General features: G+C 45.3%; 46 protein-coding genes (1 of these 46 running past the window's edge). 39 read left to right on the top strand and 7 right to left on the bottom strand.

Translation table 11 applies throughout. From position 1 onward, the window contains the following. Positions 1–276: the final stretch of a YecA family protein gene (locus tag ACRRU2_RS17360; protein ID WP_432503561.1), read on the top strand. It extends 888 nt beyond the left edge of the window; only the last 276 of its 1,164 coding nucleotides appear in the window; its start codon lies off the left edge, out of view; the stop codon is at positions 274–276. Then, entirely contained in the window at positions 221–814 is a 594-nt protein-coding gene (locus ACRRU2_RS17355) for an acyl-CoA thioesterase (protein WP_432503559.1), read from the top strand. Before ACRRU2_RS17360 ends, ACRRU2_RS17355 begins: the two co-directional genes overlap by 56 nt. 411 nt (positions 815–1,225) lie before the next feature. On the opposite strand, the gene ACRRU2_RS17350 is transcribed toward ACRRU2_RS17355, so the two are convergent. Together ACRRU2_RS17350 and ACRRU2_RS17345 are read right to left on the bottom strand one after the other, a co-directional pair. Then, entirely contained in the window at positions 1,226–2,233 is a 1,008-nt protein-coding gene (locus tag ACRRU2_RS17350) for an electron transfer flavoprotein subunit alpha/FixB family protein (protein ID WP_432503557.1), read from the bottom strand. Positions 2,234–2,285: 52 nt separating this feature from the next. Next, positions 2,286–3,080 (bottom strand): electron transfer flavoprotein subunit beta/FixA family protein, encoded by a 795-nt coding sequence (locus tag ACRRU2_RS17345; RefSeq protein ID WP_432503555.1) that lies wholly within the window; start codon positions 3,078–3,080, stop codon positions 2,286–2,288. Positions 3,081–3,458: 378 nt separating this feature from the next. Between ACRRU2_RS17345 and ACRRU2_RS17340 the strand changes: the two genes are divergently transcribed. The 23 genes from ACRRU2_RS17340 (at position 3,459) to ACRRU2_RS17230 (ending at position 31,973) form a co-directional block, all read left to right on the top strand. Next, positions 3,459–5,711 carry a (Fe-S)-binding protein gene (locus ACRRU2_RS17340; RefSeq protein ID WP_432503615.1) on the top strand — a complete coding sequence of 751 codons (2,253 nt, stop codon included), beginning with the start codon at positions 3,459–3,461 and terminating at the stop codon, positions 5,709–5,711. Between the two features lie 25 nt (positions 5,712–5,736). Beyond that, positions 5,737–8,172, top strand: coding sequence for a 3-hydroxyacyl-CoA dehydrogenase NAD-binding domain-containing protein (locus tag ACRRU2_RS17335; protein ID WP_432503613.1), 2,436 nt, complete (start codon positions 5,737–5,739; stop codon positions 8,170–8,172). A 31-nt stretch (positions 8,173–8,203) separates the two neighbouring features. Then, positions 8,204–9,427, top strand: coding sequence for an acetyl-CoA C-acyltransferase (locus tag ACRRU2_RS17330; protein WP_432503553.1), 1,224 nt, complete (start codon positions 8,204–8,206; stop codon positions 9,425–9,427). 42 nt (positions 9,428–9,469) lie between these two features. Beyond that, positions 9,470–11,263 carry an acyl-CoA dehydrogenase family protein gene (locus tag ACRRU2_RS17325; protein WP_432503551.1) on the top strand — a complete coding sequence of 598 codons (1,794 nt, stop codon included), beginning with the start codon at positions 9,470–9,472 and terminating at the stop codon, positions 11,261–11,263. 16 nt (positions 11,264–11,279) lie between these two features. Beyond that, positions 11,280–13,364 (top strand): long-chain-fatty-acid--CoA ligase, encoded by a 2,085-nt coding sequence (locus ACRRU2_RS17320; protein ID WP_432503549.1) that lies wholly within the window; start codon positions 11,280–11,282, stop codon positions 13,362–13,364. A gap of 5 nt (positions 13,365–13,369) precedes the next feature. Beyond that, positions 13,370–13,804, top strand: coding sequence for a PaaI family thioesterase (locus ACRRU2_RS17315; protein WP_331701939.1), 435 nt, complete (start codon positions 13,370–13,372; stop codon positions 13,802–13,804). Positions 13,805–13,911: 107 nt separating this feature from the next. Further along, a complete protein-coding gene (locus ACRRU2_RS17310) occupies positions 13,912–14,181 on the top strand; it encodes a hypothetical protein (protein WP_331701940.1) in 270 nt (89 codons plus the stop codon). A 176-nt stretch (positions 14,182–14,357) separates the two neighbouring features. After that, complete coding sequence (locus ACRRU2_RS17305) at positions 14,358–14,546, top strand: hypothetical protein (RefSeq protein ID WP_331701941.1); 189 nt, start codon at positions 14,358–14,360, stop codon at positions 14,544–14,546. 532 nt (positions 14,547–15,078) lie between these two features. Further along, positions 15,079–15,927 (top strand): sulfurtransferase, encoded by an 849-nt coding sequence (locus ACRRU2_RS17300; protein WP_432503545.1) that lies wholly within the window; start codon positions 15,079–15,081, stop codon positions 15,925–15,927. Between the two features lie 543 nt (positions 15,928–16,470). Then, positions 16,471–17,100, top strand: coding sequence for a TetR/AcrR family transcriptional regulator (locus tag ACRRU2_RS17295; protein WP_432503543.1), 630 nt, complete (start codon positions 16,471–16,473; stop codon positions 17,098–17,100). A 22-nt stretch (positions 17,101–17,122) separates the two neighbouring features. Further along, positions 17,123–17,302 (top strand): DUF2197 domain-containing protein, encoded by a 180-nt coding sequence (locus ACRRU2_RS17290; protein WP_432503541.1) that lies wholly within the window; start codon positions 17,123–17,125, stop codon positions 17,300–17,302. Between the two features lie 333 nt (positions 17,303–17,635). Next, positions 17,636–18,217, top strand: a complete 582-nt coding sequence (locus ACRRU2_RS17285; RefSeq protein WP_432503539.1) for a TetR/AcrR family transcriptional regulator — start codon at positions 17,636–17,638, stop codon at positions 18,215–18,217. 414 nt (positions 18,218–18,631) lie between these two features. Continuing rightward, on the top strand, positions 18,632–19,540 hold the full coding sequence (locus tag ACRRU2_RS17280; RefSeq protein WP_432503537.1) for an alpha/beta fold hydrolase: 909 nt from the start codon (positions 18,632–18,634) through the stop codon (positions 19,538–19,540). Further along, positions 19,510–20,052, top strand: coding sequence for an AAA family ATPase (locus tag ACRRU2_RS17275; RefSeq protein WP_432503535.1), 543 nt, complete (start codon positions 19,510–19,512; stop codon positions 20,050–20,052). Before ACRRU2_RS17280 ends, ACRRU2_RS17275 begins: the two co-directional genes overlap by 31 nt. Positions 20,053–20,236: 184 nt before the next feature. Continuing rightward, positions 20,237–21,250, top strand: a complete 1,014-nt coding sequence (locus ACRRU2_RS17270; protein WP_432503533.1) for a response regulator transcription factor — start codon at positions 20,237–20,239, stop codon at positions 21,248–21,250. Beyond that, entirely contained in the window at positions 21,247–23,031 is a 1,785-nt protein-coding gene (locus ACRRU2_RS17265) for a cache domain-containing sensor histidine kinase (protein ID WP_432503531.1), read from the top strand. Before ACRRU2_RS17270 ends, ACRRU2_RS17265 begins: the two co-directional genes overlap by 4 nt. 93 nt (positions 23,032–23,124) lie before the next feature. Next, positions 23,125–24,624 carry an extracellular solute-binding protein gene (locus ACRRU2_RS17260; protein WP_432503529.1) on the top strand — a complete coding sequence of 500 codons (1,500 nt, stop codon included), beginning with the start codon at positions 23,125–23,127 and terminating at the stop codon, positions 24,622–24,624. Between the two features lie 17 nt (positions 24,625–24,641). After that, complete coding sequence (locus ACRRU2_RS17255) at positions 24,642–25,538, top strand: ABC transporter permease (RefSeq protein WP_432503527.1); 897 nt, start codon at positions 24,642–24,644, stop codon at positions 25,536–25,538. Next, positions 25,538–26,410, top strand: a complete 873-nt coding sequence (locus tag ACRRU2_RS17250; protein WP_432503525.1) for a carbohydrate ABC transporter permease — start codon at positions 25,538–25,540, stop codon at positions 26,408–26,410. Before ACRRU2_RS17255 ends, ACRRU2_RS17250 begins: the two co-directional genes overlap by 1 nt. 27 nt (positions 26,411–26,437) lie before the next feature. Beyond that, a complete protein-coding gene (locus ACRRU2_RS17245; RefSeq protein WP_432503523.1) occupies positions 26,438–27,910 on the top strand; it encodes a sulfatase in 1,473 nt (490 codons plus the stop codon). A gap of 24 nt (positions 27,911–27,934) precedes the next feature. After that, on the top strand, positions 27,935–29,479 hold the full coding sequence (locus ACRRU2_RS17240) for a sulfatase family protein (protein ID WP_432503521.1): 1,545 nt from the start codon (positions 27,935–27,937) through the stop codon (positions 29,477–29,479). A 27-nt stretch (positions 29,480–29,506) separates the two neighbouring features. Beyond that, positions 29,507–31,780: a beta-glucosidase gene (locus ACRRU2_RS17235; protein WP_432503518.1), complete on the top strand. Its 2,274-nt coding sequence runs from the start codon at positions 29,507–29,509 to the stop codon at positions 31,778–31,780. 49 nt (positions 31,781–31,829) lie between these two features. After that, complete coding sequence (locus ACRRU2_RS17230; RefSeq protein ID WP_432503516.1) at positions 31,830–31,973, top strand: hypothetical protein; 144 nt, start codon at positions 31,830–31,832, stop codon at positions 31,971–31,973. Positions 31,974–32,030: 57 nt separating this feature from the next. Here the strand turns inward: ACRRU2_RS17230 and ACRRU2_RS17225 are convergent, their stop codons facing one another. Both ACRRU2_RS17225 and ACRRU2_RS17220 read right to left on the bottom strand, forming a co-directional pair. After that, positions 32,031–32,573: a winged helix-turn-helix transcriptional regulator gene (locus ACRRU2_RS17225; RefSeq protein WP_432503514.1), complete on the bottom strand. Its 543-nt coding sequence runs from the start codon at positions 32,571–32,573 to the stop codon at positions 32,031–32,033. Positions 32,574–32,590: 17 nt separating this feature from the next. Next, the gene (locus ACRRU2_RS17220; RefSeq protein WP_432503512.1) at positions 32,591–32,953 is read right to left on the bottom strand and encodes a VOC family protein; all 363 of its coding nucleotides are present in this window, start codon (positions 32,951–32,953) and stop codon (positions 32,591–32,593) included. A gap of 297 nt (positions 32,954–33,250) precedes the next feature. Here ACRRU2_RS17220 and ACRRU2_RS17215 point away from each other — a divergent pair, with 297 nt between their 5' ends. Together ACRRU2_RS17215 and ACRRU2_RS17210 are read left to right on the top strand one after the other, a co-directional pair. Continuing rightward, entirely contained in the window at positions 33,251–33,700 is a 450-nt protein-coding gene (locus ACRRU2_RS17215; RefSeq protein WP_432503510.1) for an acetyltransferase, read from the top strand. A gap of 60 nt (positions 33,701–33,760) precedes the next feature. Continuing rightward, positions 33,761–34,267: an effector binding domain-containing protein gene (locus ACRRU2_RS17210; protein WP_432503508.1), complete on the top strand. Its 507-nt coding sequence runs from the start codon at positions 33,761–33,763 to the stop codon at positions 34,265–34,267. Positions 34,268–34,378: 111 nt separating this feature from the next. On the opposite strand, the gene ACRRU2_RS17205 is transcribed toward ACRRU2_RS17210, so the two are convergent. The 3 genes from ACRRU2_RS17205 to ACRRU2_RS17195 all read right to left on the bottom strand — a co-directional run bounded on the left by ACRRU2_RS17205 (position 34,379) and on the right by ACRRU2_RS17195 (position 38,620). Next, complete coding sequence (locus tag ACRRU2_RS17205) at positions 34,379–35,395, bottom strand: hypothetical protein (RefSeq protein ID WP_432503506.1); 1,017 nt, start codon at positions 35,393–35,395, stop codon at positions 34,379–34,381. 16 nt (positions 35,396–35,411) lie between these two features. Beyond that, positions 35,412–36,314, bottom strand: a complete 903-nt coding sequence (locus ACRRU2_RS17200; RefSeq protein WP_432503504.1) for a YwqG family protein — start codon at positions 36,312–36,314, stop codon at positions 35,412–35,414. 365 nt (positions 36,315–36,679) lie between these two features. Beyond that, a complete protein-coding gene (locus ACRRU2_RS17195) occupies positions 36,680–38,620 on the bottom strand; it encodes a hypothetical protein (RefSeq protein WP_432503502.1) in 1,941 nt (646 codons plus the stop codon). Between the two features lie 214 nt (positions 38,621–38,834). Here ACRRU2_RS17195 and ACRRU2_RS17190 point away from each other — a divergent pair, with 214 nt between their 5' ends. The 12 genes from ACRRU2_RS17190 (at position 38,835) to ACRRU2_RS17135 (ending at position 57,599) form a co-directional block, all read left to right on the top strand. Next, positions 38,835–40,028, top strand: coding sequence for a stalk domain-containing protein (locus ACRRU2_RS17190; RefSeq protein WP_432503500.1), 1,194 nt, complete (start codon positions 38,835–38,837; stop codon positions 40,026–40,028). Positions 40,029–40,340: 312 nt separating this feature from the next. Continuing rightward, positions 40,341–42,041 (top strand): proline--tRNA ligase, encoded by a 1,701-nt coding sequence (locus ACRRU2_RS17185; protein ID WP_432503498.1) that lies wholly within the window; start codon positions 40,341–40,343, stop codon positions 42,039–42,041. A gap of 615 nt (positions 42,042–42,656) precedes the next feature. After that, positions 42,657–43,262, top strand: coding sequence for a YkoP family protein (locus ACRRU2_RS17180; protein WP_432503496.1), 606 nt, complete (start codon positions 42,657–42,659; stop codon positions 43,260–43,262). A gap of 74 nt (positions 43,263–43,336) precedes the next feature. Further along, positions 43,337–43,915, top strand: coding sequence for a sensor domain-containing protein (locus ACRRU2_RS17175; RefSeq protein WP_432503494.1), 579 nt, complete (start codon positions 43,337–43,339; stop codon positions 43,913–43,915). A gap of 116 nt (positions 43,916–44,031) precedes the next feature. After that, positions 44,032–45,822: a response regulator gene (locus ACRRU2_RS17170; protein WP_432503492.1), complete on the top strand. Its 1,791-nt coding sequence runs from the start codon at positions 44,032–44,034 to the stop codon at positions 45,820–45,822. A gap of 40 nt (positions 45,823–45,862) precedes the next feature. Further along, positions 45,863–46,936 carry an NAD(P)H-dependent flavin oxidoreductase gene (locus tag ACRRU2_RS17165; RefSeq protein ID WP_432503490.1) on the top strand — a complete coding sequence of 358 codons (1,074 nt, stop codon included), beginning with the start codon at positions 45,863–45,865 and terminating at the stop codon, positions 46,934–46,936. A gap of 161 nt (positions 46,937–47,097) precedes the next feature. After that, positions 47,098–48,960: a histidine kinase gene (locus ACRRU2_RS17160; protein ID WP_432503488.1), complete on the top strand. Its 1,863-nt coding sequence runs from the start codon at positions 47,098–47,100 to the stop codon at positions 48,958–48,960. Further along, positions 48,953–50,608, top strand: coding sequence for a response regulator transcription factor (locus ACRRU2_RS17155; protein ID WP_432503486.1), 1,656 nt, complete (start codon positions 48,953–48,955; stop codon positions 50,606–50,608). The genes ACRRU2_RS17160 and ACRRU2_RS17155 overlap by 8 nt, the downstream gene beginning before the upstream one ends. Before the next feature lie 248 nt (positions 50,609–50,856). After that, positions 50,857–52,260, top strand: a complete 1,404-nt coding sequence (locus ACRRU2_RS17150) for an ABC transporter substrate-binding protein (protein ID WP_432503484.1) — start codon at positions 50,857–50,859, stop codon at positions 52,258–52,260. A 61-nt stretch (positions 52,261–52,321) separates the two neighbouring features. Then, the gene (locus ACRRU2_RS17145; RefSeq protein WP_432503482.1) at positions 52,322–53,242 is read left to right on the top strand and encodes a carbohydrate ABC transporter permease; all 921 of its coding nucleotides are present in this window, start codon (positions 52,322–52,324) and stop codon (positions 53,240–53,242) included. Between the two features lie 12 nt (positions 53,243–53,254). Continuing rightward, positions 53,255–54,067: a carbohydrate ABC transporter permease gene (locus ACRRU2_RS17140; RefSeq protein ID WP_432503479.1), complete on the top strand. Its 813-nt coding sequence runs from the start codon at positions 53,255–53,257 to the stop codon at positions 54,065–54,067. A gap of 46 nt (positions 54,068–54,113) precedes the next feature. Next, complete coding sequence (locus tag ACRRU2_RS17135) at positions 54,114–57,599, top strand: S-layer homology domain-containing protein (RefSeq protein ID WP_432503477.1); 3,486 nt, start codon at positions 54,114–54,116, stop codon at positions 57,597–57,599. Positions 57,600–57,671: the final 72 nt, after the last annotated feature.

The following is a 57,671-nucleotide window of genomic DNA, read 5'->3' as shown; positions in this document are numbered from 1 at the left end:
GATATTATGGATGAGTTTGTACGAAGAGATATTGTATTTGAATCTGCCGAGCAAGTACATTTAGTGAGCTCAATCATTAATGAGGTGTACAACAATACTAGGCTTTGGTCGAATGCTGGGCATACGCCTTACGAACTTAAGAATATGTTCGAACAAAATGAGTCCAAGCAAGCTGTTGCTGCAGTTAGCAGCTCGACAGCTAAAGCAAAGGTTGGCCGGAATGAGCCTTGCACTTGCGGCAGCGGAAAGAAATATAAAAAATGTTGCGGCGCTTAATGGCTGCTGCAGTGTTGAGTGGGATAGAAGAATTGCACAATTCGTACAGTACAGCTGGATTGGAGCCGCTCTTATGAAAAAAACATCTTTTGTGCAGCCAGACGCTGAGGGCTGGTTGAAAAAGTTTAAGTTTTCAGTGCCTATCAAAATCCGCTATTGCGAGACAGACATGCTCGGGCATGTTAATAATGTCAGCTATTTTATGTATTTTGAACAGGGACGTATTGAGTATTTTGAAAATCTCGGCTTAACAGATGCCTTGTTCGGCGAGCAGGCTGTTTCTGTTGTCGCAGATTTGGAATGCCAGTATTTGATGCAGCTTTATTTGAAGGATGTAATGAATCTCCATGTGAGAGCTGCGCGAATCGGACGGTCATCGATTGATATCGAATACGCCATTGTTGTGGGCGAAGCATTGAAGGCAGCAGGCAGAGGGACGATTGTTCTGGTGGATACAGTTACGGGAAAAAGCACGCCTATTCCGCAGTTTGCCCGAGATATAATTGCTGCCTACGAAGGCGAGGATATTAACATGTAGCTGAATAGCGGAACGTCTGCCACGTCGATTCTGAGATATCGATTCGAGGAGCTACGTATCAATAAGGGGATCCCTATCGTCAAGTTGACGATAAGGATCCCCCTTTTTTTGAAATACAGAATTTACAAACTCAACTTTCATAGAGTGGAAATCGGCATAAATGCATAATGCAGCTGACAAATTACCCTAACGGTTGCCGAAGATGCTTATTTCGATTATTTTAGCTCATTTGAGATTTTAACGGTTGCTACGAGCGCTATTGTACGATTCCTCGCGCAAAATCAGTGCTTTTTGGGGAATTAAGCACACTAGCAACCGTAAGAAAATTCAAGCGGTCATTTTTGCACGAATAGCGTTTATGGCAACCCTTAGAAGTTCATCATTGCTCGGAGCCGTTTATCCTTGCCTTGGCTAGGAGCTCGCTGCTTTCAGCTTTAATATTTCTTCTGTAAGAATGGGCACGACTTCAAATAAATCGCCTACGATGCCATAGTCAGCGACAGAAAAGATAGGGGCATCGGGATCTTTATTAATCGCAATAATCGTCCGTGATTGGCTCATGCCCGCCAAATGCTGAATAGCCCCGCTTATTCCGCAAGCGATGTATAAGGTTGGCGTAACGACCTTGCCAGTCTGCCCAATCTGCAGGGCGTAATCGCAATAGCCTGCATCACAAGCCGCGCGGGATGCCCCAACTGCGCCTCCCAGAGCATCCGCCAGCTCCTTCAGGGGCTTGAAGCCGTCAGCGCTGCGAACTCCTCTGCCGCCCGCTACGACGACATCCGCTTCAGAAAGATCCATTTGACCGTTTGCGCGTCGTACAACCTCGCTAATAATCGTATGCAGCGTCGGCGGCTCAAAGGCAAGGGTTTGAATGGTGCAGCTGTCAGCTTCTGCGCTGTCTGACGCTTCAGCAGCAGGAAAGTTATTCGGGCGAATCGTTACAATTCGCAATTCATTCGTTTGAAACCGTCTATGCTCGAATGCTTTTCCCGCATAAATCGGACGAATAAAGCTGACTCCTTCGCCAGTTGAGTCGATTTCCATTGCCGTTGCATCAGCAATATGCCCAGCTCCCTTGGCGGCAGCAAGCCGCGGTGCCAGCTCTCTGCCGAGAGCGGTATGCCCCATTAGAACGGTTTGCGGCTTAATAAGATCGGTTGCAGCTGACAGTGCCGCATGAATGTATTCTGCCGGGCTGCTTGAAGGTTGAGCCGCATCTGCGATATGTACGACGTCGGCGCCCCGCGCAGCCAGCGCTTTAGCCAAATTGTCCCTGGCAGCGGAACTTGCACATAGAAGAGCGTGCACGCTGCCATCTGATCCGGCCAGTACTCTTGCTGCCTGAAGAGCTTCGAATGCGACGCGGCGCAGCTGGCCGTCACGGCATTCTGCAAATACTAGAATCGTTTGTTGCAAAGAAGCACCTCCCTTTTAAAGATCTTAAAATGCATATGTTTTGTTATCTGTTTTAGAGCAGCCCTTTGTTTTGCAGGGCGGAGACAAGGGATAAAGCCTGCTGCCTGGCATCGCCCTCCAATCGGATACCCGCTGCTCTAGGCGGTTTCGGCATAAGCCTTGTGCGAAGCGTTCGTGCGGGCACGCTGCCGGCATCGGGCTGCACGGTATGCAGCGGCTTTCGCTTCGCTTTCATAATATTAGGCAGGGAAGGGTAACGAGGCTCGTTAAGACCTTGCTGGGCAGTAATAAGTGCCGGCAAAGGCAAAATCGCCGTTTGAGCATCCCCCTCGATGTCCTGCTCAACTACCGCATAATGGCTGGCGCCTGTGATAGGCGTCTGTTCCAGCTGGTCAGCCGTACGTATCGCAAGCTTGACAGCTGCTGATGCATGCGGAATTTGCAGCCGCTGCGCTACCTGCAATGCGACGCTGCCCGAGCCGCTGTCGACTGCGAATAAGCCTGCAAGCAGCAAATCCGGCTGCAGCGGCTCTATAGCTGCCGCAAGCGCTTTGGCAAGCTCGAAGCTGTCATCAGGCAGCTTGTCTTGCGCAAGGCGAATGGCTTCGTCTGCCCCAATCGCCAGCGCAGTGCGCAGCGCTTCCTCAGCTTTTTCATTTCCGCATGTAATAACGGTTACCGTTCCTCCGTGCTGCTCCTTTTGTCTAATCGCTTCTTCAAGCGCATATTCATCATAAGGATTAATTACGAGCTTGGCTTCGCGATCATCTATGCTTCCGTCATCATGAAACAATATTTTTTCCTCCGTATCGAAGGTTTGCTTCAGCAGCACTACAATACGCTGCATGCTATCACCTCTTTTACTGAAATAGAACGGGTTAATAGAAACTGTCCTCCGCGTTCAATGAATCGGCAGTCTCCTATGCTACTGTATGCTTTTACAAGGTTCATTAGACCGCCTTTAAAAACGAACAAAGAAGCATGTTCATTCAAAGTTTTTCATATATTTAGAAAACTATCTCAGGCATAACAGGAAGAAGCGGCTTCATGCGAAGCAGCAAGCAACAGCATGAAGCAAGCCGCTATGGAAGCTTATTTCGAAATATAAGAAAGTATAAGTTTTTGCACCTTACATCTGTTCTTATATTTCATCGGTAAACGCGCCAGTCCAAAGGACGGCGGAGACATTTATCCTTGGGAGAGAGGAGGTATTTCATTGGTGGAAATGGTGATCCACTGGACCAGGCTTTTGCTGGCAATTGTGCTGACCATTGCGGCGGTTAGTTTTTTTGGCATGGCTGTCTGGAGAAGAATCGGTTATATCCGACTGGGTACTCCAGCTGTATTTGAGCATAAGAGCCAAGGGAGAAAGCCGCGAACGGGCTTTACAGCGGAAGTGCTCGGGCACCGCAGATTATTAAATGATATAAAAAGCGGCCTAATGCACGTCTTTTATTTTTACGGCTTCATTGTACTTCAGTTTGGAGCTATTGATTTGATATGGAAAAGGCTGAATAACGGCCAGGTGCTGCCGTTTTTTGACTTTAAGCTGTTCACCTTCATACAAGAGATTACGGTATTGCTTATTTTGGCAGCGCTTATATATGGCGGCTATCGTCGTTACGGAGAAAGGCTGGAGCGCTTGAAGCGGGGCTGGAAGCCTTCTATTGTGTTGTGGTTTATCGGTTCTTTGATGCTGACTGTGCTTGCGACGCTTGCTTTTGAGCGGCTTGTATACAGCGGTCCCCATCCTTCAGGCTGGCATGCGCCTATTAGCGGCTTGCTGGAAACAGTGCTGCTTGGTGTAGGTATTAAAGCCGGCAGCATTGCGGCTGTGGCAGGGCTCGAGCTGTTCTGGTGGCTGCATCTGCTTATTTTGCTTAGTTTTCTCGTCTATGTTCCTCAGTCCAAGCATTTTCATTTATTAACAGCCCCGGTCAACATTTGGTTCAGAAGAGGCGAGCAGGCAGTCAAGCTGGCGCCCCTTGATCTGGAGGATGAGGAGGCAGAAACGTTCGGCGTGGGCAGCATTGAGCAATTTAATCAGAAGCAGCTGCTTGATTTGTACGCTTGCGTGGAATGCGGACGCTGCACGAATGTATGCCCGGCCTCCAATACCGGTAAGCTGCTGTCGCCTATGCATTTGATTACGAAGCTTCGTGATCATTTGACAGAGAAGGGAGCTGCTATTACTAGCAAGTCCCCATGGATGCCAATGGGGCTCGTTCATAAGCAGGTGTCTGGCGCACATAGAATGGGAGCAGCTATCCCTCTATGGGAAGGACTGGATTTAAGCAAGATCAAAGCTGCGGAAGAGAGTGCGCAGCTGCCTGCGGCGAGCTCTGACATCGCGATTGGCATAGCAGACACGATGCTTTTTCAGGAGGAAAGCTGGCAAATAAGTCAGGCAGCCAAGGCTGAGGAGCTGTCTCTGATTGGAGACGTTATTACAGAGGAGGAGCTATGGTCTTGCACAACCTGCCGCAATTGCGAGGAGCAATGCCCTGTCGGGAATGAGCATGTAGATAAAATAATCGACATGAGGCGAAGTTTAGTGTTGATGGAGGGCAAGCTGCCGTCAGACGGGCAGCGGGCGCTATCTAATATAGAACGTCAGAGTAATCCGTGGGGCTTGCCGCGAGCGGATCGCGCAGCCTGGATGGAAGAGTGCGAGAAGCAAACCGGTATTCGCGTAAGAACGATGAAGGAGCTCAGTATTATTGGCGAGCAGCCTGATGTGGTCATATGGGCAGGTTCGATGGGGGCTTATGATGCAAGAAGCCGCAAGGTGCTTTTTGACCTCGTTAGACTGCTCGAGCAGGCGGGGCTTTCATTTGGAACGCTTGGCGGGGAGGAGCGAAGCTCGGGAGATACAGCAAGAAGAATGGGCAATGAGTTATTATTCCAGGAGCTTTGCAAAGAAAATATAGCAACCATTCAAAAATATAATATGAAGCATATCGTAACCGCCTGCCCGCATACGTATCATACGTTCAAGCATGAGTATCCGGATTTTGGCTTGACCGGAGATATTGTGATCGAGCATCATAGCGAGCTGCTAGCTTCTTTAATAGAGCAGGGGAGGATTGCCCCTCAGCACGACGTTAACGAAACGATTACGATACATGATTCTTGTTACATGGGCAGGTATAACGATTCCTATGAAGCGCCGAGGCAAATTGCCCGGTCAATTCCAGGCATGCAATTGAAAGAAATGAAGCGTTCAGGCTCTAACGCGATGTGCTGCGGAGCAGGCGGCGGCATGATGTGGATGGAGGAAAACGCTGGGACGCGCATCAATTATGCAAGAACGAAGCAGGCGCTTGAGGTGTCGCCAACCGTTATCAGCTCGGCATGCCCTTATTGCTTGACGATGATGGAGGATGGCATTAAATCTCTTAAGGATGACGGTTCGGTAGCTGCTCGCGATATTGCAGAGCTGCTGGCATTAAGCGTGTTTGGCAAAAGGATAGAATAGCGGGGTGAATGTAGTCATGACAGAAATGATAAACAGGCTGCGCAGCTTGCCTTGGCAGCGCGCTGCGGTAATAGGCTCCGGTGTGATGGGCGCAGGCATAGCTGCTCAGCTGGCCAATGCGGGCTTTGAGGTATTGCTGCTCGATCAGGCGCCTAATGAATTGACAGATCAAGAGAAGCAGCAGGGTAAAAAGCTGCAGGATGCCAGCGTAAGAAACAAGCTGGCGGCGGCATCCTTGGAAAGGCTGAGCAAGGCTAAGCCGGCGCATCTATACGATACGGATTTTATTAGGCGGATTACTCCAGGCAATCTGGCGGATGCAGGACCTGCTTTAGCGGAGGCGGACTGGATTATAGAGGCAGTAGTGGAACGGCTCGATATCAAGAAGGAGGTGCTGGGTTGGATCGATAAATGGCGCAAGGAAGGAGCGCTTGTCAGCACGAACACCTCTGGACTTTCTGTAGCTGATATGCAGGAAGGCAGAAGCGAGGATTTTAAAAAGCATTTTGCTGCTGCGCACTTCTTTAATCCGCCCCGCTATATGAAGCTTGTCGAGCTTGTTCCGACGGCGCATACAAGCAAGGAGGCGCTTGCTGCACTGTCCGCAATATGCACGGAGCGGCTTGGCAAAGGAGTCGTCATCGCCAAGGATACGCCGAACTTTATTGCCAACCGAATCGGCGCTCACGGCATGCTCGTTACACTGGCCGCTACCGAGCAATTTAAGCTAACCGTTGAAGAAGCGGATGCCCTGACCGGTCCTGCGCTAGGCAGGCCGAAATCTGCTACCTACCGCATGCTTGATTTGATCGGTCTTGATACCTTGCTGCATGTTATTGATAATGTGCGTGAACGAAGCGGGGACGAAGAAGAGCGTCAGCTGTTTACAAAGCCGGCGGTACTAGAGCAGCTAGTAGCTGAAGGAAGATTGGGAGAAAAGTCAGGGGCTGGATTTTATCGCAAGCAGAAAGATAAGAACGGCAAATCCAAGATTGAGGCTGTACGTTGGGGAACGCTGAATTACGAGCCTTCACAAAGCGTGCAATCGCCAATTATTGATGCTGCCAAAGCAGCCAAAGGAACAGCTGCCAAGACGAAAGCGATATTAAAAACCGATTCAGCCAGCCCTTATGCCCAGTTCGTCTGGACGATTCTTAAAGCGACTTGGCTGTACTCTGCCAAGCAAGTAGGAATTATAGCCGATTCGATTGTAGATATTGATAGGGCTATGAAATGGGGCTTTAACTGGGAGCTTGGCCCGTTCGAGCTTTGGGATGCGGTTGGCTTGCGTCAGACGGCTGAGCGCATGAGGCAGGAAGGCGAGCAATTGCCGGAATGGGTAGAGGAATGGCTTGCTGCTGGACATGAAAGCTTTTATAAGCAGGATGAAGAAAAGAGATTTTATGTGCATAGCGGCCAGTATGTGAAAGAAGTGCAGGAGCGGGACGTTATTTCATTAGCAGCGCTGAAGGCATCAGGCAAAACGGTTCTGGCGACGGCAGGTGCGAGCTTGATTGACATTGGCGACGACGTAGTATGTCTGGAGTTCCATTCGGCAAACAATGCGATAGGCAGCGATGTGCTGTCTGCAATCAGGCAGGCTGTACCGGAGGTGGAGCAAAATTGGCGCGGTCTTGTGCTGGCGAATGAAGGGCGGAATTTTTGCGTCGGAGCCAATCTCGTGCTTCTGCTTATGGAAGCGCAAAATGGCGACTGGGATGAAGTAGAAGATATTATACGCTTCTTCCAGAGCAGTATGCTGAGGCTGAAAAGAATGGGCCGCCCACTGGTAGCAGCGCCGCACCGCATGACGCTTGGCGGCGGTGTTGAAGCTTGCTTGCCTGCGGATCAAATTATATTGTCGCCGGAAACCTATTTTGGATTAGTAGAAACAGGGGTAGGCTTAATCCCGGCTGGGGGCGGCTCAAAGGAAGCCGCGCTGCTGGCGGCAGGACGCGCTGAAGCTGCTAGAGATGCTCTGAGCGGGCTGAATCTTCAGCCGCATCTTAATAAAGTATTTGAGACGCTTGCGATGGGCAAAGCGTCTGTCAGCGGGCATGATGCCAAGAAGCTGGGGCTGTTGCGCGAGCAGGATCGCGTTATTATGCGGCAGGATGCCCGTATTGCAGAAGCGAAGCGGGCCGTTCTTGAACTGGATCGCTGCGGTTATACTCCTGCGCGGGAGGAAAGATTTGCAGTTGCAGGGCGTGAAGGAAAAGCGGTGCTGAAGCTGGCTGTTCATTCCATGCTGCTGAGCGGCGCTATTAGTGAATACGACGCTCATATTGGCAGCAAGCTTGCTCATGTGCTGGCGGGAGGCAATGTCCGCTCAGGTACGGAGGTAAGCGAGCAGTATATGCTTGATCTGGAGTGCGAAGCATTCCTGAGCCTTTGCGGCGAGCGAAAAACACAGGAGCGCATCAGCCATATGCTGACTTTTGGCAAGCCGCTTCGCAATTAGAAAGCTGTTATCGGGAAAGGAGAGTGCATAAATGTCAGCACAGCTTTGCTTCATTGAACAGGATCGGGATGCGGTAATAGTGGCAGCAGTGCGAACTGCTGTCGGGAAAGCAAAGAAGGGCAGTCTGGCAGAGGTGCGCGCCGAGGATTTGGGCAGAGCCGTTATTACAGGCGCGCTTGCACAGGTGCCGGGTCTTGGTCTGGATGCTGTAGAGGATGTCATTATTGGCTGCGCGATGCCTGAGGGCGAGCAGGGGTTAAATTTTGCACGCATTATTTCGTTGTATGCAGGCTTGCCGGTGACGACGCCGGCAGTTACGGTAAACCGTTTTTGCGCATCTGGCCTGCAGTCTATCGTATACGCCGCGCAGCGCATTAAGCTTGGCGAAGCAGATGTCGTCTTAGCGGGAGGGGTTGAAAGCATGAGTCATGTACCGATGACTGGCTTTCATCTGTCGCCGCACCCGGAAATTATGGATACGATGCCTGAGGTATATATGGGAATGGGACATACGGCAGAGGAGGTTGCTAAGCAATATGGCATAACGCGGCAGCAGCAGGATGCTTTTGCCGCAAGCAGCCATCGCAAGGCGGCTAAGGCAATTGCGGAGGATAAATTCAAAAATGAGATCGTTTCAATAGAAGCTACGAGATCGGGCACAGATGAGAAAGGCAGGCCATGGGAGGAGAAGTTTATATTTTCTGAGGATGAGGGAGTGCGCGCGGATACTTCGGAGGAAGTGCTTGCCAAGCTTAAGCCATCCTTTGCCCGCGACGGAACGGTCACTGCCGGCAACTCTTCGCAAATGAGCGATGGTGCGGCTGCCGTAATCGTAATGAGCAGAAAAAAAGCGCGCGAGCTGGGGCTAATGCCGCTCGCAGCAGTGCGCAGCTACAGTGTGGCGGGCGTCGCGCCAGAGATAATGGGCATTGGGCCTATCGTTGCGATACCGCAGGCGATTGCCAGGGCTGGAATTACAAAGGAGCATATTGACCTTTATGAAATAAATGAAGCATTCGCAGCGCAGTGCATTCCTATCATACAAGAGCTGGATTTGCCTGAAGAACGAATCAATGTGAATGGCGGCGCTATTGCACTCGGTCATCCGCTTGGCTGCACGGGGACGAAGCTGACGGTTTCCCTGCTCCATGAGCTGGGCAGACGAGGCGGCGGAGTAGGGATTGTATCTATGTGTATCGGCGGCGGAATGGGCGCTGCGGCAGTATTTGAGGTGTACGGAGAAAACGGCGAATAGGCTCAGAGGTTTTAGTATATTGGCGCGAAAGGAGCTTAAGCAATGTCTGAGAAGATTAGAAGAGGCGGAAGGTTTGTTATAGAGGATATCAATCCCGCAAATATTGCTGCACCTGAGGATTTTACAGAAGAACAGAGCATGCTGGGGTTGGCGGCAAGAGGCTTTTTAGAAACAGAAATTGTCCCCCATGACGAAGAAATTGAAGCGCTGGATTATGAGCTGACTACTAAGCTGATGCGACTTGCAGGTGATATGGGGCTGCTGGGAGCTGATGTGCCTGAGCGGTATGGCGGCATAGGGCTTGATAAAGTAAGCACAACACTGCTGGCCGAGACACTCGCCGCTTCATCCTCCTTCGCTTTATCAGTGGGCGCACATACAGGCATCGGTACATTGCCAATCGTATTTTTCGGGTCGGAGGAGCAGAAGCAAGCTTACTTGCCGGATCTGGCTGCAGGCAAAAAGATAGCCGCTTACTGCTTGACTGAGCCTGCGTCCGGCTCGGATGCGCTGGGCGCAAAGACGGTGGCGAAGCTGAATGAAGCGGGCACGCATTATATTTTAAACGGCTCCAAGCTTTATATTACGAATGCCGGTTTTGCCGACTTGTTTATCGTATATGCCAAAATAGACGGAGACAAATTTACAGCCTTTATCGTGGAGCGCAATATGGAAGGCTTCAGTGTTGGTCCCGAGGAGAAAAAAATGGGCATAAAGGGCTCTTCTACCTGCCCGCTGTATTTTGAGGATTTGCATGTACCCGTAGCCAATGTGCTGGGGGAAATCGGAAAAGGACATCATATTGCATTTAATATTTTAAATATTGGCCGTTTTAAACTGGGGGCGGCTTGCCTTGGGACCTCGAAGGAAACGATAGAGCTTGCATCCCGTTATGCAAATACAAGGAAGCAGTTTGGACAGATGATATCCTCCTTCCCGCTTATTGGAGGCAAGCTGGCGGATATGAATATTTTAACGTACGTCATGGAAAGCATGGTGTATCGTACGGCAGGCTTAATCGATAGCATGCTGAGTGAATCCGATGAGACGGATGCAGGTGCAGACCGGGCTGATGCCGGACGGTTGGCCGCTTCCGCTATAAGCGAGTATGCGCTTGAATGCTCAATTGTTAAAGTATTTGCCACAGAAGCGCTTGATTTTATTGCTGATGAAGGTGTGCAAATTCATGGGGGTTATGGTTATATACGCGAATACAAAGTAGAGCGGATTTACCGTGACTCCCGCATTAACCGGATATTCGAGGGAACAAACGAAATCAATCGTCTGCTTATACCAGGGACCTTGCTAAAAAAAGCAATGAAGGGAGAGCTTCCGCTTCTAGAAAAAGTCCAAAAGCTTCAGGCAGAGCTGCTTGAGCCTAATATGGCTCCCGAATTTATAGCGTCGCTGAGCAAGGAGCAGTATCGCATAAGCCAAGCAAAAAAAGCATTTTTGGCTGTAGGCGGAATCGCTGTACAAAAACTCGGAACTAGGCTGGAGCAGGAGCAAGAGGTGCTCGCCATTTTGGCGGATATGATGATCCTTATTTATGCGATGGAAAGTGCTTATTTGCGAACAAAGAAAATGATGGAACGTGCAGGGGCGGCAGCTGCTTCATCATTAGCAGCAACGATGACAGAAGTGTATATCCAGGAGGCTATGGATAAGCTTGAATCAATCGCCAAGCAGGCATTAACGACACTTGAGCAGGATGACGGCTTACGTATTCAATTGTCCGTGCTCCGAAAGCTTATGAAATCCCCACTAGTAAACATAACTAAGCTGAAGCGTGAAATCGCAGCCCGTGTCATTCGCAGTGAACACTATGTAGTGTAAACAGGGAGGGAATGAGATGGATTCGCAAAAGCCGAGCAGGGATGCAGCTTCTGAGCAGCAGCATGCTCAAAATCAGGCGGAACAAACAGAAGCGGGAGCATCCGATATTGCCGCAGATAGCGGAGTTGAGTTGGCGTTGTCAGCTGAACTTGAAGATAGCACTGCAATCGAAGCGGGTTTGGCAGCAGAAGCCGAGGCGGATAGCGGGGGTGAGCGTGAAGCAAGTGTAGAAGTTGATACCGAGGCGGATGTTGGAGCGGAAGTGCAAGTAGGTAACGATGAGAATATTGAAGCGGGGGCAGAAGTTGGAAATGATTCAGCAGAGCCAGCGGTTGAGGCTGATCCGGAGCCAGACGCAAAGGATGAGGCGCAGCTGCTTCGCGAGCAGCGGCCATGGCTGAAGTCGTATCCGCTTGATGTGGCGCCTAGCCTGTATTATCCCGATGTCAATATTGCGCAGTTTTTATTGGATGCAGCTAAGAAATATCCGAAGCATAACGCCTTGTATTTTATGGGTAAAACAATGACATATCAAGAGCTGCACAAGGCTGCTGTGCGACTAGCTCAAAATTTAATTGCAAGTGGAATTAAGCAGGGAGATCGTGTCGCAATTATGCTTCCTAACTGCCCCCAGGCGGTAACAGCTTATTATGGCGTTCTACTGGCAGGAGCCATTGTTGTACAGACTAATCCTCTATATGTAGAGCGGGAGCTGTTATTCCAGCTGCAGGATAGCGAAGCGTCTGCCATTATCGTACTTGATATGCTTTATCCGCGATTGCATAAAATTCGCGGCTCTGATGCTGAAGAGAACAGGCTTCCTAAGCTTAAACATGTCATTGTCACTTCTATAAAAGACGGATTGCCATTTCCTAAAAATCTTCTTTATCCGATTAAACAGCGTAAAGAAGGCTTTAAAGCAAAAATTCCATACGGCAGCCATGGTGTTGTCGCCTATCGCAGATGGATAGCAGACCGAACGGTATCTTCCGTCGAGCTGCCGGAGCTGGTTTATGGTAATGAGCTTGCCGCGTTACAATATACAGGTGGAACAACCGGCAAACCAAAAGGAGTCATGCTGACTCACAGAAATCTCGTTTCCAATACGATACAAACATCAGCATGGTGTTACAGAATGAAGTTTGGCGAAGAAAAATATTTGGCAGCGCTGCCGTTATTTCATGTATTTGGTCTTACTGTTCTCATGAATATGTCCGTTTATTCCGGCGGTATGCTCATCTTGCTGCCGCGTTTTGAAATAGACAAGGTACTGGAGACAATTGAATCGATGAAGCCTACGATTTTCCCGGGTGCGCCTACGATGTATGTTGGCTTGATTCATCATGACAAGGCAAGTCATTTGGATCTTTCATCAATAGAAGTATGTATAAGCGGATCGGCTGCCTTGCCGCTCGAGGTACAGGAGCAATTTGAAAAATTAACCGGAGGCAGGTTAATAGAAGGATATGGGCTAACAGAAGCCTCTCCGGTAACTCATGCCAATCCTATTTGGGGACGAAGAAAAACAGGAACGATCGGGGTTCCTTTTCCGGATACGGATGCGGCAATTTTCGATCCTATAACGGATGAACGGCTTCCTGCCGGAGAAATCGGCGAGCTTGTCATACGTGGTCCCCAGGTGATGGCCGGCTACTGGAATCGCGAAGAGGAATCGAAAGCCGTGCTTCGAAATGGCTGGCTCCATACAGGCGACCTGGCCACGATGGATGAGGACGGTTATTTTACAATTATAGATCGTATCAAGGATGTTATTATTGCCGGAGGTTTTAATATTTATCCGCGCGAGGTAGAGGAAGTGCTATTTGAGCACCCAGCAGTAAAAGAGGTATCTGTTATTGGCATAAGCGATGTATATCGAGGAGAAACAGTCAAAGCTTTTATCGTGCTTAAGGCGGGCTGCAAGGTTTCTGTGGAGCAGCTCAATATTTGGTGCAGAGAACGGCTTGCCGCATATAAAGTGCCACATAAGTATGAGTATCGCGATTCGCTGCCCAAAACAATGGTCGGTAAAGTGCTGCGTCGTCAACTGGTTGAGGAAGAGCTGCAAAAAACAGCCTCGCAGGCAAACAACAAGGAGTGAGTCATGTGGATGACATTCAATCTGACCGGGCGGAACCAAACTTTACTGACAAATTGATGAAGCTGTCCAAGCGAGCTGAGACAACATTTTGGGGGAAATTAGGCTGTGAATTACTTTCGGTTACGACAAACAGCGCTATTATTAGCCTTGAAGCGGAAGCGGAGCATTTAAATTTACTCGGTATCGTTCATGGCGGTGTATACATGTCGCTGATGGATAATGCGATGGGGCTGGTGGTTATGAGTGATGCTCAAAATGAGCGGGTAGTAACAGCTACGATGAATACTCATTTTTTAGCTAGCTGCAATGGCGGCAAGCTTCAATGTAAAGCGACGCTGTTGCATCGGACGAAACGATCGATTACCTTGCAAGCGGAGGTTGAGGATGAAAAAGGACAGCTGCTGGCATGGTCTAGCGGGCTGTATCGAATTATATCTTAGTCCAAAAAAGAAAATCCATCATTTTCCATACAGGCAGTTCCACGAAAGTTGCTTGAGACTTTTTTATTGGTTATACTAACTAATAAATGGAAAAGGAGGTCTCATGCGTGGTACCTGTATGGCTTACTGTTTTAGTGTTAGCATTTGGAATTGCTGTAGCTGTTATTGGTGTAGCTGCTTATTTACGTATATATCGCAAGGATAGGCTTGCAGCCGCGGCCAATGAGACTTTTTCAAATCATTCTGCAGGGAAATCATTGAAAAATAACGATAACCACGTATGGAAAAATGAACATAATGAACATAATATATATGTAGAAAAACCAGCTGGCTCATCCGCAGAAAAGTCTGACATTCAAGAAAAGTCAGAACATTAAAAATTGTTTACTTTCAAATAGAACATCAAACTGATATAATAGTAAGAAAAGTGAAAACATTGTGACTCATTGGCCATGGAGTTGCCTGCACCGATTGGGCGAGCGGTGTAAGAGCCGCAACCGTTCTCGGAATTTGCTGTTTGGGACGACCATCCACGTATAAGGGAGGAGATTTCATGGCGAAGCATAGCCAGAATGAAGTCAAGGAAAGCCTGAAAGAACTAACGAGAATTTTTCAACCCAAGGACCCAAGAAAATTTGTAAAAGACTATATACGTAAATATCGCATAACAGGCGGTTATGAGGATGAATTGACCTCGCTTGTTGAAGATGAGCTTGTACGCATTAACTCCTCTGTCGGCTAGCATGCGTCAGCCTCAATATATATAAACACGTTCAGAACAGTAAATATAAAGATTAAGGCACAGGCTTTGCGCTCTGATTTTTTCAGAATGCAAAGCCTTATTTTGAATTTGCAGGAGTACTAGGCTCGATAATTATGGAGGGTAGAGACTGCAAGCATATGTAAGCGATGAGACTAAACTGGGGGAGCTGACCGCTATAGTCTAGACAGCGGATTTAGTTAGTTTGGAATTTCTAACGAAGCTGAGCAGCGCTATTTTGCCAAAAAACGCATGGAGAAGCGGAAGCGTCCGCCTTTGTAGGCCAATTTTATCCTTTACAGGGGTTATTTCATCAAAAAATGGGACTACAACAGCGGTCGGAATCCCAAACTTGATCGTAGTAACATCCCTTTCGACTGCTTATTGCCCTATCCACAATTAATCGACACCAATAGACATACTTACGAAATGCAGCGGTCCTGTGATATTAAGCTATTGCGTCATTCATGGTACAATTTGATAATGATATGATAATTGAAGGAGAGTGCCTGAAATGTCTCATTTTAAAACAGCTCAATGGTTGAGAGAGCGATTGAACGACAAAGAGTTTGTCATTGTTGACACGAGATATGTTCTTAACGATTCAGAGGCTGGTGTGAAAGCTTATGCAGAGTCCCATATCCCAGGCGCTTATTACTTGAGCCTAAGTCAACATTTGTCGAGCCCCAAGCATATTGAAGGGATTGGAGGCAGGCATCCGCTGCCCGTACCTACAGACTTTGCCGCCATTATCCAAAGGATCGGCATTGGCAATAAAACAACGGTTATAGCCTATGATGATCAGGGCGGAGCAATGTCTTCGAGATTGCGTTGGCTATTGCAATGGCTTGGGCATGATGGTGAAGTATATATTTTGGAAGGCGGCTTTAAAGGCTGGGTCGAGGCAGGATATGAAGTTACTGCCGAAGTGCCGGAGCTGGTACAAGGCGTTCAATTTGATATTAAAATGCGCAGTGAAATGCTGGTAAGCCAGCGATATGTGAAGAGCAAGCTAGGTGTCAGCGGTACAGTTATCATTGATTCACGCGAAGGGGCCCGTTATCGCGGTGAGGTTGAACTGATAGACCGGGCAGCGGGCCATGTGCCTGGCGCGATCAATCGCTTTTGGGCGGAGGGCCAGCGCAGTGACGGCACTTGGAAATCGCCAGTAGAGCAAGCTGAGCGTTTTGCAGGCTTGAACAAAGATGATGAAATTATCGTCTATTGCGGTTCCGGCGTTACGGCTACGCCGAACGTATTCGCCTTGAAGGATGCGGGCTTCCGTAATGTAAAGCTGTATGCAGGAAGCTGGAGCGATTGGAGTTCGAATAGCGAGAATCCGGTGGCGACAGGGGACGAGTAAGAGCCGAGAGGCCGCGTCGGGCGCGGGATTAGGGGTTGTGACAGGTTGCCGGTGGGCAGGCTGTTGCGGCCCTCTTTTGGCTTTTCCGTCAACAGCTTGCTAACAAGAAGTCGGAGAAAGCAGTTGACAGAAGCACGGAGTCAGCCACAGTTGGGCAGTCGGGCCAGGTTGTTGTTGAATGGCATCATGCGCTTTGCTTCCGATCATCCACAAGCCGGTTCGTCGTAACCTTTCGTGCGGAGCAAGAGTCCGATTGCCTTCTGGAGCAATTCGCTTGGGTTTCCTTGGCGTTTCCGATATCCCCAGGTTTGGCGGCATCGGCAGCAGGAACGTGCAGGTTCGGGAGAGTGGACGCGGCAAAACCATAGCCCACCGATCGCGCAAACCGTCATGACCGGGAGCTGTTCGGGGCGATTAGGTTCAGGTTGTTCACAGGTTAGTGTTGTTGGCAGTTTTACAAAGGGGCTCAAAAACCATTTAGATAATATTCAACTAGATGTTTTTTTGTTTGATTTTTTTGTACGTCCGTACTAAAATAAAACCATGAGTAAAAAAAACAAACCAACTAACCAAAAACAAATGTCATTCATCGAAAAAGCTCGTAGAGCTCAAATTGTAGAATGTGCGATTGAGACAATCGCAGAAGTAGGTTACACTCAAGCCTCTTTAGGAGAAATTGCGAAACGTGCAAAAATCAGCAAGGGGGTCATTTCTTATCACTTTGCAAATAAAGAGGAATTATTGGAGCAAATAGCTATCAAATACTATATAGCTTGGCAATCATACATTGCTCCAAGAATAGAAGCTCAAAAATCTCCTAAAGAAATGCTTCGAGTGTATATTGAATCCAATCTTGCATTTGTAGCTGAAAATCGTCAGCATGTTTTCGCTGTTATAGAATTGGTTTCTAAAAACATAACTGCTGATGGTAAACTTCACTTTTCAGCAGACCATGATGAAGCTGTTTTAGTTCCAATTGAAAATATTCTCGCCCTAGGGGTGAAAGAAGGGCTTTTTCGGAAATTTACCAAATCATCAGCAAGGGTGATTGCGCTAACAATAAGAAATGCCATTGACGGGTTCACCATGGAATTAATGAGAAAGCCTCATTTAGATGTTCAGGAATATACGAGAGAACTGGTTACAATCTTCGACATATCAACTAAGAAGTGATGTGTCACTAAGGGGGTTACCAATGTTTTACTATGATGTACTTTGTTATACTTGTAAAAAGACATTCAGGGTATACGAAGGTTCACTAAAATATAAACAAGCTAAGGAAAAGAAGGTTAATTTTTTTTGTTGCGAAGATTGTGCTGATAAAATACGCATTGAAGCAATTTTGAATTTTATGCGTGGGATTAATCGTTTTTAATTTTTGATTTTCTCAACGATTATCGTCAAATATGGCACTAAAAAGCGGGTATTTATAAAAACAGCAATGAAATTGCGATATTTTGGTATCTGATTTTTGAATAGACTTCTGTTGGTCATATCTGGCATGTTGCAAACAATTGCCAACAAACTGCAAACAACAGCGGATCAACAGTTGTAATATTCTGACAGACTCTTTGTGCCTTTTTAGGCTTTTCGTTAAACAGCCTGTAAACATATAGTCGGAAAAAACAGTTGAGGTTATATGTGAAACAAACAACTTGCGTTTATGGGGATTTTTTTTTATAATTCAATAATGAATGGAGGTTCATTTATGGTTCAGGTTTTGAAAGAGGAACTAAGACAAGCAATTATCAGGAGTGCTCAAGATGAGTTTGCTCAATTCGGATTTGCGGGGACATCCATGAAAAGAATTGCGGCACTGACGGGCATCTCTGTTGGGAACTTGTACAGATATTATAAGAATAAAGAAGACTTGTTTGATTCCGTTGTATCGCCGGTATACCATGAGCTGGAAACGCTGATAAGCAACCACCATACTCAACCACACGGTCAAGGAAATATCTTCGAACTTATCGTTGAAGCGTTAACGAATATCGTCGTTGAATTCCGTACACCGCTCTTAATTTTAATCGATGGTGCCAGAGGCACCCGCAACGAAAACGCTGTTCAGAAATTTTATCAAATGATGGCTGATAATGCAGCTGTGCATTTAGCGGATTACAGCAATAAGGGCGGGGAGGGCTTGAATCCTCAAATCGCTTGGCCTGTTTCCATTGCATTTCTGCAAGGATATTTTGAGATTATTAGGCTTAACGAGGGAGCCGAAGATTGCAAAAGAATGGTGCGCCAATATTTTTTAGTCTGGTTTCAAGGTTTGCAAGCTATTCTTTAATTAGGATTCGTTTTTTCGTCCAAAGGACGGCGGAGTATTTTTCTAATAAAGATTACAAGCGCTATTTTAACTAAAACGGCCCCTTTTAAAATGTAACGAAGCCTAGCAGCTCTATGTGTGAACAAAACACGTTTTTAGCACCATTTTCCCCCAATAAGACCGTCTAGCTTCGTTAGATTTTTAATTCAAGCATTTTCGGCATAATAGCGCTTCTAGCGAGACTGTCGATTCATTGTAGATAGCGGACGCTGCCGCTTCTCCATTCCCATTCTTGCTCTCCGTTACCCCTTTCTCATTGCTTATCAATCGTTGCCCACAATGAATCGACAGCCTTCTAGCATTCGTTACACTTTCCAAATAAGTTTTTCAACAGTCTGGAATAATGAATCAAAGTTTATTTATGGAGGGGTGTAAATGAATAAGTCTATTCGTCAACACCAGACCAAAGACGGATTTATGTTAGAATACAGCATTGTCGGCCAAGGAGAACCGGTATTAGTTCTGCATGGGGGCCATTCGAGCTGCTATGCGGAATTAGGCAGCAACGAGCTTGCGGCTCATCACTTCTCTGTCATTACTCCTTCAAGACCGGGTTACGGAAAAACATCAAAGGAACTTGGAGAATCGCTTATTGTCGCATGTGATTCGTATATTGAGCTGCTTGATGAGCTGCAAATTCCCCAGGTTCATGTTATTGCGATGTCCGCCGGAGGCCCAAGCGGAATTCATTTGGCATCCAGATTCCCAGATCGAGTAAGGAGCCTTGTCCTGCAATCCGCTGTAACCCGATGCTGGATAAAGCCAGACGACAAGCTGTATAAATCTGCTCAAATGTTGTTTAGGCCTCCTACAGAAAAATTCGTTTGGGCCATGATTCGACTTTTGAATAAGCTATTTCCATCCTTTCTGTTGAGTAACATGCTTCCCTCTTTTACCAAACTGCCAAAGAAAAAGGTATTACCGCAAATCAATAATGCCGATCGTAGAAAATTTAAAAGCCTGATAGCTCAACAGCGTTCAGGACACGGCTTTCTGATAGATTTGGTTCATACCAGTAAAGATGCGAATTCAGCGCTTGCAGCCATCAAATGCCCTACTTTAATTATGCATAGTATTCATGATGCATCCGTAAGTGTGGATCATGCTTATCATGCTAAACGACTAATACCGAACGCCCAGCTGTGCGAGCTTGATTTATGGGGACACTTGATTTGGCTGGGACCAGGCGCGGAAGAAATGAATCGACAGTTGTTTTCGTTCCTTGAAGCTGCAAAGAAGGAGATGATGAGTCAATGTTCACAGAACAACCTAGCATCGTTCTAATTACTGGAATAATGGCGAGTGGAAAATCAACAGTTGCACAGTTGCTTTCTGAAAAATTCGAGAAATCGGTACACTTACGGGGAGATATTTATCGAAGAATGATCGTTAATAACCGTAAAGAAATACAGCCAGACGCGCAAACAGAAGAGTTGGATCAATTAAGGCTCAGGTATCGACTAGCCGCACAGTCTGCCGAAACCTATGTTCAATCCGGGTTTACAGTAATCGTTCAGGATGTTGTGGTTGGTCCCATGTTGAACGAATTTATTTCATTTATTCAAAGCCGTCCCTTTTATGTTGTGGTGCTTTGTCCAGACCCGGTAGTTGTCGCACAGAGGGAAGCTGCCCGTATTAAAAAAGGGTATGGTGCTTGGACCGTGGAAGAGTTAGACAGCCTGTTACGAAATGAAACCCCTCGAATCGGAATGTGGCTGGACTCGTCTGAAATGACACCTGAGGAAACCGTTATTGAAATATTATGGAGAATGCAAGATGAGGCTCTGGTAATGTAAGAGATTAAATCACTGGGGCGCAAGAGTTCAAAATCTTAAAAAATTAACAATTGACACATCGAAAAAATTAATAGATGATTAATGACAAACTCAAATACCGTAAGTGTAAAACCAAAATTAACCAGCAATTTTTTGCTGGTTTTTTGCTATTGTATTTTCATAATCCAAAAACTGAGGTGATAGGATGTATCACGTTTTAGTCGCAGAAGATGAAGTGTGGATTCGCAATGCAATCGTGGAAATGATCGAACGTTTTGATCTGAATTTTAAAGTAGTTGCACAAGCGTGCGATGGCATAGAGGCTTGGAATGTATTGAATGAATTATGGCCAGAAGTAGTCATAACAGATATTGTCATGCCGCAGGTTGATGGCTTGTCTCTTCTCCAAATGTGCGATGAATATAAAATTCCGATTGTTCCTATTGTGATCAGTGGCTATGAAAATTTTAATTACGCACAGCGAGCCATGCGTTATGGAGCAACTGAATATTTGTTAAAGCCGGTAGTCGCGGACGATTTGAAGGCGGCGCTGATTCGCTCTGTTGAGCGTTTGCAGCATGCCAGTCACAGCAATGAAGCTGTCCGGCAAATCCAGCAATTTGTTGAAAAGATGGGCTCGACTGATCATCAGCAACTGGTAAAGGAAGCGATGCAGTTGGTCAATCTGGTTATGAAAGCAAAACAAATGAATGCCGGAATGAAGCTGGGGATGCTGCGTATTTTCTCAAATAAAATAAATGATCTGCTGGAAAATGTCATACCAGGATTTGAACGATCCATTCTGGAGGCGGACAAAGATATCCAGGCTATCCAAAGCTATTTTATTCAGCTGCTTGAAAATTGGTCGCGCTTTCAACATCGGGATGACCATCGAAATCATTTGCTCTTAAAAAAAGTAAATGACTATGTCCAACAAAATTATCATAAGGAAATTACATTGGCGCAAATAGCAGAGCATTCTGATCTAAGTGTCTCCCGCTTTTGTGTGTTGTTTAAAATGAACAGCGGAGACTCTTTTACTAACTATTTGAATGTCTTTCGAATCGAACAAGCAAAGCGCTTGCTTCTCGACGATGATCTGAAAGTATACGAAATTGCAGACATGGTAGGCTTCTCATCCTTGCCTTTCTTTAATCGGTTGTTCAAAAGAATAACGAATCAAACGCCTAATGAATACAGAAGGAGTCTTGGGCTATGAAGCTAAGCCGCTTTCAAATTAAATCGATCAAGCATCGGATGATCTTTTTATTTCTGGCATTAAGTATTGTATCGATCGGAATGACGGCCCTGTTCTCGCATTACTATTACAGCAAAGCTGTAAAAGAAGATTTTGATCTGATTACCGCAGAAGCAACGAGCCGTCTAAATCATCATTTGGAGTTTTACTTTAAACAAATGAAAAATTCAACGAATACGCTTATCAATACAACATTGACGCAGAAGTGGCTCACGAAAGAGTATGTTCCAAGGCCGGAGGATATCAACGAAATCGAGATGGAAATGAAGACATACGTTTCCTTTAACTTTCCGGAAATTATTAATATGTACTTGGTATCCAATGACAAACGTATTCTATCTTTATTTAATGATATTAACCGCAACCGCACCTATCAAAATGATCCCTGGTACGAGGTCGTTCCTAACCCGGAAGTGATGATATTGCCTACGCAGCGTTTGGAAAACTCAGGACCTTTTGTACTGAACATGGTGATTCCGATTCACAGCACACAAAATTTGGAGATGCTCGGTAATTTGATTATCCAATTCTCATTATCTGAGGTCGAAGCCACTTTAACCGAATCCAAGCTGGGGAAGAGCGGATTTTTTTTCATCCTCTCAGAGGAGGACACATTTGTTTACCACCCCAATAAAGAGTGGATTGGTAAGCTTAGAACAGAAACCGAACTGAACAAGCTTAATCTGGATGATCAGATGGAAGCGAAGCTGTATTCAATAAATGGCACCTCTTATTTGGTCTCTTACGGGATATCGGATAAAACTGGCTGGAAGATCGTATCTATCGTTCCTTATGCAGAAATGGCCGACAATTTGCAGTCTGCTGTTCAATCAACCTTGATCATGTTTATCATAATCGCTGTAGTCATTATGATTCTTATTCCTTTGCTGCTGCGTCAATTTATTAATCCGATCAAATATACGAAATCTCTTATGGAATCGGTAGCCATGGGGAATTTGAATGCCAGAGCACAAAAAAATTCAACGATCCATGAATTTCAAGTATTGAACAATAGCTTTAATAAAATGGTGGAGCAGCTCATTATTTTGATGGAGGAAGTTTCGTATTACAAAGTGAAGGAAGTTGAGCTTCAGTTGAAGCAAAGCGAAGCGACGATCCGAGCGCTGCAAAATCAGATCAATCCGCATTTGCTGTACAATACGCTGGATATTATCAAAAGCATTGCCTATCTGGAAGACGTTCCTTTGATAGAGAAAATTGCGCATAATCTGGCAGACGTGTACCGCTATGCTGCGAAATGGTCTTACGACGAAGTCACGTTGGCAGAAGAATTGCAAATATTAACGAAGTATCTAGAAATCATTCATATCCGCTATCCTAAAAAGTTCGAAAGCAGTGTGCGTGTCCACGACAAGTTTCTAAGCTGTCCCATCATTAAGCTGAGCATTCAGCCAATTGTGGAAAATGCCGTTAAATATGCGGTTGAACCAAAAGGCGGTGATGCGGTAATTATTATAACGGCTTATCAAAGCCAAAGCGACCTGGTCATTGAGATTGCAGATAACGGTCCGGGAATTGCCGACGATAAAGTAGCGGGATTGGAGGATCAATTTAATAATCGTTCTTCCAATGAACAGTCACTGCTGAGCGGCACTATTGGGCTAGCGAATGTGCATGCCCGTCTACTGATGAAATATGGAGAAGGCTATGGTTTGGAGTTGAATTCATTCCCGAATCGCGGAAGCGTGATTAGTATTCGCATCCCTTTTCGCAGTTCATAAAAAGATCGGTTTAGGAATAAAAAGATCGGATAATGAAAAAGAAGGCGGTCAATTGTATTGTTAGTTATGAAAACATCCTAAGGGGGATCGAACATGAAAAAATGGCTAACAGTATTCATCATGGCAATCGTACTTGCAAGTGTGGCTGGCTGTGGGCAAGGCGGTAAGGAACCGGATAAACAAGGAAGCGAAGGCAGCAGTAAAGAAAAAATGACGATTAATATGATGACCGTAAGCTATGCCGGCGGCGGATGGCCGGAGGATCATCCTGTTATTAAAGAGATTAATAAAAAAATGAATATTGAATTCAAAGTACAATGGGTTCCATCGGATACTTATCCGCAAAAGCTTAATGTGATGGCGGCATCTAACGAGTTTCCTGATGTATTCTTTATTCAGGAGGCAGAATTTAATAAATGGCGGGATAAGGGCATTTTCATGGATGTAAAACCGGAGCTTGACAAATATCCGAATTTGTCGGTTTTCCCTGAAGATGGCATGGCTATTATGAATCCTAAAGATAAGTATTACGGGTTTCCGTATTATGTAACGGATACGAGGGATACGCTGGCGATCCGGCAGGATTGGCTGGATAAGCTGAAGCTGAATACGCCTACAACAGTTGAAGAATTTTATGAGGTGGCAAAAGCGTTCGCTACGCAGGATCCTGACGATAACGGCATCGCAGATACATCTGGCTTTTCGTTTAGTGTAGTTAACAATAAATTTTCTCAGATTGAACCGTTAATGGGCGCTTTCGGCTTGGCTAATGAATGGTATGAAGAAGACGGGCAATTGATTCCAATGCAAGTTCAGGCCGAGGAATTGAAAGCGTTTGCTGAGTATATGAACAAAGCGTACCGTGAAGGTGTGCTGGATAAAGATTTTATGTCCAATAAATTAAAAGACAGCGTGGCAAAATTGGAAGCGGGCAAAACAGGCATAGCTATGGTCGTTACCAACGAGTTTTTTAACAATACTTTGCCCACTTTAAAAAAGCTGACTCCTGATGCCGAATTGGTGCAGCTGTTTCCGCCGAAAGGGCCGACTGGCATTCAAGCTACTCAAACCTTGCTGATGACCAATAAAATTGTAATTAATAATAAGCTGGATGCGGCAAAAAAACAGCGGATTTTGGAGCTGCTTGATTATCTGGTGTCTGATGAAGGCTACGACTTGATCAAGCATGGCTTGGAAGGCGTTCATTATAAAAAAGAAAATGATGACAAGTATGTAAAACTCGAAAACTTTGATAAAGACCGGCCGCAATTGCTGTCCACTTGGTTTTTTAGAAGATTCGATCCGGGCATTCAAATCCGGAAATGGGATGACCAGGAGTACGCGAACAACATAAAAACGATTATTGCTAATAATGAAAAGTATCGCTTGAAAAATCCGGCAGAAGGGCTGGCCAGTGAAACCTTCAATAAAAAGGGAGCGGGGCTTCAGCAAAAATGGATGGAAACAATGTCAAAAGTAATTGTAGGGCAACTTCCGCTTACTGCGGTCGATGATGCAGTGGCAGCTTGGAAGCGCGATGGCGGTGACGAGATTATTAAAGAAATCAATGAACAGTACCAGCTATTGAAGTAACTAGGGAGAGATTGCACATGAGGAAATCTTTGAGGCTGGGCTTTCCGCTATATTTAATGATTATCCCGGGCTTGCTTTACTTTTTAATATTTCGCTATGCGCCAATGGGCGGCATTATCTTGGCGTTCAAGGACTTTGATCCATTTGACGGACTTTGGGCAAGCCCGTGGGCGGGGTTTCAGCACTTTAATCATTTATTTACGAATCCTGATTTTTGGATGCTGCTTAGAAACACGCTTATACTCAGCGCACTTAATTTATTTCTCTATTTTCCGGCCCCAATTTTGATAGCGGTGTTATTAAATGAAGCACGCATCAAATGGTTTGGAAGAACAGTACAAACGGTTATATATATTCCCCATTTTGTTTCGTGGGTAGTTGTAGTCGGTATAACTGTTGTCCTGTTCGCTACTCAAGATGGCGGGATTAACAAGCTGCTTGCCGAAAATGGCTTATCTCGAATAGAACTGTTAACGGATCCGGATTATTTTAGAGGAATGTATATCTTGCAAAGCATTTGGAAGGAGACAGGATGGGGAGCTATTATTTTTCTGGCCGTCCTATCTTCTATCGATCCGACCTTATATGAAGCAGCAGTGATGGATGGGGCAAGCAGATGGAGGCAAATGTGGCATATAACGTTGCCCGCTTTACAAACAATTGTCATTTTGATGTTTATTCTTAGATTGGGTCAAGTTATGGAAACGGGGTTTGAACATATTTACTTGCTGCAAAATTCGTTGAATTTGGACGTATCGGACGTGTTTGATACCTATGTTTACCGCGAAGGTGTTCTCCAAGGAGAATACAGCTTTACTACAGCTGTCGGCTTATTCAAATCTTTTGTTGGCCTGCTATTCGTAATAACAGCCAATTGGTTAGCTAAAAAATTTGGTGAAGAGGGTGTGTATTAATGGCCAGAAAGCTCTTGACCAATAAGAACGATCTGTTGTTTGTCGTGATTGTATATGGATTATTGATTATTTCAATGCTATTGGTTGTTTTTCCATTTTTGTACGTCATATTCAGCTCGTTTTCAACAAAAGCGGAATATATATCGCGGGGTTTTTACATTTTCCCCAAGGAGTGGACGCTTAATTCCTACGGTTATTTATTAAACCATAGAGGATTTCTAGCTTCATTTTCCAACACTTTTTATATATCAATAGTCGGTACAATGATTAATGTAATTATTACTTGCCTTATGGCTTATGGCTTGTCAAAGCAATGGCTGAAGGGACGAGCGATCCTTAATTTTCTAGTATTATTCTCCATGATTTTTAATGGAGGCATTATTCCAACGTATATGATCGTGAAGGAGCTTGGACTAATTGATAGTTACTGGTCCTTGTTCCTTAGCGGGGCGATCGCGCCATTTATATTAATCATTATGAGAAGCTTCTTTTCGACCATTCCCAGTGAGCTGGAGGAAGCGGCTAGAATGGACGGCTGTAATGAATGGAGACTGCTATTTAGAATAGCGATTCCACTGTCCCTGCCTTCAATCATTACAATTTCATTGATGTATGGGGTTGCACATTGGAACTCTTACTTTCAAGCCATTTTATATTTGAATAGTTCCAGCAAGTGGCCCGTACAAGTGTTTTTGCGCCAGCTGCTGCTGGAGTCGGACTCTGCCATGGAACTGAATATAGGGGCGTTCGAGTACGGTCCGCCTGTCCAGATGGCCGCTGTCATAGCAACGGCATTGCCGCTGCTGGTCTGTTATCCATTTTTACAGAAATATTTTAATAAAGGAATGCTGGTCGGTTCTGTGAAAGGGTAAATGAGTTGAGAAAGGAGCTTTATTACAATGAAAGCCATTGTTGTATTGCTGGATACTCTTAATCGGCATATGCTGGAGAGCTACAATCCCGCGGCCTGGGCAAAAGCGCCGAATCTTGCGCGGCTGGCTGAGAAATGCACCGTATTTAACAATCATTGGTCCGGTTCATTGCCTTGCATGCCGGCGCGGCGCGATCTTTTGACAGGTCGGCTTAGCTTTCTGGAGCGGGGCTGGGGAGGAATAGAACCGTTTGATGTTACATTGCCGCAGGTGCTGAGAAGCCATGGTATCTTCTCGCATATCGTGACGGATCATTATCATTACTTTAAAACAGGCGGGGAAAATTATTGCCAGTCGTTTTCCAGCTGGGATTTGCACCGCGGTCAGGAAAGCGACCCCTTTGTTTCCAGGGTTAATCTGCCGGCAAATATGCCGCAAGCTTACTATGGAAGAGTAGTGCCTCAGTATGAGAATAATCGTTCGATCATAAAGAATGAAGAGGACTATCCGGGGCCAAAAACAATGCAGGCAGCGTGCCAGTGGCTAGAGGATAATGAGGAGGCGGAATCATTTTTCCTGATGGTGGAAGCTTTCGACCCTCATGAGCCGTTTGACTGCCCGCAGCATTACTTGGATTTATACCAGGACGATTATGACGGACCGCCATTTAATTGGCCCAAATACGGGAAGGCGGAGGAGCCGCCAGAAGCACTGGAACATCTGCGCAAACGCTATGCAGCTAACTTGACTATGATCGATCATTGGCTGGGAAAGCTCTTGAAGGTGATGGATGAGCAGCGGCTTTGGGAAGATACTCTGTTTATTCTAACGACTGATCATGGGTTTTTACTTGGAGAGCATGATTGGACAGGGAAAAACATTATGCATGTCTATAACGAGCTTGCGCATCTGCCCTTAATGATTCATATGCCGGGGCTTGAGCCGTCAGAGAAAAGAGTAGAGTCAATTACGCAAAACATAGATTTGATGCCGACGATATTGGACTATTTTGGAGTGGATATACCGCCTGTGGTAAGAGGCCGTTCTTTGCTGGAATTATTGAAGGGAAAGGAATCGGCAATACGAAACTATGCGCTTTATGGCATGTATGGCATGACTGTTAATATTACGGATGGCGTTTATACGTATCTACGCGCACCGGTTAGGGAAGACAACACCCCTTGCTATACCTATACAGCTATACCTACTACATTTGGCTCTTATTTGGGAGCAGGCTATGAGAAGCATATAGAAACAGGCAGGTTTTTGCCTTATACAGAATATCCCGTCTTTCGGATTCCTATTAGCCAACCGGGAGTACCTTTTAGGATAGCGCAGCATGGGCAGCAATCGCTTCTCTATCATATCGCGTTGGATTACGGACAGCAGATGCCTGTTGAGGACTTTGAGAAAATAGCATTCTATAAGGCACTTTTGATACAGGCTATGGAAAACGAACAGGCGCCGCAAGAGCAGTATAGTCGCTTAGGTTTGAAATAAGCACAAAGTAAAGGAGCGGGCATAATGAGAATATTGTTGCTTGACTTGGATTCTACGAGTCCGGATCATTTGAGCTGCTATGGCTATCATCGTCATACATCGCCGAATATTGACCGGATGGCGGCAGAAGGGGTGCGGTTCACCAATTACTATACTTCGGATGCGCCTTGTGCCCCTTCGCGTACCGCGCTGATGAGCGGACAATACGGCATTCGCAATGGGCTTGTCGGCCACGGCGGAACAGCTGGCGATATGAAGCTGGAAGGTGAGAAGCGGGAACTGATGGGCAGACTGACGCGGGGCGGATCTTTGCCTTCATACTTAAACTTAACGGGTAATTTGAATACAGTGCTGATCAGTCCGTTTGCCCAGCGCCATTCCACCTTCGGCTTTTATGCGGGATTCAATGAGATTTATAATACGGGCAAATACGGTAATGAATCAGCTGAGCATGTTGCTCCAGTTGCGCTAGATTGGATTAATCGCAATGCGAAGCAGGACGATTGGTTCTTATATATTAATTTCTGGGATCCGCACACTCCTTATCGCGTGCCGCTGGAATATGGCAATCCGTTCGAGCATGAGCCGCTGCCGGAATGGCTGACAGAGGAAGTGCTGGAGCAGCATAAGCAGATGGTGGGCTCGCATTGCGCCCGTGATTTGAATATCGATTTTGTAAATAAAACCTATGACAATCAGACAAGTGCGAGATTCCCCCGACATCCAGGCGAAATAATGGATATGGATGGATTAAGAACAATGATCGATGGCTATGATTGCGGCATTCGCTACATGGACGACCATATCGGCCGGTTGTTTGCTTCGCTGGAGGAGCAAGGCGTAATGGATGACTTGATTGTTATTATTACCGCTGACCATGGTGAAAATATGGGGCAGCTCGGCATTTACGGCGAGCATGCCACTGCGGATCAGGGCACCTGCCGGTTGCCGATGATTATACGCTGGCCAGGTATGAAGCAGGGAATTGTCAATGAAGATATTCATTTGCATCTGGACCTGCTGCCAACGCTGGCCGATATGCTAGGCGGCCCATTTATGCCGGAATGGGATGGAACGAGTTACGCTCCAATTTTAAAGAAAGGGGAAAGCTGCGGCAGGGAATATGCGGTTGTTTCCCAATGTGCTCACGTCGTGCAGCGCAGCGTACGATTTGGTGATTGGCTGTATATTCGTTCCTACCATGATGGTTTTCATATGTTCGACAAGGAGATGCTCTTCAATTTGGCGGATGATCCGAAGGAGCAGCATAATATTGCCGCTAAACATAAGGAGATATGCATGCAAGCCGTTTATTATTTGAATGAATGGCATGACGAGATGATGAGCCGCTCCGGCGACGACAGGGACCCGTTATGGACTGTGATGAAAGAAGGCGGGCCATTCCATGCCAAAGGCTATTTGCCAGGATATATAAAAAGATTGGAAGAGACAGGAAGAGGACATTTTGTTGAACAATTAATGAATAAACACCCACAAGAGTTTCCAGAGAAATACCATGAAGCGGCTATTTCGCTGCAAAGAAAGATTGCGGCCAAAATGAACAGTTAAGAGATCAGGAAGGAGAAGAAGAATACGATGGAAAGAGATTTGAAGCAGCTTATTGCACAGATGAGCTTGGAGGAGAAGGCCGGTCTTTGCTCGGGATTGGATTTCTGGCATACAAAAGGCGTAGAAAGATTGGGCATTCCATCCGTTATGGTGACAGATGGCCCCCATGGCTTGCGGAAGCAGCGTGCTTCAGCCGATCATTTGGGGCTGTTCGACAGCGTCCCGGCCACTTGTTTTCCATCGGCTGCAGGCATGGCGAGCTCATGGGATCGGGGACTGATTCGCAAGGTCGGTGAAGCGCTGGGGGCAGAATGCCAGGCGGAGGAAGTGGCAGTGCTGCTCGGACCGGGTGCGAATATTAAACGCTCACCCTTGTGCGGCCGAAATTTCGAGTATTTTTCCGAGGATCCTTATTTGTCTTCAGAAATGGCAGCCCATCATATTATGGGGGTGCAGAGTCAGGGAGTAGGCACATCGCTGAAGCATTTTGCCGTTAATAATCAGGAGCATCGACGCATGTCCACCAATGCAGAAGTAGATGAAAGGACTTTGCGGGAAATATATTTGGCCAGCTTTGAAGGAGCGGTTAAGCAAGGGCAGCCTTGGACAGTTATGAGTGCGTATAATCAAGTGAATGGCGAATTTTGTTCGGAAAATGAGCGGCTGCTAACCGGTATTTTGAAACAAGAATGGGGACACGAAGGCTTTGTCGTTTCCGATTGGGGAGCGGTAAATGAGCGGGTAGCCGGATTGGCAGCGGGGCTGGAACTGGAAATGCCGTCTTCAAACGGAATAAATGATGTGAAAATAGTAGGGGCTGTTCGAAGCGGAACGCTGGATGAGCAGGTGCTTGACCGGGCGGTAGAGCGGCTGCTTGCGATTATCTTCAGAGCGGTTGATGAGCGGAAGGAAGGCGCAAGCTATGATCAGGAGACGCATCATCAGTTGGCGCGTGAAGTGGCGAGAGAGAGCATGGTGCTGCTTAAAAATGAGGAAGAACTGCTTCCTCTTGCCAAATCGGGCAGCATCGCACTGATTGGCGCGCTGGCGAGGACCCCTCGCTATCAAGGCGGAGGCAGCTCACATATTAAGCCGACTAAACTGGATGATATTTACGAGGAAATAGGCAAAACAGCTGGCAGCGATGCGAAAGTATCTTATGCACAAGGCTATGATCTAAAAAGCGATGAGGTTGATGATGCGCTTATAGCCGAAGCCGTGCAATTGGTTGCCCAATCAGACGTGGCAGTTATTATTGCAGGCCTGCCGGACCGTTACGAAACGGAGGGGGTAGACCGCTCGCATCTCCGTATGCCGGCCAATCAGGTTCGCTTAATCGAAGCAGTTGCAGCTGAGCATAGCAAAGTTGTCGTTGTGCTATGCAATGGCGCACCGATTGAAATGCCATGGATTCATGGTGTTAAGTCTGTGCTCGAGGCTTATTTGGGCGGTCAGGCGCTTGGCGGCGCAATCGCTGATTTGCTGTTTGGAGACGCCAATCCATGCGGCAAGCTGGCGGAGACTTTCCCAATGAAGCTTGAGCATAATCCTTCCTATTTGAATTTCCCGGGCGAAGGGGATGAAGTTCATTATAAAGAGGGAATTTTTGTAGGCTATCGCTATTACGAGAGTGTTGATCGCGCGCCGTTATTCCCTTTCGGGCATGGTCTTAGCTATACCAGCTTTGTTTATTCCGGGCTTGAGGTGGAGAAGCAAGAAATGCTCGATACGGAAACTGTACGTGTAAGCCTGGATGTGACGAATACCGGGAATAGAGCCGGGAAGGAAATTGTGCAATTATATATTCGGGACGTACACAGTACTGTAACAAGACCGGTCAAAGAATTAAAGGGCTTTGTCAAAGTGCAGCTTGAGCCGGGCGAAACTAAATCCGTTTCCTTTCTATTGAATAAACGCTCCTTCGCTTACTATAATACCGAGTTGAAGGATTGGCATGTGGAAAGTGGCGATTTCGAAATTATGGTTGGCCATTCCTCTGCGGCCATCACGGCAAGTGAAACGATACATGTGACCTCTACGGTTCCACTAACAAAAAGGTTCACACGTCTTTCAACAGTTAGCGACCTAATGGGTGAGCCGAAGGCTGCTGCCATTGTGCAGCAATTAACGCAAAACACAATTCTGGCCTCAGCAGCTTCAGAACAGAATGAGATGTCAGATACGATGCAGGCCATTCTCGCCTCCCTTCCGCTGCGCGGGCTAGTAGCTTTCAGTAACGGCGCTATGACGGAAGAAATGCTGGATGGGATACTTGATCAATTGAATCAAAATCAAGCCTAAAAAAGAGAATTTCGGTCTGGCGAACCAGGCATTCGCAATGTGAAGATGTGTGCATGAAGCTGAAGCGAATGGAACACTCAATCCAGATAATCTGGTGGAAATGTATGATGCAGAGAAGAAGTTGAGCCGTGTTGGATGCGGGAAAGCGGGCTGTAACAGTCTGCCGAAAGGCAAGCTGTTTGCAGCCCGCTAGCTGCTTGTGCTTCACGATCAACAGCTCGTAAATAAGGATCCTAGAAAAATTGCTAGTCTAAACTAAGGAAGCCAAGTCAATGGAAAGCTGTTGAACTGGCTGCTGCACTTGCTTCTCCAGCCGATACAGGTATGAAGGTCGAGGCTCCTCCAATACTTGCTTACAAATTATCCCTTCATTATGAAATTCTTGCAAACGCAAGGATAATATACGCGGCGTAATGCCGTCGAGAGATTGGCGAATTTCTTGAAATCGCTCGTGATCAAAGTTAATCGTTAGCAGGATAGGCATACCCCACATCTTGTCGGAAAGCCTCCCTTGTCCGATCTGCTCCTCGCTGAGCTGGACGGCGCGCGCCGCTTCCCTGTGAAGCCGCCCTTTTTCTGTAAGCACATATTCGGGCAAGAGCGGATGACGCCTTTCTTGTGGAGAAAGATGAAGGAGTAAACCATCTGCCACCATTTTTTTTAAATTAGCACTGAGCCGGGAGGGGGCAATGTCAAGCTTGTTCTGCAGGGGCGTGAATCTGCCCCCATTCTCGTCAAGCGATAACAAAATAGGCAGTGTCCATTGTCCGGTTAGTTCCTGGCTCAGCCTCAAAACCCATTTTTCTTTGCTCAAAGTTCAGTAAGTGTTTCGGCCAGCATCAGATTATGCCCATCGGGATCCATGAATGTTGCAAGCTTGGCCATTCCAGGGACATGCTCCACTTCGCCTACGAACGCTACACCGTCCGCCTCCAGCTGTTTCATTGCTTCCTCAATATTCAATACTTCAAATACCGTCGATGAAGTGGCTGGTTCAACAGTTTCGGCTTCCGAAAATCCAATGATACAATCCTTTGTGTTTGTGTTGACCATCGCCATACCGCTTGACGAATCATGGAAAACCACCTCAAAACCAAGCTTTCCGGAATAGAACTCCAGTGTTCGTTCTAAGTTGGCCACACTGTACCATACGGTTAAGCCTTCTTTGTACATAGAACAACCTCCTGCGCAATATTAATATTAAAATACTACCGATAATATACCAGATATACAATCGGTAGTAAAGATGCAACTGAAGATTAGTCGGTCGATTGATTTTATTGAGTATAAGACGCAACTGTATCCGATTAGTTGTTTTATATTTCACTAATTTCAATTTGATAACAAGATGATATAATAATCATCAATAAGTTGGAAAAGGATGCTGCTAAGGGACAATTTAGTAATCTGACTGTTACAGGAACTTATGCGAGAGCAAAGATTCAGTCTGTTCCAGTAGGAGGAATAATCATGTTAAACGCAATAACCCCGTACCAGGAAAATGATCACGATGTATTAGTAGATATTTGGTACAGGGCTGTATGTCGTACCCATACATTTTTGACGGAATCAGACATTCAATACTATCGCGAAATGGTTCAAAACGGGGCTTTAAAAGAAGTTGAGATTTGGGTAAGCAGAAACACTGCTGAAGAGGCGACAGGGTTTATTGGACTTGACGGAACCAAGATTGAAATGCTATTTATTGACCCGGAATACCACGGAATGGGGATAGGCAGCCGTTTAATAAAACATGCCCTAAATGTAGCAGGAAGCACTCTCCAAGTTGATGTCAATGAGCAAAACGATGGAGCTTGTGCATTCTACAAGCGGTTCGGATTTGTACAGATTGGGCGGTCAGAATTGGATAGCTCAGGCAAGCCTTTTCCCTTGCTTCATCTCCAATATAGATTTAAATAGAAATTAAGCTGAATTAGGCCGAATCGGACGGAAAAAGATGTTTATTTGGAGGGGAATAGGTTGGAAGCACAGCTAATAAGAAATGCAGCATTTACAGCAGCCGTACGAAAAGCAGCAGGCAGTATGAAAAATTTCGAATTAGGTAAAGAGGTTCGCCGGGTATGGCATGAAGTAATAGCGGCTATAGAGCAGGAAGGGCTGGAATGGAACGAAAAAGATGTCGGCTACGTATTTATTCCTCAGTGGGTGACGGAACCAATCGATGAACTTGAGCTGCTTGTAGGAGTGAAAATTGACAGCACGGATCGAACCCCTGCCGGTTTGCAAATTTTGAAGGTTCCCGCCAGAACTTATGTGAGTGTTCCTGCCCGAGGAGACCGTGACCAGATAATGCGAGCGTATGCTTTTATAGAAGAGTGGATAGGGCGCGAAGGGTACATCAAGGTTACTGAAGAAGGGGTATATGGGATGGAGCCTAATCGGCTTACGCCAGAAAATCCCTTCGATATCCCTGCTGATAGGATAAACAGGTTCGATTTTGATATTATGATTGCAATTAAAGAATAGTAATCCTATTAATATGCTCAAGATAATGAAAAAGCGCAAGCTCAGGGTATACATTAGCACTCGAGCCTGCGCATTTTTTATTTCAATGTAGACCTCATACAGATAGAACCATCAAGATTCCAGATCGGAAATGACTGCTTTTAAAATAAATGCTGTGTCTGATTTCAAACGGTTGTTAAGCTGCTCGTTTATAAAAGCTATGGCAGGTTCGCCTAAGAAAAGAAGCTGTTCGTATACCTCATAATCGGTTTTACTATATTGATAAGGGCTTCCTGGGTGAAATTCCCCACGTTCAAGAACAGCTGTCCAATGCTGAACTTGCTCTTGAATCGACAGAGTCGTAATGGTTTGCAAAGAAGTCTCGTAAGCGTCATCCAGCAGTTTTACATCGGGCATAGCAGCATACAGCTGCTCATTTGTAAGACATTTTCGGATCAAATGGCTGGTGGTCAAAAAATCGCCCCCGACTCCATCGGCTGCTGAAACATAAGCAATAAAACGGTCAGTACGATGAAGCTTGCTCAGTTCGGACTGCAATCGATTAAGAACGTTTATGGCAAGCAAGAACAATTGGGAATCAAGTAGACTTTGCTCCACCATATAGGTCTGATCAATATTAAGCCATTCTGGTTGCTCCATGCTTATGCAGGCATAGATGCCCAAATACTTTTGTAATCTTTCGGGCCATTCGTCAAAAATAAATCCGTAATCGGATTCGGAAAACTGATAATCGTTAAGAAGATTATTATACAGATCTTGATCGGACTGTGAAGTGTTTGCTTTTTGACGGATTTTCTCGTACGGCAGTGCTTCTTGTATGCTGTTAAGTAAGCTTTCTGTATTGTTAATATAAACGGTACAGCTACCGTGATACGTATCTATATTTAAAGAAAAAGTGTACACATCATGATTGTTGTCTTCTTCTCTATATTGCTTTAAGGCTGATACACAAAACTCGTACAAGGCATCCTCCATATTGGAGGCATTTATAAGGATTCCATTATTGTCCTCATAGGAATCAATCTCATAAATCGTTTTATTAGGCGTACAGCAATAGTAGCGGCCTGTTCCTTGCAGCTCTCTTTTTCCGTTCATTAACATGCCAATGTCAACATCGTAAGCGCTCATCGTCCTATCCCCTCCATTAACTGGAATAAAGCGAGCAGTACGTACGGTCAAAGCGTGCGGCAAGCAAATCCTCTTTACGGATGTAAAATTGCAGCGCTCCGGCATCCCACCAGCAAAATCCGATATCATTATCTGAACCGAGCTCCAGCAACAGCAGCATATCTGCAATCTCCTGCTCAGCTTTTACTTGATCACCGCCTAAGGCAGCAATAATATTCCGTAGTGCATGATTTGAATTATAATCATATTCTTTTCCGGCAAGTATCATCAGTGCAGCTTCATATTCAGCATCGCCATGCTGGCCGGCAGGGTAGCCAAACATTTGAAACACATCATATTCACCTTGCTCAGATTCTTGAAGGGCATCCGTAAATTCCTCATAATCATCGAACGTTACGTCGGCCTCTTCATCTCCTTCAATTAAATCATAATCCGCGTAGACATAGTTAGGCGGCTCTAGAGAGGATCGCGCCTTGATTGCATAGCCTTCGAATGAATCTTCAAGTGCTGTCTCTTCTGGAGCTTCACGGCGCACTGCTGCTGACATCTCTGCTTCATTTATGAAAAGTACCTTATGTTCTATGTTATAAGCCGGTTCGTCTATTCCGAGAAAAAAGGCAAGGATGCCGGTTTTCGGCAAGTAGTTGTTATCATCGCTTGCGGTCAGCTCGCTTAAATTCAGCTGAGCTAAAAAAGTCATAGGCGTGCCGTCTTCAGTGAGCGGCCATTCTATTTGTGGCGGCAGATCAGGGTCACCGCCAATACGCGAGCAGCATGTTTTTGTGTAGTCGGTTTTGCCTGCTTTTATACTGCGGATTCCTTGTTTTGTTGTGCGGTGAAGGTAATCATGGATATGCTTCAATCCGAATTCCTCTATGTATTTATCGAGCTTAGTTTGATTATGCGCTAGTAAGGTCATTATTTTGCTCCTTTATTAATAGATTAAACACGATTTTAGGTGTCTTTTATCCCCAATAAGGCCGTCTGGCAGGCTTTAGCTCATTGGGAGTAACTATAAATGAAGTATTGGGTAACGATTGTATATGAAATTTCATATAGAACTGGTCGGTGCCACCACGAAAAGGTGAATCGTATATGAAAATTCATACACAATAAGCTGAATTGACCCAAAAAACGCAATTGTATATGAAATTTCATACAGAATCGGTCGGCGCTTCCTCCAAACTATTTTAGTAGGCACATTTCGCGATATAAAGGTTTTTTCAACAGCCTGAGGAAATGAGGTTAGCCTTGGCACGCCAAGTTAGCGCTCGTTGCTCACATTCATTTTTCCTTTAAATAGGTTATTTCTTTAAAATCGACAATGATATTTTCATTTGCTTCAATACTGCCCCTTTGGCGGTCTAAAGTGATGGCTGCATTAGAAGGTATGGACTTAAAGGTGCTGCCTTTCTTCTTTTTACTTACATCGTAGAGATAATAAGATTCATCTTTTACATTCAAGCCTAATCTTTCCACATCCTTAAGCTCTACCGTATAAGATTTTATGACGGCGACCTTTGCATCTAACCATCCTGCAACTTCCAAAGCAGCGTCCTTGCTCCCTCCTTCAGGCTGAATAGATCCAATGAGAAGTCCATCCGGATTGTAGAAATTTATTTTTTGAGGGGCTATTTTCAAGTAATCGATATCAACATCAAGGATCCGATTCCGCTCAGCCTCTGCAAGGTCCATCCAGGCAATCGTGCCTGCGGGATTCCATTTTATTTTCTCGGATGGCACGTATTGGTCTGCGGGCAGCGGCACTGTACGGAGAGAAATTCCTTTATTATTGTAAAAGGTCAACTGGCCGCTCTCATCATCATGTACAAATCTTTCAAAGGTTGGTGAGAGAAACAAGGATGGCGCTCCGGACGTCGAATGAGGGATTACCCGATACTTAAGAAGATGGATATCGTCCTTTCCCGTCTTTAGATTAAAGAACCATACATTGCCAAGAAAACTTTGCATGAATAATATTTGCTCATCGGCATCCCATTGAAATTGATAGATATAGTCATAATTGTCCGTAAGCGGCCAAAAGTCTTCTCGAAGGCGTTCCACAGTTCCCGTAATAACATTAAAAGAGGATAAATGATACTGCCCTGATTCCTCCGTCAGTTCTGACTCCAAAAATAATAGATGATCTTCATCCAAAGGAAAAAGCATATTATAGCTGCTCATAAATGCATTGTTCCAGAGATTTTTGGAGCTGCTCAGTGAATCGCTCCATTTCACACGTACCTCGTCTGTGGAAGGATCATGGGCTGCCAAAGCGGTAATTGCATTGTGATCGCCATAGAAGAAATGAAGGGTATGGTACAAGTTCCCCTTTAACTTAACTACAGGTCCGCCGTTCATCATGTAGTTATCTTCCAACAGGCCAATCGGTTTGGCTACAAGGTCTCCATTAGAGTTCCGCTCTGCTCTAAATTTTAATTCTTTAAAGCTCGATTCCGTGAAAATAATTTCTTTTAATTCAGAGGTGGATTCTTTAGTAAGCTTGTAGCCAGTATGCGTTTCTTTTACATCCATAAGCATTGCTTGCTCGCTTAGTTCGTTAATCCATAGATGAAAAGAATATTGCTTGTTTTCCGATATAAGAACGATATCGTAGTTGGGAGTTGATGTGTTTAGTATTCCTTGTATTTGCTCAGCGGTATCGATGGCTCTCACAAAAGCTTCTATTTGTTTGTTATCTGTGTATTCGGCCGTAACTTCGGGATTTACTGCTCCGTGGGTGAGAGATGTCGCGAGAGTGATTTTCTTGATATTCTTGTTTATTTTTAGATTGTTATGTTCAGCTTGTTGTTCATCTGATTGAAACAAGGCAAGTAAAGCCGCCTTCGCGGTTCCTGGCAGCCTGTAGTGCCCGTTCTGCCCGGATTTGGTAAATAGGCCTTCATGCTCGCCCTTGATCCAGAATGAAAATATGTCGCCTTCGCTATCCTCCAATTGTACGGTTGCAACGTAATCCGGTGCTTTGATATCAAGCTGTCCGCTATCGAATTGAGCAGAATGAATAGCCTCAGCGAATTGCTCTATTAATTTACGATCGGTTATGCTCACTACTCCGTCAATACTGCTCTTAACTGTGATAGAATGAACAAGATTTGAATCCAATAAAGCTTGATTTTTCTTTTTATCCTTATTATCAGCATCGGCACAACTAACAAGGATCATAGAAAGGACAGTTAAGAGGACGAGAAGGTTTATCTTCTTCATTTAGACACGCTCCTTCTTATTCTAACCTCTCTAACGCCAAAAAGAAGATAAAGTTGCAACATAATTGACTAGCAAACGTTATAGATTATGAAAATAAAAGGAAATAATGGGGAGGCAATAAAGATAGATGAAGAGGATTAAGCTTTCGAAGCAAATATTAAGTATATCCATGATGTTATTGTTCCTGTCGATGGTTACATATGTGCCTCCGTCGGTGTATGCTGCGGAAAAAGCTTCTGCTAATGCCAACCAAATTGTTGTTTTTGAAGATCCGGTTTTAGAAAAGAATATACGAACGAGCTTGAATAAGCTGGAGGGAAAATTGACGGCTTCGGATTTATCCAAGATTACTAAGTTAAGTACGGGATTTCGTATAACTAGCCTGAAAGGATTGGAATATGCGATTAATTTAACAGAAGTTACGATCAGCTGTAGTAATCTAAAAGATCTAAGCCCAATATCTAGCTTGAAAAAAATTAAAAGTTTAACTATGAACTATTGTGAAATTCAGGATCTAAAGCCAATTGCCGACCTAACGAATCTTGAGTACTTAAGCTTGGAAGGCAACTTTATTACTGATTTAACGCCATTAAAAAATTTATCGTTGTTAGAAATGCTAATTTTAAAAAATAACAACATTTCCAATCTTTCTCCGATTCATTCTTTGCCGAGCTTGAAAATTCTGTTTGTAGATGATAATTTTATTGAAAGCCTAGAAGGAAACTGGAACCAGTCAAACCTTTACGGTTTGTATCTAAATGGAAACTTGGTTAAAGATTTATCACCCGTTACTGCGAGTGACTCTTTAAGGAGTCTGAGCTTTGCGTATACGCAGGTAACTGATCTAAGATCTATTCAGGCAATGTCCTTGGATGCTATACAGTTCGATCATACCGATGTCTCTGACCTTACTGTACTGGAAAATATGTCATCATTAAAATATATCTATTTGTACAAAAATCCATTAACGGAGGAATCCAGAGCCTTTTTAGAAAGATTTAAAGAGCGGCCGGAAACAGAAGTGTATGAAAGCCGGTACTCAGGCACTTTGGCGATACCTAAAGTATTTATAGATGGAAAAGTCCATATGTTTAATACACATCATCCTGTTATTTATCGGGATTCAACCATGCTTCCGTTAAGGGAGGTTTTCCAGCTATTTGGAGCTGACATAAAATGGGACGGGAAAACCAGAACGGTTACGGCCACACACGGGGATAACAAAATTGTACTTACGATCGATTCAAAAACAGCCTTGATAAATAATAAAGAGGTTAGTTTAGTGGCAGAGGCTATCATACAACAGGGCCGTACTTTGGTTCCTTTTCGATTTGTAGCGGAAGCTTTTGGCTATGATGTGAAGTGGAATGATAAAAACCGCTGGATCATGATAAACACGTCAAAATGATAGACTTGACACGGTAATGCGCTTCGTCTATGATCAATAACAATAAATGACAGTAACAGCTGAGATCAAGGAGCATGTTATCAAATTCGGCGGTACAGAGAGGGACCCAAGCGCTGCAAGGTCTCCCCCGAACGGTACATTTCCTGCCTTGTGAGCTGCTGCGGTGAACACAAGTAACCGCTGCCGGCGCCGACCGTTATTCGGATGAAGAATCGCCATGAATAGGCGATTAAAACTAGGGTGGTACCACGACACATTCGTCCCTGACGAGTGTGTCTTTTTGTTTTATTTTACAAAAAGGAGGCATCAGCTATGCGTCAATCTCAACTGTTTACAAACACATTGCGAGAAGCGCCGACGGAGGCGGAAGTTGCAAGCCACCGACTACTATTGAGGGCGGGCTTTATTCGCCAGCTTGCAGCAGGCATCTATACCTATATGCCACTGGGCAAGCGTGTCCTGCGCAATGTCGAGCGCATCCTGCGTGAAGAGCTGGAGCGTGCGGGTGCACAAGAGCTTCTTATGCCAGCATTGCAGCCTACAGAGCTGTGGAAGGAATCGGGCCGTTATAACGATTATGGGCCTGAGTTAATCCGCCTTACTGATCGGCATCATCGTGAGTTCGCTTTAGGGCCGACGCACGAGGAGGTTATTACGATGCTGGTGAAGAACGAAATCAGTTCCTATCGTAGACTGCCAGTCACGTTATATCAAATTCAGACGAAGTTCCGTGACGAGCTCCGTCCGCGTTCTGGCTTGCTTCGCGGCCGTGAATTTCTGATGAAAGATGCCTATTCTTTTGATAGCTCGTGGGAGGGACTGGTTCGTTCTTACCAGACTATGTATGATGCTTATCATCGTATTTTCAAGCGCTGCGGTTTGACGTTTAGAGCGGTAGAGGCTGATGCGGGGACGATCGGCGGGGAAGGCGGCACACATGAATTTATGGCGCTGGCCGACATTGGGGAAGACACAGTTGCTGTTTGCTCCAACTGCGGATACGCGGCGAATGTAGAGAAGGCGACTTCCAGGGAGGAGCAATCCGGGGGCGGCGGGGGCATTATCCCGGGTTACGAAAAGTTTCACACCCCCGGCGTGCATACAATTGAACAACTGACCGATCACTTACAAATCAAGCCTGTTGAAGTCATGAAGACGCTTATTTACTTGGCGGATGGGAAGCCGGTAGCAATCCTTGTCCGCGGGGATCATGAAGTGAATGAAATTAAGGTGAAAAATGTGTTAGGCGTTGATACGCTGGAGCTTGCGGATGCGGATGCGGTTTCAGCGGTAACGGGCGCGGCAGTAGGGTTCGCGGGTCCGATTGGGTTATTGATCCCTCTTTTAGTCGACGAAGCTGTTGCACGGATGGAGTGTGGTATTGCCGGTGCAAACGAAACTGAATTTCATGTATTAAACGTCGTTCCGGGACGAGACTTTTCAGTTGAGCGCACGGGTGATCTTCGCAATGTTAAGGAAGACGAATCATGCCCTCGTTGCGAGAACGGCAAGCTTGGTTTTGTGAAAGGAATCGAGGTAGGGCATGTATTCAAGCTTGGAACGAAATATAGTGAGGCACTAGGAGCCCGGTATCTGGATGCGAATGGAAGAGAGCAGCTCATGATTATGGGTTGTTATGGCATTGGTGTTTCGCGGATCGTATCGGCTATTGTGGAGCAGCATTATGATGAGCGCGGTATTGTCTGGCCGGCTGCCGTCGCCCCGTACCAGGTGCATCTCATTCCCGTCTCTATCAAGGATGAAACACAGAGGAAGGTAGCGGAAGAACTATACGATGCGTTACAGAAAAGCGGCATCGACGTGCTGCTAGATGACAGGGACGAACGTGTAGGTGTGAAATTTAACGATTCCGATCTGATCGGTCTTCCGATTCGTATAGTCATTGGCAGGGATGCAATTCACAGCAATGTCGAATATATTGAGCGTCGCGGGAATGATAAGCAGCTTCTATCGTTGGAAGAAGCAATTATGCGAATAAGAGCAAGCATTTAAGCCTGTTGAAATAGCATACAAGGATGAATGGAGAAGCGGCAGCGTCCGCCTTTGTAGGCCGATTTTATCCTATGCAGGGGTTATTTCTTCAAAAAAAATTGGACTACAACAGCGGTCGGAATCCCAAACGTAGTAACATCCCTTTCGATTGCTTATTGCCCTATCCACAATTAATCGACACCCTAGCCAGAAGCGCTGATATGCAAAAAACGTTGCTGTAAAAATTCTAACAGAGATTCGCGGCTATATTTGGGTCGGAATGGGGCTAAATACGTGGATTATTCTCACACATAGAGCTGCTAATCTTCGTTACAGTTTAAAAAGAGCTGTTTTCGTTGAAATAGCGCTTTTCAGCTTCGTTAGAATTATTTTTCAAGAAAAAAAACAATAACGCACCGTTTCAAGCTGATGCTTGGAGCGGTGTTTTTCATCTTTAAACGCACCTTTCCAAAGGACGGAGGAGCTGTTTAACCTTGATCAAAACTAGCAACAGCTCTATTGCACGTAATCTGTTGATCGTGACTGCATGTCATATGACATTATGGCACTAATCGAAATTACATCTTCCAAGCTACTATAAAGGAGAAAAAATCAGCTGGAGGAGGGCGGGAGATCATGATAAAAGAAGCGATTGCTAAAAGAGCTTTGCAGTCCATATGGCTGATGTGGGAGAGCCTATTTGATTGGATAACAAAATTACGCAGCGCATCAATAAGACGATACGGTATTTGCAAATTGGTTGTTAGGCGACATCACGGACGGACATTAACATGCTATGACGGGCATCAAATTGTGAGAGGAGATTGGGTAGGCGAGCTTCATCTTGACAACCGGCAAGTGCTGGAGCTTGCCCGCGAAGTCGGTACGGAACGGGCAGGCCTCAGCACAGCGCGTATGCTTAAAAAGGCAATCAAGCAAATTTGTACGGAGCTGGATCATAATCCCGAGCTGGGCAAAATCCGGGCATTTACGGGAATTACATTGCTTCATCGGGGGATTATTCATGGCATTGGCTTTGAACAGCATCCGATTGAAGCGAAGTGGCAAAAGCGGCTGTATGGCAGTTATCTGCGTTTGCTGCTAAGTGTCATCCATCCGGATGGAAAGCGGCGTGTACAGCATAATAGAGAGCAGCTGTCGCCCATGATGCTGTTGATCAGTACGCCAGCGCTGAAAGCGCGATTTGCCGCTGCTCAAGCATACTATCCCAATGTCATATGACGTTTCTGCACTGATGCGTTGACGGAAAGCTTGGCATGACTTGGCTATTACACAGAGAAGGAGTGACGAATTTTATGAATTCAGGCTACATCCAAAATGGTTATTTTTTATTGTTAACTTTTGCTTCGGGATTATTTTATTTTTGTTTTTTCATGGTGGCCTTGTCGTTCACCCTGGCCCTTTCGTTTACGGTAGTAGGGATTCCGCTATTGATCCGCGTGCTGCGGTCAACCGCAGCCTTTATTCAATTCGAGCGTACACAGACGAAAATTTATACAGATATTTCAACAAAGCCTTATCATCACAAAGTGGAATCGAAAGGGTCAGTATGGGCACTAGCCAAGCTGGAGCTTACGGATAGACGAAACTGGGTGGCCGTATTTTGGTTAATGCAGAAATTTATAATAGGACTTTTAAGTCTTATTTGTTTTGTCCTGCTTTATTTAATGCCAATAATCTTTATCCTATCACCATTGCTGTATCGTTATATAAACATCCAATTTATTTTTATACCGATTGACACTTATCTAAAATCGTTTATGTTAATGACTTTGGGTGTGGTGCTTTGCATAATTAGCTTCAAACTGGCAGACAAATTGGCAAAATCCATTGGACGTTATACAAAAAGGATGATGGAGCAGTTAAACAGATAGACGCTCCATGGACACTTCTATTTGTGCTGAGGGAAACTGGTAGGACACAATATTAAGAGGGTTTTGTCTATGATAAAATAGAAATCGAACAGTAAGCAGCTTAGGAGTTGAACATCTTGATGGAAATGGTTAAAAAATGGATGTGGTATGACTGGATTATGCTGGCGCTGCGCCTTATTGGGAGCGTATCTCTTTTCATATCCACCATTCATTTTCGGGAAGGCTTAGTACTTCCGCTTTGGAGCATGATATTTTGGGAAATTGCGGCCTTCTCCGTTCCGTGGCTCTGTTTGCAGCTCAACTACAAGTATTATTTAATGACAGAAATATTATTATTTGGCGGACTATGCTTGCATCTTACCTTGTTGTTTCCGGATGCATATCTCACCTTTCTTATAGCCGCCTTTCTTATCGCAGCGAATAGTGCTCATCTTTCCTATCGATGGACAGCCCCAGCAGTAGTCCTTGTCATACCTTTCCTTCTCCATTTGCTTGCACCAAGCTACGGCTACTTCGTTATAGTGACTTACTATGGGCTTGCTTATGTAATGGGCTTTGCTTTTCACTTATTGATCGTTAATTATAGGCAAAATGAAACGATTCGCAAGCAAAATGCTGTGCTCGAACAATATATGTCTCGAATAGAGCGGATTGCACTGGAGGAGGAAAGGAATAGACTGTCAAGGGAGCTGCATGATACGGTTGGACATGCTTATACCTCCATGATTATGGGAATGGAAACGCTGCGCTCCGAGCTGGCCACTGAAACAGGAATAGAGCGTCTGAATGCGTTGCTTGAGCTGGGCCGGAAAAGCAGTGAGGATGTCAGGCGATATTTGCATCAAATAGAGGCGCCGCAGCAGTCATTATCTTTGGTGGAGTCATTACACAAGCTGGGGGATGAATTTCAGGAGCATGCACAAGTTGAAGTCAGCTATCGCGTATTTGGAGAGGAGTATCTTCTGTCCAGGCAGGCGAAAATAGCGTTTATTCGTTGTATGCAGGAGTCGCTTACGAATGCAGTTCGTCACGGTCAAGCGACGGAAATTACGATTTCTTTGTATTTTGAGCAGCATCATACAAGACTCGAGTTGCAGGACAACGGTAATGGAATGAGTATGGAACAGTGGCATGCGGGCTTTGGCATGAACGCGATGAAGGAGCGGGCAATGAATTTGCAAGGCCAGGTATCTGTCTATACGAAACCAGGGGACGGGATGCTTGTTGTTTGTTCTTTGCCCCGGCAAGCGGCAAGTGAGCCTATTCGTTTGTTAATCGTTGACGATCAGCCGCTTATAAGGGAAAGCTTGCAGACGCTGCTGAGCAAGCATGAAGATTTTAATGTATCCGGCATGGCTGCGGACGGGAAACAAGCTGTAGAGCTGTGCGGAAGTCTACAGCCGCAGGTCGTGCTTATGGATTTGGATATGCCTCATATGGATGGTATTAAGGCGACAAAATTGATAAAGGAGCAATGGCCTTCTATTCGGGTATTGATATTTACAACGTTTGAGGATACGAAGCAAGCAATGGAGCTGCTGCGCATCGGTGCTGACGGTTTTCTGCTGAAATCGGCCGATCCGCTTGAACTGGCTGATTCGATACGGCTTATTTACCGGGGAGGCACATTAATTGATCAAGGAATGTCTGCAAAAATATTCGAGAACCTTAATGAGAATAATGAATCTCAGACATCGATAAACATGGCCTATGACTTGACAGACAGAGAAATAGAAATTTTGCAGCTTGTATCCAAAGGGCTGCGCTATAAGACGATCGCGTCTAAGCTGTATTTGGCGGATGGCACGGTCAGAAACTATGCTGCCTCTGCCTATTTGAAGCTGGGAGTGCGCAATAGGGAAGAAGCTGTCCAGAGGGCTTTGGAAGCCGGGATCATTGAAGTTTAGTATAAGAATAAAATAAGCAGCGGCAGGAGGGTTCAATAAAGTGGACACAAAAATAACTCGCATGCTCAACATTCAATACCCAATCTTACAAGCTCCTATGGCGGGCGGCCCTACAACGCCGGAGCTTATTGCAGCAGTTTCGAATGCCGGGGGATTAGGGAATCTGGGGGCCGGTTACTTGACGCCAGAGCAGCTTCGTCATGCGATTAAAGAGATTAAACAATTAACGAAGCAGCCTTTTGGAGTCAATCTGTTTGTACCCGAGAAATCGGATGAGTCTGAAGATACGATTAGTCAAATGAGTGATTACCTCAATAAGTACCGGGTGGAGCTTGGCATTACACAAAATCCGATTATCCCGAAGGCTTCGGAATCGTTTTATGAACAAGTACAAGTATTGCTGGAGGAGCAGGTTCCAGTTGCTAGTTTCACTTTTGGCATACCTGCACAGCATATTATTGATTCGCTAAAGCAGCAAGGGAGTGTGGTAATTGGCACTGCAACGACAGTTGACGAGGCAAAACAACTAGAGTTGGCTGGCGTAGATGCAGTGGCAGCTCAAGGCAGTGAAGCGGGAGGGCATCGAGGCACATTTCTAAAAGAGGCTGCACACAGCCAGATTGGCACGATGGCACTTGTTCCGCAGGTTGTCGATCACGTATCTGTTCCGGTTATCGCAGCAGGCGGCATCATGGATGGAAGGGGACTTGCAGCAAGCCTGTTACTTGGGGCTTCAGCCGCACAAATGGGTACTGTATTTCTAGCAAGCCATGAAAGCGGTGCCCATGCTGTGTACAAACAGAAAATTGTATCCTCGCATGAGGATGCTACTGAAATAACGAGCGCATACTCGGGGAAAGCTGCACGAGGCATTCGAACCAAATTCATGGAGGATATGCAGCAGTTTTCTGGAGCTATTCCTGCTTACCCTATCCAAAACGCATTAACGAAAGATATTCGTCAGGCTGCTGCCAAAGCGAATAACCCAGAATATATGTCACTATGGGCGGGGCAGGGCCTTAGGTTAGCTAGTGAACGGGCTGCTGCTGATATTGTCAGACAGACTATGGATCAGGCTTTAAATCTCATTAAAAATCTTAAGTATGAAATGTGATAACTGGCATGTTTACTGCAGAAGTAAATGTAACTAAAAGAATGCGGAGCCTTATTTATTTTATGCCTAATAACAGTATTTTTAATTCCTATGCTATAATACGTGATAATTATGTGATTACGTTGTAAACTGGGAGAAAATACGGCAAATGGGAGGCAGGAATGAATAGGGCTTCGTTTGTATTGCATGACCTGTTTTTTGGTTCGATTCACCGAAGGCTTGCGTTCACTTTTTTGATTCTAATCATTTTGCCTATTACATTTTCCAGTGTTATAGCATTAACCTTGCTGCAGGAGAAGGTTAAAAGCAAAGCAAATATCGGCTATGAGATGGCAGTGGAGCAAGCGGCAAATAGCATTGACCGTGTGTACAAGGATTTGCTTGTAGCATCCAATTCGCTGATGCTGGATGATGAGATTGCCAAAATTCTTTCTCAGAGCGTTCCAGCAGAGCTGAACAAGCGTTATTATTTGCAAAGCATTATGAGCAACAAGTTCTTTAATGTGCAAGTTTCTACGCTGGATTTTTATACAAATCATTTTATCGCAGTGCTTGATAGCGAAGGCTTCGTATATTCGACGATTCCATCTGACAATGTATTGGGCAACAAGGAATATGAGAGAATTATTCGGCTGGAGGGGCTGGGGGGGGACGCCAATTATGTGCGTCCGGCACAAAGGGCCTATCCCATTCACTTTACTCCGACAGGCCAAGACATCAACTATATTTTGCTGCTGCGCTCCTTCATGGACGTGACTTCAGGAACGAAGAAGGGAGATCTGATCGTAGGCTTGCCTGAGCAAGAGGTTGGCGGCATTATTAACGGACTTGTTCAGGTGCCGGGGATTAAAGGCTATATAGTAGGCAAGGATGGAGAAATTATTTCGTCGACGGAACAGACAGAGATCGGCACAAGGTTTCCATTATTTGAAGCGCTTACAAGTGGTAAGGGACTGAAGGATGAAGGACTGATTATTAATTCAAAAGTATTGAACCGGCTCGGATGGCATATTGTCCAGGTGATCCCGAGCGAGGTGCTGTTCTCCGATTTTACATATGCAAGAAATATGCTGGTATATTTAAATGCTGGCTTTTTGCTTATATTTTTCGGTGTTTCTTATTTTATTGCACGGAGCATTTCCAAGCCGATCAGGGAGCTTAATCTGGCAACAGAAGAGATTGCATCTGGCAAATTGGAAGCTAGGGTGAAGGTGCTGCGGAGAGACGAGCTTGGCAAGCTGTCATTAAATTTCAATAAGATGGCTGCTCAAATTCGAGGGCTGTTTCAGCAAGTTAATGAGGATCAAAAAGCGAAGAGGGATCTGGAACTAAAAATGCTGTATGCGCAAATTAACCCTCATTTTCTTTTTAATACGCTCGGATCCATTCGTTGGATGGCCGATTCTAGCAAAGTATTTAATGTCAGTAAAGTTATTGTGGCTTTGGCGAATTTATTAAAAAGCAGCATTATTCATAAGGACGAGTACATTTCGATGCGTGAGGAAATCGAAAATATTCGCAATTATATTACCATTCAGAAATTTCGCTATGTATCTAAATTTATTGATGAATACGAGATAGACGAGCGCCTGCTGGACTTCAGAATTCCGAAGCTGATCTTGCAGCCGATTGTGGAAAACTCGATTATTCACGGCTTTGAAGGAATCGAATATACCGGAGTTATACGCGTGCAAGCTTATCCCGATAACGGAAGGATGATTATTAAGATTTCGGATAATGGGGTCGGAGCAAAAATGGAGGAGCTTGATGCTTTGTTAACAGGAAAAAATAAAAGCAAGGACAGCTTCAGCGGGATAGGCATTCATCATGTAAATGAAAGACTTACGATTCATTATGGGCAGTCCTCCGCGTTGAAAATGGTTGGTGCGCCAGGCGAGGGTATAACGACGACGGTTATTGTGCCGATTATGACGCCAGATGAATTCGCAGCTAAGCAGGCAGAAGAGCCAACAGAAGAACATAGCGGCAATTTAGCTGCGGATGGAGATAATCGTCATGTATAAAATTTTAATTGTTGATGATGAAATATTTGTGCGCATGGGTCTAAAACTGTCAATTGATTGGGAGAGCAACGGCTTTACTGTGATTGGAGAAGCTTCCAGCGGGACTGAGGCGCTGGAGAAGATTCAATTTAATGTTCCGGATATTGTGATTACTGATATTAAGATGCCTGGCATGGATGGGGTGCAGCTTATTAAGGCACTGTCCGAGAAGTATCCTGCCGTAAAATGTATTGTTCTTAGCAATTATAATGAATTCGAGCTGGTCAAGGAAGCAATGAAATTTGGAGCGGTTGATTATTTTTTAAAGGTTACGATTGAACCAGAAAAACTGATAGCCCTGCTGCACAAAATATGTGCGGAAACGGATAACGAAAAAAGTATAATGAACGATTTGTCGGAGTTAAGGCAAACGCTTCGTCACCATCGGACGGTAATCGATAATAAGTTTTATTTGGATCTGATAAAGCCAGGATTAAATGAGGAAGCGGTTCGCAGTAAAGTGAAGGCGCTTGAATTGGATCTGTATGATGATCAAGGGCATATTTTATTGTTAATGTTGAGCGATTATGAACGTCTGAGTGCGAATAGATTCCGTTCTGACCGCGACTTGCTGACGTTTACAATATTAAACGTTGCAGAAGAGCTGATTAATGATCAATCCAGCGGCAAAATTATTGAGTGCAGTCCTGGTGCATACGCAATAATTGTCAGTTTCAAAGAGCAAGCGGACAAACGGGCGGTTCATAGTCTAGCCTTGCGGATCTATACCACAATTCACGATTACTTAAGCATGGAATCGATTGTTGTATTCGGGCAGCCCTTTCGTGGGGGTGTACAGCTGCGGGAAGGTCTATTGAAGCTTGAACAAATGAAATTGCTGGCTTTTTATGCGCCGACAGGCGTTGTCTCAATTGAGCAGCATACTGGTAAGCTTAACGAACAGTGGAGTGCTCAGCAGCAAGGATCATCCATTGAAGACATACACCGAGCTTATATGGATATCAAAAAACAAATCGTTCAATTCGTCAAACTCGGCACAGGAGAGCTCATTCCGCCTATTTTGTCCGGGTTTCTCGATAACTGCCGAGAGCATCAGATCGACCCAACAACCGTAAAGAGGTATGTGATCTCGATTGCTCATTTGATTCAGGATGAGCTTATTATGCAGGATGCTAATGCTTCCGGCTCGCTTGCTGATAAACTTGAGAGGGTAATGAAGCAAGTGGATAGCAGTTTTAATATAACGGAGCTAAAAGAGGTATGCGGTGCTTTTGTAAGGGAATATGCAGCTTGGATAGGCAAGCTTGGCCACCCTCCGATAAGAGAGGAAGTTGCCAAAGCCATTGATTATATTCGCCGCCGCTATCATGAGCGTGTCACGCTGGAAGATGTGGCAGAGTATATCGCCATGAATAAAAGCTATTTTAGCAGGCTGTTCAAGCAAGAAACAGGCGAGATGTTTCATGAACATCTCATTCGGACGCGTATGGAGCAAGCGCAGGAATTGTTATTAAGCTCGGATGCTAAAATAAGTGATATCGCAATAGAAGTAGGCTATAATGACATTTTCTACTTCATTCGGGCCTTTAAAGCCTATGCCGGAATGCCGCCCAGTGAATATAGAAATAAAATACAATCCAAAGGATAAAGTCAAATCTATTACAATAAAATAGTAGATTTTTTGCATGGACAATAGATTTTACAACAGAAATAAGAGGTGATCCTGAAAAGGGTCCCTTTTTTATATCTAATACCCAATTGTTGTAAGAAAAGAGTAAATCCATTACAAAGAAACAGTAAAGGGAGACCATACGTTAGTGCCACAAGGTTTACTTATAATAGCTTTATCGGATCAGAAATTCCGACCGACCAAATTTCTAGGGGGTAACTTGTATTATGCTGCAGGCGAGAAGAAAATTTAGCATGCTGGTCATTTTAGCGCTTATCGTATCTTTGCTAGGGGCGTGCGGAGGCAGTAATTCCGGCAACAAACCGTCAGCTTCAAATGATTCAAACGGGCCAACTGCAGAGGCAGGCGGCAAGGAAACGGATAATAAGAGTGGTTCTGATGAAGTAATTGTGCTGAAGTATGCCACTACACCGGAGACGGCGGTTGCGCAAAGCACAAAGGATTTGATGGCGCTTGTTGAGAAAAAATTGGGCAACGTCAGATTGGAGCCATTAATTATCCCGGGAGAAGGTACAGATTGGAACAAAAAAGTGACAATCAGCTTGATGGCCGGCGACGAAATGGACATTATTTATCAGAACGCGACTACTTTTCAAAAATTCGCAACAGCAAATTTAATTGAACCGCTAGATGATTGGATTGCGGAAGACAACTATGATGTTAAATCCATTTATGGCAGCAGCATGTCGACTTTCAACGGTAAAACCTATATGCTGCCTGCTTTCAGAGATGTGCATATCACCATGTATAACAAAGATTTATTCGACCGGGCTGGCATACCTTATCCGGACAATAACACATGGACATGGGATAAGTACGTAGAAGCGGCAAAGGCGATTTCTCAACTGGGCGATGGCATATACGGCTCATACATGCTTGATTGGGACCCATATTTTATGTTTTCAGCAAGGCAGAAAAAAGTGCCGGAATACAAAGAGGACGGTACATCCAACTATGATGATCCTGCGTTCGCAGAGTCGATGAAGTTTTTCTATGACCTAGGCAATGAATGGAAGGTACAGCCTGATTTTATTACGTTCAGATCGAAAAAAATGCCATGGGATTCTTTCCTGGCAGAAGGAAAGTATGGGATGTTTGTTGTAGGCAACTGGGCCCTGCAAAGCGCGATGAATGACACGCAGTATCCGCGTAATTGGAAGATGGGCGTTGCAATTATGCCGCAGGTTAACGAGGGAGAAAAGATTTCTTTGGGTATTATGGGAGGCTACTCAGTCGCGGCAACGTCGAAAAATAAGAAGGCTGCCTTTGAGGCTGCCAAGGTGCTGGCTGAATCACAGTGGGAATTGCCAGGGAACGTACCTGCGCGGATTGATCTTAAGCAGGAAGATGTGAATGCCATTCTTAATCCAATGGCAGAAAAGCTGAGCAAAGACGATATTACGGTGGAAAATTTAAGAGATGCGATTCTTGACCCTGAAATGGACATTGTGAATGAGAAAATTGTTGGCAAGGGTATGACAGCGATTACAACAATGATTACTTCAGAGGGCGAACTGTATGCATCGAAGCAGCGTTCGCTCGAAGAAACGATGAAGGTGCTGAAGGAAAAATCAGATCAGGCGATCAAGGACGACAATTCCTCATCGTAACCGGACTATGGGGGGAGCTTCCCCCCTTTTCTTTTAATGGACTGAAAGGAATGCTTATCATATGAAAAAAAAATGGGGATTTAACGGATGGAACCTGTCTCTGCACAGGCAAGAGGAGCTGATCGGCTATCTGTTTATACTTCCGTTTGCGATTGGCTTTATCATCTTTCAGCTGGCTCCGTTGCTGTCCTCCATACTTATAAGCTTGACTGACCTGAGCTTTATTAGCAATTTATCAGCGGTCAAGTTTGTCGGGTTAGGTAACTTCATTACGATGTTTGGAGACAGCCAGTTTTTGTCTGCGCTATGGAGAACGCTTTATTATGTCGTATTGTTTGTTCCCGGTTCGATCGGAGTAGGCTTGGTTTTTGCTTTATTGATTAACGCAAAGTTCTTTTTTCGAGGGCCGATTCGCGTAGCGATCTTCCTGCCCTATGTATCTAATCTAGTTGCAGTGGCTGTTGTTTGGGCGATGCTGCTGGATTATAACGATGGCCCAATTAATGCCTTGCTTCGGTCAGTTGGCGTCGAGAACCCTCCGTTGTGGCTGCTGGGCGTTCATACTGCTATTCCTACAGTAGTCGTTATTGTCGTATGGCAAAGTATCGGATTTTTCATGGTCGTATTTCTTGCAGCATTGCAAAATGTTCCTAGCGAGCTTTATGAAGCTGCTGTTATTGATGGGGCAGGGAGCTGGAACAAGTTTTGGAGAATTACAATGCCACTAATATCGCCAACGATCTTCTTGCTATCGATTACGGCTATCATTTCAGCATTTCAGAATTTCGGTCCGATTCAAGTGTTGACTAAGGGAGGACCAGGAGATGCTTCCACAACGCTGTCCATGAACATCTACAAGGAATCATTTGTTCATTACCGTTTCGGGTACAGTACAGCACAGGCTATTATACTGTTCCTCCTTATTCTGATTATTACTGTCATACAATGGCGAGGCCAGAAAAAATGGGTCACGTATTCCTAACGGAGGTTTCACATGCGCAAAATCATTTTAACCGTTTTTTTAGCCGTTCTCGGAATCGCTAACATCTTTCCTTTTATTTTTATGTTATCTTCGTCATTTAAGTCGCTCGGCAAAATTTTTGAATATCCGTTCAGGCTTATTCCCGATCCTTTCTTGACGGAGCATTACAAAAGTATTTTTGAACCGAGGTACGATTTCACGCTCTGGTATCAAAATACGATTGTGATGGTCATTCTTACTCTGTTGTTCAAGTGTGCGGTCGTTTCGCTTACCGCTTATGCATTTGCAAGATTGCGCTTCCGCGGACGAGGCATTCTTTTTATTGTTTTTTTGGCAGCGTTAATGCTGCCTGGTGATGCAACGATCATTCAACGATATGTCATTTTCAAAATGCTGCATTTAACAGATTCTATATGGGCATTAGTGCTTCCGGCTGCCTTTGATGTTTATTTTGTTTTCTTGCTTCGCCAATTCTTTATGAGTATCCCATTTGAATTGTCTGAGGCGGCTATTATTGACGGCTGCGGGCATTTAAAAGTGTTCTACCGGATTATTCTGCCTCTTGCTAAGCCGGCACTTATTACAATGATGCTGTTTTCCTTTGTGTGGGCGTGGAATGATTTTACCAATCCGTTCATCTTCATAACGGATATTAAGAAGCAGATGCTAACGGTTGGCATTGCCCTGTTTCAGGAAACAAAATCGCAAAATCACGGCATGCAGATGGCAGCTTCATCATTGGCGCTTATTCCGGTTATCGTCATGTTTCTATTTTCGCAGAAGTTTTTTATCAAGGGCATTGCAACAACAGGAGTAAAGGGGTAAGAATTAGATCGCGATTGTTATTTGACACTTACAGGAGGCAAAAGGTATGTATTTATTGAAAAGGAATGTTGCCAAGTATATCGCTCTGTTAATTGTCATTGCACTTCTTATTTCACCAGCTGCACAAAATACGGTTTCTGCCACTGGTTCTGTGAATGATCAATTCAATGGGCTTGCAGCGGAATGGGGTGCAGTCACGCACAACAGTGTATCCTTTAGTACCTCACTCACGGAGCTAAAGGCAGTAAAAACGGATAAAAAGCTCTATATGTATGTGAAAGGCAGCAATATGGATCAAGGCAACCATACTTTTTATATCAGCAGCGGCAGCAATGCTGCGACCGGGATTGCTGTTCATGCGTGGAGCGATGCAGTCAACGTAGATTACAAGATTGAGAACGGTGAAATTTATCATTATGAGAATGGTGCTTGGACTGCGGGAACTTCTGGAATCGTAGAAACAGCTCAAACGGCAACAGGGATAGAGGTTTTTGTAGATCTGGAACCGTTCGGAGCTGAATTCGCCAGCCGGGTGAAAATCGGTTATACACGAGATCACTATGATTTTCTTCCAACGGTTGGAGACAAGCTGCTAGCTGTTGATACGGCTAATATCGGTACGGGAACTTTGCAAATCGATGCGGACGGCTCAGCTGCTGACTGGGCTGGCATTGCTCCTGCAATTGTTTCAGCAGATGGGAAATCACGGTTATATGCCACACGTGACAGCCAGAATGTATATATCATGCTCGAAGGTCTTATTCCAGACGCATGGACCGATATTTTTCTCGATACGGATTATGATGCTTCCACGGGCTGCTTTGCTTTCGGATGGGGGAATCTGGGGGCAGAGTATTTAATCGAAGTTAAAGATTTATTCGCCAGCAAGGGACGGGTCAGCTATGATTGGAACCCTCTCGGGCAGTTGGTAGGCTTCGGTAAAACCGTGAATAATGGACCGGATAATGAGACGATTATGGAATATAAGATTCCTTTGAGCAATCTAGGAATTACATCGGAACAGAAGATCAGGATAGGTGCAATCTCCTTTTATAATGGCGGAGCTCAAGCTGTATTTTTGCCGGAGACTAGCGATGAACTGTTTACGCAATATAATATGCCGTCAACAGCATTTGTTCTTGATGGATTAGGGAGTGACTGGGACAACATTGGCTTTGTTGCTAAGGCATCTCCTTCTGAAATGACGCTTCGCGCTGTACAGGATCATAAAAAGCTGTATATGCTGGTGGAGACCCTTAAGCCAACTCTGGATGGTGTCTACTTTATAGACAGTGATAACAACAGTGCAACCGGATTTAATCATCCGACATGGAGCGGCTCAGGGATTGATTACAAAATTGAGCGGGGCCAATTGTATAAATATACCGGAACAGGTGCCAGTTCAAGCTGGGAGCTGGACGGCGATGTATATAGCGGGTTTAATGCTGATTCAATGGAGGTTTCCTTGAATTTAAGCCAAATCGGTAAAACTGGACCCGGCCCTATGAGAATAGGCTATGTCGGTAATGGGGTGCTCCATCTGCCAGCCGGCTCGCCAGACATGCTGACAGTAAATGAAATCGTACAGCGTTCTGCCATTCCTAACGCCTACTATCCGGAGGAACATTATAAGGTGTTGAATAATCCTTTAATGGGTTGGGCTCCGCTGGCGATTAATGGACCTTATTCGCAGCCGCATAAACTTGTATATGTTTATACAACCTGGAGAGAGCTCGAGCCAGTTAAAAATCAATTTGCATGGGATGCTTTTGAGCAAAAATATAAGTTCGATTATTGGGCTGACCGTGACGTGAAGCTGGTGCTGCGCATTGTAATGGACTACCCTTTGGGTTCCCCGCATAGAGATATTCCAGATTGGCTGTATACAGCAATAGGCGGAGACGGAACCAATTACAATGACGGAGGCAATGCAGGCTTTAGTCCAAATTACAGTAACACGACTCTAATTGCCGAACATGAACGACTGATTGAGGCGGTTGCTGACCGCTATAATAATGATCCGCGGCTTGCTTATGTTGCGCTTGGAAGCCTTGGACATTGGGGAGAATGGCATACTAACAGCGCGGTTACAGATCCGTTTCCTCCTGCATCAATAACAGATCAATATGTACAGCATTATATAGACAACTTCAGCAATAAGCTTATCGGTATGAGAAGACCGTTTGAAATTGCCAAAGATGAGCGTCTTGGCTTGTTTAACGATATGATGGGCACAAAGCCGAATACTGACGAATGGCTGGACTGGATTAAAAATGGTGAGGGCAGTGCAGCTTCTGCTATGCCGGACTTCTGGAAATACAATTATTCAGGCGGTGAATTTAGCTACGGAAATCCGCAACAGCATTTATCGGATGCATCGTTCCTAGAAACATTGCGACAAATTAAGGAAAGCCACAATAGCTGGATTGGTCCAGCGACGGGAGCAACTATTGCAGCAGGGGCCCCTCAGCAATTGAATATGAATACTGTACTCAAAACGATGGGGTATCGGTACGTATTGGAATCTGTTGCTCATGAACCTAAGGCCGCTGCCGGAAGCACTGCTTCTGTAGCGATGAAGTGGAATAACAGAGGGGTGGCGCCGATCTACTATGCTTATCCTTTGGAACTATCGTTGCTGGACAGTAATGGAGCAGTCGTTGCCGCAACCGCGTCTAATGCTGATTTACGTACATGGTTGCCTGGAAAAACTTCGCTTACAAGCAATTTGGCCATTCCAGCAAACTTGCAGCCAGGTATTTACCAGCTTGCCGTTGCAATCGTGGACCCGGATACTGGCTTGCCTGCAGTGGACCTAGCGATTTCAGGCAGAAATGATGATGGTCGTTATGTGCTGGATAACGTAGAGGTCGTCCCGAAGAGCAATCCTAATCCGACTAATAATCCGGGACCGACACCTACTCCGACACCGACTGAACCAGCCCCTACGGAGAAGCCGGATTCAGGTAATCCGGAAGAATCATCTAATCCGGATTCCGCGGTGAGTTATAAGGATGTACCGGATAACCATTGGGCAGCTGATGTCATTCGCCAAGCATCCAAACTTAAGATTATATCGGGCTATACAAATGGCACCTTTAAGCCGGGCCGCGAAGTTTCCCGCGCTGAATTTGCAGTTATGCTTGCTCGTGCGTTGCAATTAGGTGAAGCGTCCACTCCGCTATCATTTAAGGATAGTGCCGAAATACCGCAATGGTCATTGTCTTCCGTGGCACAAGTCGTTCAAGCAGGGATTATAACTGGCTATCCGGATGGGACATTCCGCGCTGAACAGCCAGTCACCAGGACAGAAGCTGTGGTAATGCTAGTTAAAGCACTTGAACTTAAGCTTAAACAGGATGCAGTATTGCCATTCCAGGATGCAGGTGAAATTGCCGATTGGGCGAAACCATTTGTGTTTGCCGCTTATGAGGCAGGCATCATTCAAGGCAAGCAGGATGGGCGTTTCGATCCGGCAGCCTTTGCGACCCGAGCTGAAGCAGTGAAGATGATCATAGCGCTGGTCGGGTAACGAGAAAGCCCTCATCTAAGTGGAATAGATGAGGGCTTTGTGCGATTAAAAACCAATAAATCGTAAATGTGA

Source organism: Paenibacillus sp. GXUN7292 (assembly GCF_050864975.1).
Classification (GTDB): domain Bacteria; phylum Bacillota; class Bacilli; order Paenibacillales; family Paenibacillaceae; genus Pristimantibacillus.
The sequence above is the reverse complement of the archived record's forward strand: the minus strand, read 5'-3'. Positions and strand labels throughout refer to the sequence as shown.

Bases quoted from the DNA above. Each gene is read 5' to 3' on its own strand.
- ACRRU2_RS17320 (WP_432503549.1), top strand. From the start codon at position 11,280: ATGGATTCGCAAAAGCCGAGCAGGGATGCAGCTTCTGAGCAGCAGCAT.
- ACRRU2_RS17305 (WP_331701941.1), top strand. From the start codon at position 14,358: ATGGCGAAGCATAGCCAGAATGAAGTCAAGGAAAGCCTGAAAGAACTA.
- ACRRU2_RS17200 (WP_432503504.1), bottom strand. From the start codon at position 36,314: ATGACCTTACTAGCGCATAATCAAACTAAGCTCGATAAATACATAGAG.
- ACRRU2_RS17235 (WP_432503518.1), top strand. From the start codon at position 29,507: ATGGAAAGAGATTTGAAGCAGCTTATTGCACAGATGAGCTTGGAGGAG.
- ACRRU2_RS17140 (WP_432503479.1), top strand. From the start codon at position 53,255: ATGCGCAAAATCATTTTAACCGTTTTTTTAGCCGTTCTCGGAATCGCT.
- ACRRU2_RS17295 (WP_432503543.1), top strand. From the start codon at position 16,471: ATGAGTAAAAAAAACAAACCAACTAACCAAAAACAAATGTCATTCATC.
- ACRRU2_RS17150 (WP_432503484.1), top strand. From the start codon at position 50,857: ATGCTGCAGGCGAGAAGAAAATTTAGCATGCTGGTCATTTTAGCGCTT.
- ACRRU2_RS17250 (WP_432503525.1), top strand. From the start codon at position 25,538: ATGGCCAGAAAGCTCTTGACCAATAAGAACGATCTGTTGTTTGTCGTG.
- ACRRU2_RS17135 (WP_432503477.1), top strand. From the start codon at position 54,114: ATGTATTTATTGAAAAGGAATGTTGCCAAGTATATCGCTCTGTTAATT.
- ACRRU2_RS17155 (WP_432503486.1), top strand. From the start codon at position 48,953: ATGTATAAAATTTTAATTGTTGATGATGAAATATTTGTGCGCATGGGT.
- ACRRU2_RS17145 (WP_432503482.1), top strand. From the start codon at position 52,322: ATGAAAAAAAAATGGGGATTTAACGGATGGAACCTGTCTCTGCACAGG.
- ACRRU2_RS17260 (WP_432503529.1), top strand. From the start codon at position 23,125: ATGAAAAAATGGCTAACAGTATTCATCATGGCAATCGTACTTGCAAGT.
- ACRRU2_RS17205 (WP_432503506.1), bottom strand. From the start codon at position 35,395: ATGAGCGCTTACGATGTTGACATTGGCATGTTAATGAACGGAAAAAGA.
- ACRRU2_RS17330 (WP_432503553.1), top strand. From the start codon at position 8,204: ATGTCAGCACAGCTTTGCTTCATTGAACAGGATCGGGATGCGGTAATA.
- ACRRU2_RS17275 (WP_432503535.1), top strand. From the start codon at position 19,510: ATGTTCACAGAACAACCTAGCATCGTTCTAATTACTGGAATAATGGCG.
- ACRRU2_RS17195 (WP_432503502.1), bottom strand. From the start codon at position 38,620: ATGAAGAAGATAAACCTTCTCGTCCTCTTAACTGTCCTTTCTATGATC.
- ACRRU2_RS17265 (WP_432503531.1), top strand. From the start codon at position 21,247: ATGAAGCTAAGCCGCTTTCAAATTAAATCGATCAAGCATCGGATGATC.
- ACRRU2_RS17220 (WP_432503512.1), bottom strand. From the start codon at position 32,953: ATGTACAAAGAAGGCTTAACCGTATGGTACAGTGTGGCCAACTTAGAA.
- ACRRU2_RS17345 (WP_432503555.1), bottom strand. From the start codon at position 3,080: ATGCAGCGTATTGTAGTGCTGCTGAAGCAAACCTTCGATACGGAGGAA.
- ACRRU2_RS17335 (WP_432503613.1), top strand. From the start codon at position 5,737: ATGATAAACAGGCTGCGCAGCTTGCCTTGGCAGCGCGCTGCGGTAATA.
- ACRRU2_RS17215 (WP_432503510.1), top strand. From the start codon at position 33,251: ATGTTAAACGCAATAACCCCGTACCAGGAAAATGATCACGATGTATTA.
- ACRRU2_RS17290 (WP_432503541.1), top strand. From the start codon at position 17,123: ATGTTTTACTATGATGTACTTTGTTATACTTGTAAAAAGACATTCAGG.
- ACRRU2_RS17300 (WP_432503545.1), top strand. From the start codon at position 15,079: ATGTCTCATTTTAAAACAGCTCAATGGTTGAGAGAGCGATTGAACGAC.
- ACRRU2_RS17285 (WP_432503539.1), top strand. From the start codon at position 17,636: ATGGTTCAGGTTTTGAAAGAGGAACTAAGACAAGCAATTATCAGGAGT.
- ACRRU2_RS17185 (WP_432503498.1), top strand. From the start codon at position 40,341: ATGCGTCAATCTCAACTGTTTACAAACACATTGCGAGAAGCGCCGACG.
- ACRRU2_RS17270 (WP_432503533.1), top strand. From the start codon at position 20,237: ATGTATCACGTTTTAGTCGCAGAAGATGAAGTGTGGATTCGCAATGCA.
- ACRRU2_RS17355 (WP_432503559.1), top strand. From the start codon at position 221: ATGAGCCTTGCACTTGCGGCAGCGGAAAGAAATATAAAAAATGTTGCG.
- ACRRU2_RS17325 (WP_432503551.1), top strand. From the start codon at position 9,470: ATGTCTGAGAAGATTAGAAGAGGCGGAAGGTTTGTTATAGAGGATATC.
- ACRRU2_RS17340 (WP_432503615.1), top strand. From the start codon at position 3,459: ATGGTGATCCACTGGACCAGGCTTTTGCTGGCAATTGTGCTGACCATT.
- ACRRU2_RS17175 (WP_432503494.1), top strand. From the start codon at position 43,337: ATGAATTCAGGCTACATCCAAAATGGTTATTTTTTATTGTTAACTTTT.
- ACRRU2_RS17180 (WP_432503496.1), top strand. From the start codon at position 42,657: ATGATAAAAGAAGCGATTGCTAAAAGAGCTTTGCAGTCCATATGGCTG.
- ACRRU2_RS17160 (WP_432503488.1), top strand. From the start codon at position 47,098: ATGAATAGGGCTTCGTTTGTATTGCATGACCTGTTTTTTGGTTCGATT.
- ACRRU2_RS17280 (WP_432503537.1), top strand. From the start codon at position 18,632: ATGAATAAGTCTATTCGTCAACACCAGACCAAAGACGGATTTATGTTA.
- ACRRU2_RS17240 (WP_432503521.1), top strand. From the start codon at position 27,935: ATGAGAATATTGTTGCTTGACTTGGATTCTACGAGTCCGGATCATTTG.
- ACRRU2_RS17245 (WP_432503523.1), top strand. From the start codon at position 26,438: ATGAAAGCCATTGTTGTATTGCTGGATACTCTTAATCGGCATATGCTG.
- ACRRU2_RS17255 (WP_432503527.1), top strand. From the start codon at position 24,642: ATGAGGAAATCTTTGAGGCTGGGCTTTCCGCTATATTTAATGATTATC.